This window comes from Pseudonocardia sp. P-1 (assembly GCF_058111925.1).
The window spans coordinates 1-57,150 of sequence record NZ_JBYJZH010000003.1; the positions used below are offsets into that span (position 1 = coordinate 1).

General features: G+C 70.6%; 56 protein-coding genes. 24 read left to right on the forward strand and 32 right to left on the reverse strand.

Annotated elements, in window-relative coordinates:
- Positions 1–42 precede the first annotated feature (42 nt).
- Positions 43–243: a hypothetical protein gene (locus AC0GKK_RS27950; protein WP_337826956.1), complete on the forward strand. Its 201-nt coding sequence runs from the start codon at positions 43–45 to the stop codon at positions 241–243.
- 84 nt (positions 244–327) lie between these two features.
- Here AC0GKK_RS27950 and AC0GKK_RS27955 read toward each other — a convergent pair whose 3' ends face one another.
- Positions 328–1,191: a hypothetical protein gene (locus AC0GKK_RS27955; protein ID WP_345655096.1), complete on the reverse strand. Its 864-nt coding sequence runs from the start codon at positions 1,189–1,191 to the stop codon at positions 328–330.
- Between the two features lie 413 nt (positions 1,192–1,604).
- On the opposite strand from AC0GKK_RS27955, the gene AC0GKK_RS27960 reads away from it, so the two are divergent.
- From AC0GKK_RS27960 to AC0GKK_RS27980, 5 genes are all read left to right on the forward strand, one after another.
- Positions 1,605–2,582, forward strand: a complete 978-nt coding sequence (locus AC0GKK_RS27960) for a hypothetical protein (RefSeq protein ID WP_489884174.1) — start codon at positions 1,605–1,607, stop codon at positions 2,580–2,582.
- Positions 2,583–2,640: 58 nt separating this feature from the next.
- Complete coding sequence (locus AC0GKK_RS27965) at positions 2,641–4,038, forward strand: AAA family ATPase (RefSeq protein ID WP_345655102.1); 1,398 nt, start codon at positions 2,641–2,643, stop codon at positions 4,036–4,038.
- Entirely contained in the window at positions 4,035–5,144 is a 1,110-nt protein-coding gene (locus AC0GKK_RS27970; protein WP_489884175.1) for a glycoside hydrolase family 16 protein, read from the forward strand. The genes AC0GKK_RS27965 and AC0GKK_RS27970 overlap by 4 nt, the downstream gene beginning before the upstream one ends.
- Before the next feature lie 115 nt (positions 5,145–5,259).
- A complete protein-coding gene (locus AC0GKK_RS27975) occupies positions 5,260–7,524 on the forward strand; it encodes a transglycosylase family protein (protein ID WP_489884176.1) in 2,265 nt (754 codons plus the stop codon).
- 29 nt (positions 7,525–7,553) lie between these two features.
- Positions 7,554–8,432, forward strand: a complete 879-nt coding sequence (locus tag AC0GKK_RS27980) for a trypsin-like serine peptidase (protein ID WP_337826961.1) — start codon at positions 7,554–7,556, stop codon at positions 8,430–8,432.
- Between the two features lie 31 nt (positions 8,433–8,463).
- Here the strand turns inward: AC0GKK_RS27980 and AC0GKK_RS27985 are convergent, their stop codons facing one another.
- Positions 8,464–9,069 (reverse strand): hypothetical protein, encoded by a 606-nt coding sequence (locus AC0GKK_RS27985; protein WP_337826962.1) that lies wholly within the window; start codon positions 9,067–9,069, stop codon positions 8,464–8,466.
- Between the two features lie 102 nt (positions 9,070–9,171).
- Here AC0GKK_RS27985 and AC0GKK_RS27990 point away from each other — a divergent pair, with 102 nt between their 5' ends.
- The 13 genes from AC0GKK_RS27990 to AC0GKK_RS28050 all read left to right on the forward strand — a co-directional run bounded on the left by AC0GKK_RS27990 (position 9,172) and on the right by AC0GKK_RS28050 (position 27,342).
- On the forward strand, positions 9,172–9,645 hold the full coding sequence (locus AC0GKK_RS27990) for a hypothetical protein (RefSeq protein ID WP_345655110.1): 474 nt from the start codon (positions 9,172–9,174) through the stop codon (positions 9,643–9,645).
- A gap of 34 nt (positions 9,646–9,679) precedes the next feature.
- Positions 9,680–9,988, forward strand: a complete 309-nt coding sequence (locus AC0GKK_RS27995) for a hypothetical protein (protein WP_337826964.1) — start codon at positions 9,680–9,682, stop codon at positions 9,986–9,988.
- Between the two features lie 36 nt (positions 9,989–10,024).
- Positions 10,025–11,359, forward strand: a complete 1,335-nt coding sequence (locus tag AC0GKK_RS28000; protein WP_345655113.1) for a hypothetical protein — start codon at positions 10,025–10,027, stop codon at positions 11,357–11,359.
- Positions 11,356–12,822, forward strand: coding sequence for an SCO6880 family protein (locus AC0GKK_RS28005; RefSeq protein ID WP_357440006.1), 1,467 nt, complete (start codon positions 11,356–11,358; stop codon positions 12,820–12,822). Before AC0GKK_RS28000 ends, AC0GKK_RS28005 begins: the two co-directional genes overlap by 4 nt.
- Before the next feature lie 43 nt (positions 12,823–12,865).
- Positions 12,866–14,347: an ATP-binding protein gene (locus tag AC0GKK_RS28010; protein WP_357440009.1), complete on the forward strand. Its 1,482-nt coding sequence runs from the start codon at positions 12,866–12,868 to the stop codon at positions 14,345–14,347.
- A complete protein-coding gene (locus AC0GKK_RS28015) occupies positions 14,347–16,239 on the forward strand; it encodes a type IV secretory system conjugative DNA transfer family protein (protein WP_357440012.1) in 1,893 nt (630 codons plus the stop codon). The genes AC0GKK_RS28010 and AC0GKK_RS28015 overlap by 1 nt, the downstream gene beginning before the upstream one ends.
- On the forward strand, positions 16,236–16,874 hold the full coding sequence (locus AC0GKK_RS28020) for a DUF4913 domain-containing protein (protein WP_357440015.1): 639 nt from the start codon (positions 16,236–16,238) through the stop codon (positions 16,872–16,874). The genes AC0GKK_RS28015 and AC0GKK_RS28020 overlap by 4 nt, the downstream gene beginning before the upstream one ends.
- A gap of 202 nt (positions 16,875–17,076) precedes the next feature.
- Complete coding sequence (locus AC0GKK_RS28025; RefSeq protein WP_357440018.1) at positions 17,077–17,370, forward strand: hypothetical protein; 294 nt, start codon at positions 17,077–17,079, stop codon at positions 17,368–17,370.
- A 56-nt stretch (positions 17,371–17,426) separates the two neighbouring features.
- Positions 17,427–24,773, forward strand: coding sequence for an SNF2-related protein (locus AC0GKK_RS28030; RefSeq protein ID WP_489884177.1), 7,347 nt, complete (start codon positions 17,427–17,429; stop codon positions 24,771–24,773).
- A 156-nt stretch (positions 24,774–24,929) separates the two neighbouring features.
- Positions 24,930–25,280: a histone-like nucleoid-structuring protein Lsr2 gene (locus tag AC0GKK_RS28035; protein ID WP_337826972.1), complete on the forward strand. Its 351-nt coding sequence runs from the start codon at positions 24,930–24,932 to the stop codon at positions 25,278–25,280.
- Between the two features lie 76 nt (positions 25,281–25,356).
- Positions 25,357–25,602, forward strand: a complete 246-nt coding sequence (locus AC0GKK_RS28040; protein WP_489884178.1) for a hypothetical protein — start codon at positions 25,357–25,359, stop codon at positions 25,600–25,602.
- Between the two features lie 96 nt (positions 25,603–25,698).
- Entirely contained in the window at positions 25,699–26,739 is a 1,041-nt protein-coding gene (locus AC0GKK_RS28045; protein ID WP_489884179.1) for a C40 family peptidase, read from the forward strand.
- An 81-nt stretch (positions 26,740–26,820) separates the two neighbouring features.
- Positions 26,821–27,342 (forward strand): hypothetical protein, encoded by a 522-nt coding sequence (locus AC0GKK_RS28050; protein WP_337826975.1) that lies wholly within the window; start codon positions 26,821–26,823, stop codon positions 27,340–27,342.
- 27 nt (positions 27,343–27,369) lie between these two features.
- Here AC0GKK_RS28050 and AC0GKK_RS28055 read toward each other — a convergent pair whose 3' ends face one another.
- From AC0GKK_RS28055 to AC0GKK_RS28070, 4 genes are all read right to left on the reverse strand, one after another.
- A complete protein-coding gene (locus AC0GKK_RS28055) occupies positions 27,370–28,347 on the reverse strand; it encodes a hypothetical protein (protein ID WP_489884180.1) in 978 nt (325 codons plus the stop codon).
- 69 nt (positions 28,348–28,416) lie between these two features.
- Positions 28,417–30,477, reverse strand: a complete 2,061-nt coding sequence (locus tag AC0GKK_RS28060; RefSeq protein WP_489884181.1) for a hypothetical protein — start codon at positions 30,475–30,477, stop codon at positions 28,417–28,419.
- Positions 30,474–32,042: a relaxase/mobilization nuclease domain-containing protein gene (locus AC0GKK_RS28065; protein ID WP_345645416.1), complete on the reverse strand. Its 1,569-nt coding sequence runs from the start codon at positions 32,040–32,042 to the stop codon at positions 30,474–30,476. Before AC0GKK_RS28065 ends, AC0GKK_RS28060 begins: the two co-directional genes overlap by 4 nt.
- Positions 32,039–32,446: a MobC domain-containing protein gene (locus tag AC0GKK_RS28070; protein WP_489884182.1), complete on the reverse strand. Its 408-nt coding sequence runs from the start codon at positions 32,444–32,446 to the stop codon at positions 32,039–32,041. Before AC0GKK_RS28070 ends, AC0GKK_RS28065 begins: the two co-directional genes overlap by 4 nt.
- 378 nt (positions 32,447–32,824) lie before the next feature.
- Here AC0GKK_RS28070 and AC0GKK_RS28075 point away from each other — a divergent pair, with 378 nt between their 5' ends.
- On the forward strand, positions 32,825–33,244 hold the full coding sequence (locus AC0GKK_RS28075; RefSeq protein ID WP_489884183.1) for a hypothetical protein: 420 nt from the start codon (positions 32,825–32,827) through the stop codon (positions 33,242–33,244).
- 306 nt (positions 33,245–33,550) lie between these two features.
- Here AC0GKK_RS28075 and AC0GKK_RS28080 read toward each other — a convergent pair whose 3' ends face one another.
- From AC0GKK_RS28080 to AC0GKK_RS28095, 4 genes are all read right to left on the reverse strand, one after another.
- On the reverse strand, positions 33,551–34,270 hold the full coding sequence (locus AC0GKK_RS28080; RefSeq protein ID WP_337826981.1) for a hypothetical protein: 720 nt from the start codon (positions 34,268–34,270) through the stop codon (positions 33,551–33,553).
- Positions 34,271–34,454: 184 nt separating this feature from the next.
- Positions 34,455–35,465 carry a bifunctional DNA primase/polymerase gene (locus AC0GKK_RS28085; protein WP_489884184.1) on the reverse strand — a complete coding sequence of 337 codons (1,011 nt, stop codon included), beginning with the start codon at positions 35,463–35,465 and terminating at the stop codon, positions 34,455–34,457.
- A 68-nt stretch (positions 35,466–35,533) separates the two neighbouring features.
- Positions 35,534–35,857: a hypothetical protein gene (locus tag AC0GKK_RS28090; RefSeq protein ID WP_489884185.1), complete on the reverse strand. Its 324-nt coding sequence runs from the start codon at positions 35,855–35,857 to the stop codon at positions 35,534–35,536.
- Between the two features lie 261 nt (positions 35,858–36,118).
- On the reverse strand, positions 36,119–37,126 hold the full coding sequence (locus tag AC0GKK_RS28095) for a zinc-binding alcohol dehydrogenase family protein (RefSeq protein WP_024476678.1): 1,008 nt from the start codon (positions 37,124–37,126) through the stop codon (positions 36,119–36,121).
- 71 nt (positions 37,127–37,197) lie between these two features.
- On the opposite strand from AC0GKK_RS28095, the gene AC0GKK_RS28100 reads away from it, so the two are divergent.
- Entirely contained in the window at positions 37,198–37,548 is a 351-nt protein-coding gene (locus tag AC0GKK_RS28100; RefSeq protein ID WP_024476679.1) for a winged helix-turn-helix transcriptional regulator, read from the forward strand.
- A gap of 1,037 nt (positions 37,549–38,585) precedes the next feature.
- Here AC0GKK_RS28100 and AC0GKK_RS28105 read toward each other — a convergent pair.
- The 8 genes from AC0GKK_RS28105 to AC0GKK_RS28140 all read right to left on the reverse strand — a co-directional run bounded on the left by AC0GKK_RS28105 (position 38,586) and on the right by AC0GKK_RS28140 (position 43,518).
- Entirely contained in the window at positions 38,586–39,500 is a 915-nt protein-coding gene (locus tag AC0GKK_RS28105; RefSeq protein ID WP_024476680.1) for an alpha/beta fold hydrolase, read from the reverse strand.
- Positions 39,501–39,516: 16 nt separating this feature from the next.
- Positions 39,517–40,239 carry an alpha/beta fold hydrolase gene (locus tag AC0GKK_RS28110; protein WP_489884186.1) on the reverse strand — a complete coding sequence of 241 codons (723 nt, stop codon included), beginning with the start codon at positions 40,237–40,239 and terminating at the stop codon, positions 39,517–39,519.
- Positions 40,240–40,400: 161 nt separating this feature from the next.
- Positions 40,401–40,820 (reverse strand): IclR family transcriptional regulator domain-containing protein, encoded by a 420-nt coding sequence (locus AC0GKK_RS28115; protein WP_489884187.1) that lies wholly within the window; start codon positions 40,818–40,820, stop codon positions 40,401–40,403.
- 67 nt (positions 40,821–40,887) lie between these two features.
- Positions 40,888–41,256 (reverse strand): hypothetical protein, encoded by a 369-nt coding sequence (locus AC0GKK_RS28120; RefSeq protein ID WP_489884188.1) that lies wholly within the window; start codon positions 41,254–41,256, stop codon positions 40,888–40,890.
- Positions 41,253–42,002, reverse strand: a complete 750-nt coding sequence (locus AC0GKK_RS28125) for a hypothetical protein (RefSeq protein WP_489884189.1) — start codon at positions 42,000–42,002, stop codon at positions 41,253–41,255. Before AC0GKK_RS28125 ends, AC0GKK_RS28120 begins: the two co-directional genes overlap by 4 nt.
- A 151-nt stretch (positions 42,003–42,153) precedes the next feature.
- The gene (locus AC0GKK_RS28130) at positions 42,154–42,471 is read right to left on the reverse strand and encodes a DUF7701 domain-containing protein (RefSeq protein WP_489884190.1); all 318 of its coding nucleotides are present in this window, start codon (positions 42,469–42,471) and stop codon (positions 42,154–42,156) included.
- On the reverse strand, positions 42,464–42,967 hold the full coding sequence (locus AC0GKK_RS28135; protein ID WP_350589030.1) for a hypothetical protein: 504 nt from the start codon (positions 42,965–42,967) through the stop codon (positions 42,464–42,466). The genes AC0GKK_RS28130 and AC0GKK_RS28135 overlap by 8 nt, the downstream gene beginning before the upstream one ends.
- A 62-nt stretch (positions 42,968–43,029) precedes the next feature.
- Complete coding sequence (locus AC0GKK_RS28140; RefSeq protein ID WP_350589031.1) at positions 43,030–43,518, reverse strand: hypothetical protein; 489 nt, start codon at positions 43,516–43,518, stop codon at positions 43,030–43,032.
- 57 nt (positions 43,519–43,575) lie between these two features.
- On the opposite strand from AC0GKK_RS28140, the gene AC0GKK_RS28145 reads away from it, so the two are divergent.
- Entirely contained in the window at positions 43,576–43,788 is a 213-nt protein-coding gene (locus AC0GKK_RS28145; RefSeq protein ID WP_350589032.1) for a sigma factor-like helix-turn-helix DNA-binding protein, read from the forward strand.
- 32 nt (positions 43,789–43,820) lie between these two features.
- On the opposite strand, the gene AC0GKK_RS28150 is transcribed toward AC0GKK_RS28145, so the two are convergent.
- From AC0GKK_RS28150 to AC0GKK_RS28170, 5 genes are all read right to left on the reverse strand, one after another.
- Positions 43,821–44,285, reverse strand: a complete 465-nt coding sequence (locus AC0GKK_RS28150) for a hypothetical protein (RefSeq protein WP_489884191.1) — start codon at positions 44,283–44,285, stop codon at positions 43,821–43,823.
- A gap of 799 nt (positions 44,286–45,084) precedes the next feature.
- Positions 45,085–45,576 (reverse strand): hypothetical protein, encoded by a 492-nt coding sequence (locus tag AC0GKK_RS28155; protein ID WP_345645446.1) that lies wholly within the window; start codon positions 45,574–45,576, stop codon positions 45,085–45,087.
- A 143-nt stretch (positions 45,577–45,719) separates the two neighbouring features.
- Positions 45,720–45,947 (reverse strand): hypothetical protein, encoded by a 228-nt coding sequence (locus AC0GKK_RS28160; RefSeq protein WP_337826861.1) that lies wholly within the window; start codon positions 45,945–45,947, stop codon positions 45,720–45,722.
- Positions 45,948–46,214: 267 nt separating this feature from the next.
- Entirely contained in the window at positions 46,215–48,005 is a 1,791-nt protein-coding gene (locus AC0GKK_RS28165) for a DNA cytosine methyltransferase (RefSeq protein ID WP_345651171.1), read from the reverse strand.
- Between the two features lie 170 nt (positions 48,006–48,175).
- A complete protein-coding gene (locus AC0GKK_RS28170; RefSeq protein ID WP_345651174.1) occupies positions 48,176–48,682 on the reverse strand; it encodes a hypothetical protein in 507 nt (168 codons plus the stop codon).
- Positions 48,683–49,142: 460 nt separating this feature from the next.
- On the opposite strand from AC0GKK_RS28170, the gene AC0GKK_RS28175 reads away from it, so the two are divergent.
- The gene (locus tag AC0GKK_RS28175) at positions 49,143–49,331 is read left to right on the forward strand and encodes a hypothetical protein (RefSeq protein WP_345651177.1); all 189 of its coding nucleotides are present in this window, start codon (positions 49,143–49,145) and stop codon (positions 49,329–49,331) included.
- Complete coding sequence (locus tag AC0GKK_RS28180) at positions 49,328–49,828, forward strand: hypothetical protein (protein ID WP_345651179.1); 501 nt, start codon at positions 49,328–49,330, stop codon at positions 49,826–49,828. The genes AC0GKK_RS28175 and AC0GKK_RS28180 overlap by 4 nt, the downstream gene beginning before the upstream one ends.
- A 352-nt stretch (positions 49,829–50,180) precedes the next feature.
- On the opposite strand, the gene AC0GKK_RS28185 is transcribed toward AC0GKK_RS28180, so the two are convergent.
- From AC0GKK_RS28185 to AC0GKK_RS28225, 9 genes are all read right to left on the reverse strand, one after another.
- Positions 50,181–50,858 (reverse strand): hypothetical protein, encoded by a 678-nt coding sequence (locus tag AC0GKK_RS28185; protein ID WP_357440043.1) that lies wholly within the window; start codon positions 50,856–50,858, stop codon positions 50,181–50,183.
- Positions 50,859–51,068: 210 nt separating this feature from the next.
- Positions 51,069–51,464, reverse strand: a complete 396-nt coding sequence (locus AC0GKK_RS28190; protein WP_337826904.1) for a hypothetical protein — start codon at positions 51,462–51,464, stop codon at positions 51,069–51,071.
- A complete protein-coding gene (locus AC0GKK_RS28195) occupies positions 51,427–51,816 on the reverse strand; it encodes a hypothetical protein (protein ID WP_345651047.1) in 390 nt (129 codons plus the stop codon). The genes AC0GKK_RS28190 and AC0GKK_RS28195 overlap by 38 nt, the downstream gene beginning before the upstream one ends.
- A 279-nt stretch (positions 51,817–52,095) precedes the next feature.
- Positions 52,096–52,332 (reverse strand): hypothetical protein, encoded by a 237-nt coding sequence (locus AC0GKK_RS28200; RefSeq protein WP_489884192.1) that lies wholly within the window; start codon positions 52,330–52,332, stop codon positions 52,096–52,098.
- 354 nt (positions 52,333–52,686) lie between these two features.
- Entirely contained in the window at positions 52,687–53,124 is a 438-nt protein-coding gene (locus tag AC0GKK_RS28205; protein WP_489884193.1) for a hypothetical protein, read from the reverse strand.
- A 444-nt stretch (positions 53,125–53,568) separates the two neighbouring features.
- Entirely contained in the window at positions 53,569–54,045 is a 477-nt protein-coding gene (locus AC0GKK_RS28210; RefSeq protein WP_489884194.1) for an SsgA family sporulation/cell division regulator, read from the reverse strand.
- A 1-nt stretch (position 54,046) separates the two neighbouring features.
- A complete protein-coding gene (locus AC0GKK_RS28215; protein WP_489884195.1) occupies positions 54,047–54,340 on the reverse strand; it encodes a WhiB family transcriptional regulator in 294 nt (97 codons plus the stop codon).
- Positions 54,341–54,428: 88 nt separating this feature from the next.
- Positions 54,429–56,618, reverse strand: a complete 2,190-nt coding sequence (locus tag AC0GKK_RS28220; protein ID WP_489884196.1) for a hypothetical protein — start codon at positions 56,616–56,618, stop codon at positions 54,429–54,431.
- Between the two features lie 200 nt (positions 56,619–56,818).
- The gene (locus AC0GKK_RS28225; RefSeq protein ID WP_489884197.1) at positions 56,819–57,115 is read right to left on the reverse strand and encodes a hypothetical protein; all 297 of its coding nucleotides are present in this window, start codon (positions 57,113–57,115) and stop codon (positions 56,819–56,821) included.
- Between the last annotated feature and the right edge of the window lie 35 nt (positions 57,116–57,150).

Below are 57,150 nucleotides of genomic sequence, written 5' to 3' on the forward strand. Positions count from 1 at the left end.
GCGAGGCGTTGCGCCAGATGCTCCGCGACGAGGGGCAGGACGGTGCGGCCTGACTCCGGCAGGCCGCGCTACACGGCGACCGTGCGCCGCGACGGCGAGTTCTGGCTGATCCACATCCCGGAGCGCGACCTCTACACACAGGCCCGCTTCGAGGGCGAGGTCGAGCTGATGGGCCGCGACGTCCTCGCGATCGAGGACGACGTCGACGCGGACTCCTTCGACCTCGACATCGTCTACGAGTAGGCCCGGCTGAGCCGGGCCGTCAACGCTCTCCGCTCGGCGGCCTGCTCACCGCTCTCGGTCACGCACTCACGGACGCAGGGAGTTTCAGTCGTCGCGGTCGTCGTCGTGGCGGCCTGGCTCGACGAACGTGGGGTCGTTGTCGCGGGCCAGCGTGATCATCAGTTGCCGCACACCCTGCTGCTGCAGCGGGCTGAGCCGGCCGTAGAGCTGCTGGAGCTCGGCGCTGGCGGGATCGCGCAGCATGATGATCGCGTTCTGGTACTGGCCGTCGACCTCGGGCGGGTCTTCGTCGTAGAAGAAGCTCAGCCCCATGCCGAAGAACTTGCCGATCCATTGCAGGTACGACGACTGGGGTCGCTCGCCGCGTTCTCCGGAGGTCAGTTTCTGGATGTAAACGTTGGTGATCTTGCCGCCATTGGCGTTGATCCAGCGCGCCACATAGGTGGCCGGGTAGGGGCGGCCGTCGGCCTGCACGACCACAGTGAAAAGGTAGTACACGCGTTGCGGGATGGTGCCGCGCCGGTAGCTGCTCAGCCGCTGCTGGATGAGCCGGTGCTGCTCGGCGCCGTCGATCTGAGGCGGCTGTGGGGCGGTGAAGTAGGAAGCGGGGACGCGGAAGAACTCGGCGACCTTGACTGCCTCGAGCGAATCGGGCCGCAGGTCGGTGACCGCCTTCCCCTTCCGCAGCGCGTTGAGGCGTTCGCGGGAGCTCCATCCGCCGGTGGCATTGATCCAGCGGACGACGTCGGAGACCGAGTATTCCTGGCCGTCGTCGTTGAGCACCGTGGCGAACAGGCTGTTCATCCGGGCGGTGAACTCGGCGTCGGCCACAGCGGATCCGCTGTCGGAATGCGGTTTGCTCTGTGCTGTCGGGCGGCTGGAAGCCACTCTCTTTGCCGATCCACTGCGCGCACCGTTCGCCGCCTGCGTGCTGTGTTCCTCGGCCATGGGCGGCGTTCCTTCGTTCGGCTGCTCCCGTTCAGCGGCAAGCTCCCGGACTGCGCCCGGGGCGAGCGTGACGAAGCCTACTCGTCAGTCACCCTGCGCACTGCTGCCAGCCGTACGCCTGGATCACCCTTTCCAGGCGCCCAACATCTGCGCCGTGACAGTTGATACTGAGCGTATATTTCTGCAATCACTATGTAGTACAGTTCGCGCGCTGACGGCCGTCTCAACGCTCGCCTCCGTGCTCGGGGAGGTGAGCTCGCAGCACGGCGGCTGACGTGCGGAGGTGAGACGTGGTGGTGATCGGCCGGCGTACGCGTGCGGCACCCCCGGCGCTACCCCCGTGGTGGGGCGCGGACGAGGCACCCCCGCGCCCCCGACAGCGACCCCCGGCCTCATCAGGCCCGCCCCCTGCCGTGGCCGGTGCCGAGGCTGCTGCGCCGGACACAGCTGAGCGGGGCGACGAGGTCGCCTACGTAGACGGCTCCGAGCAGGCCGAGCCCTACGTCGACTACGAGCCCGAGTTCCACGATCCGGGCTACGGGGACGGTGACGGCGACGAGGACTACTTCCCCGACGAGCAGCGGCCGGTCAACGGCGCCACGGCCCTCTACCGGGAGGGTCCGACGCAGCCGACGATGACCCCTGAGGACTATTACTCCGAGCTGACGGTGACGTTCCCTGCGCCGCAGCAGGGCAGGGACGCGGCGTCGGAGATTCCGCAGAGCCCGCTGCCGTCCGGGCGTTGGGTCACCCAGGACAGCACGGACCAGGACCTCTATCTGCCCTCCGGGCGGGCCAGCGACGACGCCCGCGCCGCGCGCACCACGGTCGACCGCCCGGTCGAGGCGCTGCGCCCGGTCGGGGTCGACGAGGCTCGCCAGCTCGCGGAGTGCTTCGCACTGGACTACCTGTCCTGCGACGAGGACGACCCGGATCGACGCCGGATGGCCCTCGAGCCCTACCTTGCGCGACGCTCGGACGCGTTGCTGGGCTGGCCCGGCGACAAGCCGGGTAAGGGCCGGTGGCGAGCCGTGCAGGCCCGCGCCGGGGAGGTCCTGCCCTACAGCCACGGCATCACCGTCGATGTGAAGGTGCTGGTCGAGGTGTTCGAGCGGATCCCCGAGCCGGAACCGGCCGCCGACGCCGACGCCGAGGACCACGACGCCGAGCACGACTCCGACGGTGTCGGCGACGAGTCCTCGGCCGGGCCCTCGCCACCCCGACCGGAGCTGCCCTTGGGCGCGCGCTGGTCGGCCGTTCCCGCGGCGAGCGCCCCGGGGTGGAGACAGGTGATGAGCATCTGGCAGCGCCTGGGGATCCCGGTGCGCCGCCATGACCTCGGTCATCTGGTCGTCGAGCTGTTCGCCTTGCCTCCCGCCGACAGCGGCTGACCGCCGTGCCCCGCCATCCCCTCCTGCCCGGCCCCTCGTTCACGACTGGGAACTCCTCATGACCAACGCATCGGCCCCCGAGCCCTCCTCGACCACCCCGACGCCGTCGCTGCAGCGCACCTGGGAGGCCCCGGTCTTCAGCGACACGACCGCGAACGCCACCGAGACCGCTGCCAGCGCTCCGACCCCGATCGACGGCCGCCGTGCGCGACTGCGGCCCGCTCCCCTGCCCTGGGCCCAGGGCGAGGAGCGCACGGACAGCCCCGACGACGCCGCTGCGCGACCGACGGCCGAGCGCGATGCATCGTCCACCTCGCCTGCCCCGGACCGTCGGGCCTCTGCCGGCTCCGGCGCTGCCCCGGCGTCGGGCGGTCGCGAGACGCCTCTGCCACCGGCCGGGCTTGCCCGCGGCGCCGCGCCGACCTCACCCAACGAGGTCGACAGCCCTGCCCCGGAGCGGCCCGCGGTCTACCGGCCGCAGTGGGAGGCCGACGATGACCTGCTGGGCGAGGCAGTGCGGCAGCGCAAGGCCCGCCCCACCGAGGGCTGGCGCGGGTTCTGCTACAGCATCACCAACGGACGCATCAACCCCGGCCTGTCCCAGGCCGAGGTGCGGCTGCGCAAGCAGCTGGAGCGCATTCAGACTCGACTGCACGGCGCGCACAGCACCGCGGTGATCAGCCTCAAGGGCGGGGTCGGGAAGACGACGGTGAGCGCGACGCTAGGCCTGGGGCTGGCCGAGTACCGCGGGGACCGCGTCATCGCCATGGACGCCAACCCCGACGCGGGCACCCTCGGCGACCGCCTGGTCGGGGAGAAGCTCGCCGCGCAGAGCACCGTCCGTGACCTGCTCGACAACATCTCCAACATCCGGTCCTCGACCGATCTGGCCCGCTTCACCCACCTCACCCGCCGACTTCAGGTCCTGACCAGTGAGCAGGACCCCGAATTGTCGGAGGCCTTTTCGGCCGAAGACTACGAATCGGTGCTAAAGCTTTTGTCGAAGTATTTTGAGGTGATCATCACTGATTCTGGCACTGGCCTGATGCATTCAGCTCTGCAGGCCACACTAACGCACGCGGATTCGCTGGTCATTGTCGGCGCCCCGACTCATGACGGCGCCTCGCGGGCACGCAAGACGATGCACTGGCTGGCCACACACGGCCACGAGGCGCTGCTCGAGCACGTGATCGTGGTGCTCTCGCGTGACCGGCAGTCGGCCCAGATCGACGAGTCGGTCATCCGTGGCTACTTCGACGCCCGGTGCCGTGCCGTGGTCGAGCTGCCGCCGGACCCGCACCTGCAGGCCGGTAGCCAGATCGACTTCGATGCGCTGGCCCCCGGGACCCGCGATGCCGTTCTCGAACTGGCCGCCACCGTCGCCGACAACTTCAACCACCCCCGCCACGGGGGGTTGGCCACGCACGGGTTCCGTCCCGAGACGAGTCGGGAGTGAGGCAGAAGCTGGCCGGTGTGGCGCTCGCGCTGACCACCTCGTTGACCGGCAGCGTCCTGGCCGCCCCGGACGACGGGGTGGACTGCGAGTGGCGGATCACCGCCTCGCACGTGCTCGCCGAGCTGGAGGGCGACAATTCCAAGCGTGCCAAGCGCATCCGCCAGGCGCTGGTCAGCGAGGGCGCCGACAAGGCGGACTTCGTCCCGGAGTCCTGCACCGAGACCGGTTCCGGGGGCAGCGGGGACGACGACCAGGACGAGGACGGCTCCGGATCCGGCTCGGGTTCCGGTAGCGGCTCGGGCAGTGGGTCTGGTGGCGGCTCGGGGTCCGGTGGGGGTTCGGGCAGCGGCTCGAGCGCGGGGTCCGGGGCGCAGGGCGCGACCGCGGCGGAGGCGTTCGATTGGGGCGAGCCCGACGTGGTCGACGACTTCGAGGACCTCGACGGCGGCTGGAACTTCTACGACGGCCCCGGCCACGCCGGCAACGGGGTCCGGAGCCCGGACGCGGCGTCGGTCTCCGACGGGATCCTCACCATTGAGGGCACCGGGGACGGCACCACCGGGGGCATGGCCTGGTCGGGCAACTCGCAGAAGTACGGCCGCTGGGAGGGCCGGGTGAAGGCCCCGAAGGGGTCCCCGTCCTACAACGCGCTGCTGCTGTTGTGGCCCACGGCGGAGGACTTCCCGGTCGGCGGCGAGATCGACTTCATGGAGATCATGAGTCATGACCGCGACGAGGTGAACATCTTCCTGCACTACGGCGCCGACAACTCCCAGGTCCAGGGCAAGGTCGAGGTCGACGCCACGGAGTGGCACAACTGGGCGGTCGAGTGGACCCCGGACGGTGTCACCACGTTCCTCGACGGTGAGGAGTGGTGGAAGACCACCGACACCTCGATCCTGCCGCCCGGCCCGATGCACCTGTGCATCCAGCTCGACTGGTTCCCCAAGGGCGACAGCGACCCCGGGGAGATGCATGTGGACTGGGTCAAGCAGTGGTCTCTGGACGAGGGGGAGGGTTCCTCGACCGACTCCGAAGGCAGTGAGGGCTCCACCGATTCCGATTCGAGCACATCGCTGACCGAAGAACAGAACAGCAAGGGCTGATCGATGGCCGCACTTCGTTGACGCGCTCGGCGCGTATCCGAGCCCGATTTCCGGTGAGCACCCCCGATCACATCACGGAGTCCGTGAGATGCGTATTTCTCGCAACCGCTACGGAGTGATCCCACTCCAGTCCGATCCCGCCCAGACCGCGCCGCGGCCGCGGCGCACCCCGATCGCCATCCTCACCGCGACCGCGCTGCTGGGCATGGCGTTCGTGGCGGGTCCGCTCTCGGCCGAGGTCGGCCTGACCGCTGATGGCTGCAACACCGGGAAGACGGTGCGCCAGCTCGCGGCCGCCCGCGACACCCGTACTCAGACCCGGGCGCTGATGACCCGCCTCGCCGTGAGCGGCGACCCGCGCCAGCAGGACGTGGCCCGCGAGCTGGCCGGGCTGGGGTTCACCCCGGCGACGCAGCCGCCCGGGTGGCGGCAGAAGGCCGTCGATGTCTCCGACCAGCTCAACGGCACCACCGATCCGCAGCTGCACAAGATCGCGGTAGTGCTCGCCAAGGAAGGGCTCGGCCCGACCCCGGCGGACCTGCTGCCCAAGCAACCGCCCCCGCCCGGTGACGAGGGCGGCACGTTGGAAGGCATCGGCCAGTCCCTCGGTGGTGCTGCCGACAACGCGGTCGGCGCGGTCGAGTCCGCCCGCGAGGCCGCACAGGAGGCGGTCGCGCCGTCTCCGGCGGTGAGCAGTTCGGGTTCCGGGAAGGGGCCCGCCGCGGCGAACCCGAACCGTCAGGCCGAACCGCCGCTGCCGGAGACCACCTGCACCGACCAGGCCGAAGCCACCGCCGCGCCGGCCGCGGTGAACGCACCCGCCCCCGCCGCGCCGGCAGCCCCGGCGGCCCCGGCGGCCCCGGCGGCCCCGGCGGCCCCGGCGGCCCCGGCTGAGGATCCGCCGGAGGACGGCGGGGAGTCCGAGTCCTCCGGCGGCGGCGAGCCCTCCGGTGAGGACTCGGAATCGGACGAGGACTCCGACGGCTCCGACGGCGAGGATTCGAGCAGCTCCGGCAGCGAGGATTCCAGCAGGTCTGGTGGTGCGGACTCGGCCGACGATTCGAGCCGCGACACCGGCAGCGGCTCCGGGTCGGCGTCGGAGGCGATCGGCGCGGACGACGAGGATGAGGACTCCTCCGATTCGGATGCCAGCTCCTCGGCCGACGACACCGCCGCAGGCGACGAGGACGACTCCGGCTCCGGCTCCGCCGGGTCGGACTCGGCTGGTTCCGGCTCCGCGGACCGCGACACGGACAGCAGCGACTCGGGGTCGGACAGCGGTTCCAGCTCGACGTCGTCGAGTTCGTCGGACTCGTCGGGTGGTAGCGGCTCACCGGAGGACCTGGAGAAGGCCCAGGCCGCGATCGAGCTGGTCGGCGAGCTCATGCAGACCCTCGGGGCCAGCAAGGACACCGAGGCCGGCAGCGTGCGGGACTCGGTGCTGCAGGTGGTCGACCGCGAGCAGCTCGAGAAGCTCGGCGCCGAGCCTGCCGATCTGGACAAGCTCGACGAGCTCAACAACCTCGGCGACACCGGGTCGGACAGCTCCTCGACCTCGTCGCAGACCAGCAGTTCCGACACCGGGTCCGGGTCGACCGGTTCCGGTGGCTCGGGCTCGACCAGCCGTGACTCCACCAGCAACGACGCGGACAGCTCGGGAAGCAGCGACTCCGCCGCCTCGTCGGGGGACTCGGGGACCGACCGGTCCGACACCAGTACCTCCATCAGCCGCGACTCGGGTTCCGGCTCGGGCTCGTCACCGGGTGGTTCCTCGGACGGTCCGGGGTTGAAGCCCGCCGTCGAGGAGCTGACCGAGAAGGCCGAGGCAGCGGCCGACATCGACCCGACCGCCGAGAGCGTGCTGGAGAAGCTCGAAGGGATCGACCTCGACGACGAGCCGGACTCGGACTCCGCCGCCGACAGCGCTGGGTCCGAACCGGGCTCGTCCTCGGACGAGTCGACCGACCGCTCCAGCGACGACGAGGAGGCCGCTGGCGGGGGCGGGCAGGAGTCGGGCGCCCCGGCCGAGGACGATTCGGCACCGGAGGAGCCGGCCGACGACGGCGGGGGTGAGCAGCCCCGCGATCCTGAGGGGGCGCAGGCGACCCCGGCCGCCACGGGCGGCGAGACCGGCGGGACCGACACCTCGACCTGGGATAGTCTCGCCGAGTGTGAGGCCAGCGGTGACTGGTCGACCAACACCGGTAACGGCTACTCCGGCGGCCTGCAGTTCTCGCCGAGCACGTGGCAGGCCTTCGGTGGCGAAGGTCAGGCACACGAGGCGAGCAAGGAAGAGCAGATCGCCGTCGCCGAGAAGGTCCAGGCTGAACAGGGCTGGAATGCCTGGCCGTCCTGCTCTGCCCAGCTGGGCCTGAACTAGGCCGACGCACCCTGATGACGATCCGCAGGATGAGCGCGCTGCCGGTGGCCGCGGTGGTGGCCGTGGTGCTGGCGTGCGTGCTCCCGGCCTCCGACTCCCCGACTGGCCCGCGGATCGCGGGCCTGCAGGTGACCGCCCCGGGCCCGGCCGGTGACGGTCCGGGTGGGGGGCTGCCGGTGCGGGGGCAGGCGGGCCCGATCGTCGGCGGGCTCTCGGCGTCCTCGGTCGGGGTCCTGGTCGTCGACGGCGGCCGCCACCAGTGTTCGGCCGCGGTGGTCGCATCGCAGTCACGGCGGCTGCTGGCCACCGCGGCGCACTGTGTGTGGCTCGACGGGGCCTGGCGGCTCGACGGCGCGCACTTCATTCCCGGTTGGGCCGGCGGGGAGGAGCCCTACGGGCGGTGGGCGGTCGACACCGCCTTCCTGCCGCCGGCGTGGCAACAGGCCAACTCCCCGATCGAGGACGTCGCCGCCGACACCGATTTCGCGTTCGTGTCCCTGCTGCCGCGCGAGGGCCGCCTACCCGAGCAGGTCCTCGGCGCCCAGGGGGTCCGCTGGACGGTCGGCGAGCAGGTCGAGGTCGCCGCGCTCGGCTATCCGGCCCTGGGCAGCTACGACGGCCAGTCGCTGCGCGGCTGCATCGGCTCGGCCGCGGTCGAGGAGTTCGCCCGCGAACCCGGCCAGCCCGCTGGGCGGGTGCTCGCGATGGACTGCGACATGACCGAGGGTGCCTCCGGCGGGCCGTGGCTGGCCGGCCCGGACGCGCCCGATGGGCGCGGTCAGCTGGTCGGGGTGGTCTCTGGTGGCGACGACACGTCGCTGGTCTCCCCGCTGTTCGACGAGGCCGCCCGCACCATCTACGACGCCGCGGACTCGGCTTCCCTGACCGGTGGCGCCGGCACACAGTGAGCTCGCCCGGTCGCTGCTGGTGCGGTGCGGCTCAGTAGAGCCGTTCGCTCACGCGCCACAGGCCATCGGGCTCGAGGGTGAGCGCGACGGTGGCTGCCGTCTGCTCCGGGGGCGCCGTCAGCCCGTCGGCGACCTCGCACCCGGTCCGCACGGTCCCGGTCACCTGGACATAGACCTGGCGGTCGGTGCGCGGGGCCTCGGGAGGGATCACCGCGCCGATCTCGCTGACCGTGGTGCTGCACCGGTCGGCGACCAGCTGCTCCCAGCCCGCCCCGGTCGCGGGGTTCTGCGCGGTGGCGGTGTTGTCCGCCGCGGCGGCCCCGGTCAGTACCGGGGCGACCCGCTCGGTCCAGGTGACCGGGCGTGGGTCGGTGAAGCTCACCGTCCGGGAGGCTTTCAGCCAGCGGCGCGCGGTCGTCAGCGGGTCGTGGTCGGGGGCGGCGTGGGGCCCGGCGGTCTGTGCGGCGCCGGGCGCCGCCTCATCGGGCGCTGTGGGGTCGGTGTGCTGGCCGGGCACACATGCCGCGTACATGCCGCCGACGAGCAGACCGACGGCGATGCCTACGCCTGCCCAGCGTGCGAGGTTGCGCAGCCGCCCCGGCGGTGCGCCCTCCGGGCCGGACTCAATCAGAGACACGTCGGACCCCCCACAAGATTCGTATCATCTTGCCACCCAAGAAGATACAAAGTGTAGTCTATCCGCGGCCTGAAAATCGTCAGTCTGAGGACGGTGACAGACGTGCGCGAACCTCCGATCGTGGCGGGTGTTCTGGGTGGAGTCGGCACGACTCTGCTTGCTGAAGCGCTCCATGGTTACGACGCCGGGATCTACCGCGCCCACCGTCCCGTGCACGTGCTCGTGTGCCGTTCGACGTCGAACTCGTTGCACTCCGCTCAGCGTGCGCTGCAGTACACCCCGGCCGCCGCTCCGCCGCCGGTCCTGGCGATCGTCGACGACGTGCCGAACGCGGCCTGGGGGCCGAACACGCAGAACAAGGTGCACATCACCGAGCCGTACGTGAGCTCGGTGGTCCGGATCCCGCTGGTCGCTGACTGGCGCGACGTCGAGTCGCCCCACGACAGGGCCGCGACTGTGCTCACCGAGGCCGAGCAGGACCTCCCCAAGGGGGTCCGCACCTTCGCCAAGGCCCTTCGGGCGCTGGTCGGAGAAGTCATCAAACAGAACAGCGGCCACCGATCCCGCACCGCCTGATCAGCAGCCACCTTCACTTCCGGAGCGCCTTGCCGTGTCTCAACTCCTCAGCGTCCTCGACGTCTACTCCCTGCCGCAGAGCCCGCCACCGCTCATCCCGGATCCGGGCCCTGGCCAGCTGCCCGGAAAACTCGGGGAGAACGCCAACACCATCATCGCCACGATGAAAGCCGTACTGCTGGTACTCGCCGCAGGTGCCGGCCTCATCGGTGTCGGGCTGATCATGACCGGTTCGAAAAACCGCAGCGGCTACGCGGTCAGCGGCATCGAAAAAATCGGAATGGTACTTCTCGGGGTCGCGGTCATGGGGGCACTTCCGTCGATTTTCGCGCTCGTCGTATGACCGCCTTTACCTGATTGACGGGGATCGCGCACACGCATGTTCGTAATCGACTTCTTGGCCGACGACTTCGGGGATGCGGCCGGCGAACTTCTGGGCATGTTGATGACCTGGTGGCTGCTGGTGCCGTCGCCACTGCAGCAGGTCACGCAGGTGCGCGCGGTCAGCGATTTCGTCGGACCTATCGCCATGCTGATTCTGGCGGTGTCGATGCTGGCCCAGCTCGGCCGCCTGATGATCTCGGGGCGACGGGAACCACTGGTTGAGGTCGGCCTCGGCCTGTTGAAGTTCGCCGTCGTGAACGCCACGGCCCTACTCGCCCTCAATCTTGCGCTCGACATGGCGGACGAGCTGTCACGAGCGCTGCTCGAAAACACGCTCCCGGCGTTCGGCGAGCAGGTCAACAGCACGTTCGGGAACGCACCGATCGTTCCCACCTTGAAACTTGTCGTAGCGCTGGCCGTGGTAGTTCTGGGGTTGATCCAGTGGCTCATTCTGCTGTTTCGGCAGGCCGCGATCCTGGTGCTTGTCGCGTTGCTGCCGCTGGCGGCGGCGGGAGTGCTGACCAACGCCACGCGCCGCTGGCTGCCGACGATGGTGGCCTGGCTGATCGGCTTGGTGATCTACAAGCCGCTGGCGGCGCTGATCTATGCGATCGGGCTGGGGTTGGTCGCCGAGGGCGAGGACTTCGTCGCCGTCCTGACCGGGATCGTGGTCCTGCTCATTGCCGTGGTCGCGCTGCCCGCAGCGTTGAAGTTCTTCAGCTGGGCGCAGGTAGCGGTCGGCGGCGGGGGCTCTGCCGGCGGCGTGATCGCCGGTGCTGCGACCGGCGCGGTGTCGATGGGTGCGGTCGGTTCCTCGCGGCGCCAGGAGATGACCGGCCCCGGTAGCGCCCCGGGATGGGCCCAGGGCGCCGCCACCCCGACGGGCGGAGGCAGCCAGAAGGCGCTGCCCGCCGGTGGAGCCGGAGGCGGGGGCCGACAGGGCACCGGTGGGCCGCCGGGGGGCGGTGGCGGTTCGACCGGCAGCCCACATCCCCATTCCTCGTCCTCGTCCAAGCAGGGCGGTGGCACACCGGGCGGTGGGTCGTCCGGGGCTGCGGCGGCACGAGGAGGGCCCCCCGCAGGAGGGGCCGCAGCAGGCCAAAGCGCCGGTGGAGCCGCCGGGGCAGGTGCCGCCGGGGGCGCTGCAGCCGGGGGCGCCGCCGCAGCGGCCGGCCCCGCGGGCGCCGCGGCTGCGGTGGCCGGGAGCGCGGTGCAGAAGGGCCGGGCAGCCGCCGACAGCTTCGCCTCGCAACCACAGGATCTCGGCGGTGCACCACCGAGTAAAGGACCGGACGGTGCCGGACCGTCCGGGCAAGGAGGTAATCAGTGACCGCGCCCCGCACCTACGGGAACTGGCGCCCGCCCCGCGGGTTCGGCATCGGTCAGCTCGGCACGGGCCAGACCATGACTGTCTTCCTCGCGATCGCCATCCCCGTCACGGTGCTGAATTTCTCGGGCCGGGCAGGCGCGGTCGCCCTGGTCCTCGGTGCTCTCGTGATCGGCGCAGTGGTTATCAAGATCGGTGGTAGCTCACTTTCGGATGTGGTTATGCGACGTCTGCGTTTCACCCGCAGCAAGGCGGCCGGCTGGACCGAACGCACCGGCGGGATGGTCACCGACCACCTGCGCCGCCACGACCTTCCCGGCCCGATGGGGCCGATCGTGCCGTTGTCCACCGATGACGGGCGCGGCGGCAAGCAGGGCCTGCTCTGGGACCGCCGCACCGGATGGCTGACCGCGGTGTTGCGGGTCTCGCCGGTCGGGCTGGACCTGGCCGATCAGGGCCAGGCGGACGCCTGGGTCGCGAACTGGGGCGCGTTCCTGGCCGACCTGGGATACCAGCCGATGATCCGCCACGTCGCGGTCACCATCGACACGTCCCCGACCGGGGGCACCACCCTGCGCGACTACGTCAACGATCGCATCGACCCGCGCGCCCCGGCCTCCGCGCAAGCGGTCATGGCCGAGCTCGCCGCCACCGCCCCGTCCTCGTCCGCCGAGGTCGACTGCCGGGTCTCGGTGACCTTCGACCCGGCCCTGGCCACACCCCGACCGCCGGATCTGGCCGCCGGTGTCGCCGAGGTGACACGCTGGCTGCCCGGGCTGGAGTCCCACCTGGCCATGGCGGGCGTCGCGGTGCGCGGCCGCGCGACGGCCGCCTGGTTGACCGGGCGGCTGCGGGTCGCCTACGACCCGGCCAGCCGCTCGGACCTGACCGACTACGACGAGCACTCCGACGAACTGCTGCGCTGGGCCGAGGCGGGCCCGGTCAGCTTCCAGGAGAGCTGGGATCATTGGCAGCACGACTCGGGGCTGTCGGTGTCGTGGGCGATGGTCGAGGCACCTCGCCAGTCGGTGATGGACCGCGTGCTGGTGCCGCTGCTGGCCGCGGGCCCGTTCGCACGACGGGTGAGCCTGCTCTACGAGCCGCTCTCGGCCGGGGCCGCCGCCGACGAGGTCGAGCGCGAGATCACCAACACCCAGGTCCGTCGGATGTGGGCGCACAAGACCAAGCGCGACGAGACCCAGCGTGACCGCGACGATCTCTCGCGCGCGGTGCAGAGCGCCCGCGAAGAGGCCGAGGGCGCCGGCGTCGGCCGGTTCACCCTGTACGTGACCACCACCGTCTTCGACGCCGAGCAGATGCCCGCCGCGACCGCCGACGTCGAACAGCGCGCCGGGCAGGCCAAGGTGCGGCTCCGGCGCCTGCGCGGCGCGCAGATCACCGGGTTCGTCGCCTCCCTCGGGCTCGGGATCAACCCTGCCGAGCTGGCCCGCCGCCCCCGCAAATGACCCACCGATGCGCCTCGTCCCACCGCTCGACCAGGAGCCTTCCGTGACCACGATCTCCCTGCCCCCGCAGCAGCACCAGCAGCTCGACCCCGGTGAGCCGTATCGCGGTCGCCCGGTACCCCGGGCTCTGGGGTGGGCGCTGCCCGGCGGCGGGCGTGCGGCCAGCGCCGAGCCCGGGGTGATGTGGCAGGGCACGACCACTCAGGTGTGCGGGATGTTCCCGTTCGCGGTCAGCTCGGGCGCCGCACCGCCCGGGGTGCCCATCGGCCACCACATGCACACCGCCGAGCCCGTGGGACTCGACCCGGCGGAGTGGCTGCGACAGGGGCTGGTGTCCAACACCGGCATGTGGATCCAGGGCCAGCCCGGCATCGGCAAGTCGACGATCGTGAAACGCCTGATGACCGGGCTGGTCGCGTTCGGGTTCACCGCCGTGGTCCCCGGTGATGTCAAGGGCGAGTACACCCGCCTGGTCGAGCACCTCGACGGGCGCGTGTGGCGGATCGGGCGGGGCCTGCACTCGCTCAACCCGCTCGACGCCGGCCCCCTGCGGGCCGCACTCGCCCAGACCAGCGGCGACGAACACGCCCGGCTCTCGGAAACCATCCGCGCCCGTCGGCTGTCGCTGCTCGAAGCGCTCGTGGTCATCGTGCGCCGCGCCGAGATCAGCGTGACCGAACGACGCCTGCTCGGTGCCGCACTCGACCTGTGCGTTGATGGCACCACCGACGGCGAGGAGCCGATCATCCCCGACGTCGTGCGGATCCTGGTCAGCCCGCCCTTGCTGCTGCTCGACATCGCTGCCTGCGACTCCACGCTGGCCTTCCGCCGCGACGCCAGGGACCTGGTCAACACCTTGGAGCTGCTCTGCGCCGGCGCGATCCGGGGCCTGTTCGACCGCCAGTCCTCGATCACCGCCGACCTCGACACCCCGGCGCTGTCACTGGACATCTCCGCCCTCGACGACGACGAGGACGAAGTCGTGGCCGCAGCGATGCTCTCGTCCTGGGCGTGGGCGGCCGCGGTCATCGACGGCTCGGCGGCGACGGGCCGCCACCGCAACATCTTCCGCATCCAGGACGAGCTCTGGCGCGCGCTGCGCGTCGCCCCCGGGCTGGTGGAACGCTCCGACCGGGTCACCCGCCTGGGCCGCCACCGCGGCGAGATCTCCGCGCAGGTCACCCACTCCCTCGACGACCTCGAAGCGCTGCCCACCGAGGCCGACCGGGCCAAGGCCCGCGGCATGGCCCAACGCAACGGCGTCATGGTGCTCGGCGGCATGGCCGACAAGGAGCTCGCCGCGATCAACGAGATCAGCCCGCTCACCGCGTCGGAGGCCGCAATGGTGCGGGCCTGGGCCGCGCCGCCGACCTGGATGACCGGCAGCACCCACCCCGGCCGGGGCCGGTACCTGATCAAGTCCGGTGAACGGATGGGGTTGCCCGTCGCCCTGTCGCTGATGCCCAGCGAACGCGACCTCTACAACACCGACACCGCCTGGCAGCCCCGCACCGGACACGCCTGATGAGCACGCCTGCGGCGCCGATCCCGTGGCAGCAGCTCGCCGTCCCCCTGGTCGGGTTCGGGGTCCTCGGTGCGGGGTTCGCGGCGATGACGTGCTGCTGGACGGCCGCCGGCGCCGCGGCCGAGGCTGTCCCGGGCTTCGGGGGGCCGACGCTGCGGGCGATGGTCTCCGCAGCCGGGACGGGCACCCTCGACCCCCTGATCGGGGCCGAGGGCTCGCGCCCGGTGTTCTGGTCCGTGCTGGCCGTGGGGCTGGTCCTCGTACTCGGGCTCGTCGTCGGCGTCGGGGTCTGGATCGGTTCCCGCAAGGGTGGGCGGGGCGAACCGCGCTCGGCGATGGCCGGTCACCGCGACACCCGCGACATGCGCGGTCGTGCAGCGCAGAAGCGGGCAGTGCAGCTGCGCCCGTCCCTGGCCGGGCAGGACCGCATCGACAACCGGGACCTGGGGCTGTGCCTGGGGCGCCGGCTCGGCGGCGTCGGCGAGTCGCGGCTGCTGTATGCCTCCGAGGAAGACGTGATGCTCGAGATCGCCGGGCCGCGGTCGAACAAGACCTCTGCCCAGGTCGTGCCCGCGATCCTCTCCGCGCCCGGCCCGGTCATCGCGACCAGCAACAAGGTCGACGTCTACACCTTGACCATCGGGCTGCGCGCCGAGTTGGGCCGTACCTTCGTCGCCGACCCGCAAGGCATCGCCGGGGTCGAGCAGAGCTGGTGGTGGAACCCGCTCGCCGACATCAAGGACCTGGCCGATGCCGGGTATCTGGTCGCTCACTTCTCCCGCACCGTCGGTGCCGGCAACTCCAACGACGCCAACCCCTTCTTCACCAGAGGCGCCGAGCGGCTGCTCACTCAGCTCGTCCTGGCGGCCTCGTGCAGCCCCGACCGGAGCCTGCGCGACGTCCGCAGATGGCTGGCCACCCAAGCCAATGAACCGGTCGACCTGCTGGAGGACGGCGGCTTCACCGAGATCGCCGAGGGCCTGCGGGGGCTGCAGGAAGCCCCTGCCGAGACGCGCGGTGGCCTGTTCGAGACCGCGCTGACAGCCCTCGGGGCCCTGGAGTCCGAGGCTGTCGCCCGCCTGGTCACCCCGCCCTCGACGTGGCGGGACCCGCCCCGGGTTCCGGTGGAGGAGTTCGACCCGTGGCGGTTCCTGGTCGGCTACCGGACCGACAGTTCCGGCGACCCGGTCCCCCGCGACACCCTCTATCTGCTCACCCGCGAAGGCGCCGGCAGCGGTGCCCCGGTCGTCGCCGCCCTGGTCGATCACCTGCTGCGCATCGCCGCCCAGGCCGCCACCGCCCAGGGCGGGCGGCTCGATCCCCCGCTGCGCCCGGTGCTCGACGAGGCCGCCAACGTGTGCCCCATCGCGAACCTGCCCGACCTGTACTCCTACTTCGGGTCGATGAGCATCCAGGTCCTGTCGTTTCTGCAGTCCTACCAGCAGGGCGTCGCGGTCTGGGGCAAGTCCGGGATGGACAAGATGTGGTCGGCGGCCACGATCAAGCTGGTCGGTGCCGGGGTGCAGGACCCCGAGTTCGCGCGCTGGATCAGCGACCTCATCGGGCCGCTGGAGGTGCCGACCTACTCCCACCAGTACGGCCGTGGTGGCGGCTCCACCTCGACGTCGATGCGGGAGAAGCCGGTCATGACCGTCGCCGACGTGGGCTCGCTCGACAAGCGCCACGCCATCCTGCTCTCCGCCGGGCGCCGACCGGTGCTTCTGGAGCTGATGCCCTGGTACCGCGAAGGCGACGCCGAGACGATCAGCGCTCACGCCGCCGAGGCCACCGCCCAGGTCCGCCAGTCGGCGGTGTCCGCGCTCGGGCCCCGCAACCCGCTCGCCCAGCGCCTCGCCGCCCGCGAGCGCGACCCCCGCGGTCGGACGACATGACCGACCCGGAGCCCAGCGGGGACATCGCCGCCGGTGACTGGCCGGCGGTACTCGCCGAACTCACCCAGCTGCGCGCCGACCGCGCGACCCTGTCCGCTCGGCTGCGGGAGCTCGACGACCGGGTGGAGGACATCGCCGGTGCTCTCGATGCGATCGAGGACGCCGTGCCGGAGCCTGCCGAGTTCCTGCCTCCCGACGGTGAGACCCCAGAGTCAGACGACACCGCCGCACCGGCCGCAGCGCAACCGGAAGAACCCGACACCGGTCTGGACATGCGCGAGCTCGTCCCGTGGGTGCGCGACCACATCGCCCAGCTGCTCGAACGCCGGCTGCCGCAGAACAAGGGCCAGCTGCGCTGGTGTCGTAGCTGGTGGCTGCACCCGGAGGCGATCGCACGCTTCGATGCGCTGCGCCGGTCCTGGACCGAAGCGATCGCCACGGGTGAGGGCAACGCCCTGGCGACCTACTACGACCACCTCGACCGCCAGCTCGCGACGCTGATGGACGAGCACGGCCCGTTCAGCGCCTGCGAGGGCGGACGCCACGGCACCGAGCGTTTCGTGACCAAGCTCGGGCAACTCGACCCGCCCCCGGAGTACTTCTTCGTCCTCGACGAGCAGCTCGACCAGCTATAGCCAGCCCGATTTCGGGCGGCTCAGACCCCGTGTCGCCGGATGCGCCAGCGTGAGCAGGGAGGACAATCAGTGCCCCGACCAAGCCGTCGCCGCTCCATGAACCAGGAGCCGCTTCCGCTGGAGGCCCTGTTCGGCGGACCCGACCCCACCGAGCCCCCCGTGTCCGCGGCCGAGGTGCCATCGACTGATCAGGAGGACACCGATGAACCGCTACGGACGCCAGGCGATACAGCACTGGCAGACGCACCTGCCCAACCGGTACGCCCAGATCACGAACCCGCAGCAGCACTTCACGACGCTGGGCCTCGAGGTGCAGGAGGAGATCGAGACCCTGGCAGCGGACCGGGCCAACCAGGAGGGCCCAGCGGGGACCTACCTGGACCAGGTGGGCCGGCTCAACCGGATCCAGGCCCAGGCCCAGGAGCAGGTCCTCGCCGAGCGAGTTCTGCTGCCCCCGGAGGCGGACGACCCGACTCCGACCGAGCCGCACCGGTAGAACCAGGCCCAGCCCCCGCACCGGCACCGGGCCCGGGCCTGGTTGGCGAGTCGCCGGTGCGTCCGGACCCTGAGCAGGCCGAGCGCATCTCGGTCCAAGCACGCGCCCGGTTCGACGCCGGTGAGCTCGTGACCGCCCGCTCCCTGATGGACCAGGCAGCACGTCTCGACCCGGGCCGTCACGAGTACTGGGACCGGGTCCGGTCCCTGATCGACGGCCACATCGCCGCGCAGGCCGCGACCACCGCGCCACGGCCGCAATCGGCCCCGCCGGTACCGGCCGAGCAGGCGACACCCGCACCCGCCGCACCGGAACCCGTCACGGCCCCGCAGAGCAGTCCCCCGGCGGCCGCACGCGGGCCGGAGTCCGACGACCCGGCGCGCTTCCCCGACGCCGCCGAGGTCGCCCTGACCGAGGTGACGGCAAACCTGCTGCGGATCCGCATCACCGACGTGCTCGACGACGACCCCGAGCAGGACGACCTCTACGGCGGCTACCCCACCGCCGACGGCGCCACGCTGCGGGTCCACGACAAGCGCGCGATGCTCGCCACGCTCGACAACGAACTCGGCATCACCGCCACGAACCTGCGCGGCCCCGGCCGCGTGCCCGATGCGGGCGACCGACGCCGCTACGCCGCCGAGGAACAGGGCCTGTTCGCGCTGCGTCGGCGGGTCGCGGCGCTGCCGGACCCGACGACCGGCGACGGTCCGAGCCAGACCGTGCAGGCCACGATCACCCCTGCCGAGCCACAGACGGCGAGCCCACCCGAGCCCGAGGCCGACCGCGGCCCGGCCGCCGAGACTTCCGGGCCCCGCCCCGAGTCCCCGGCCACGCCGCCCGCTCCGGCAGCCACGGGCTCGGAGCTCGACGATCGAGTCGACCCGGCCGGCCCAGTCGCGTTCGTCAACGGCTACGGCATCCCCGCCGGGGACTACCCAACCGTGCCCGCGTCGGCGCTACTACCCGGCGACTTCGTGTCCTGGAATCAGGGCGACCGCGGATTCGTGGTGTCGGTCGACCCGGGTCGCGCCGGGCACGTCGACGTCGCCTATCACGATGCATCCGGCAGGACGCCCGTGCGCGACAAACGCAACGACACCCCCGTCCCGGTCATCAACATCGGCGGCGAGACGCTGCAGGACACCCGCCCCGACGGTCACCGAGCCGACCTCCAGCGCGTGGTCGACCACGACCTCGACCCCCGCGTGCTGCCCCGCAGCCTGCAGGCCCGAGCCCGGCAGATGATCGCCGACAAGCCTGTCGAGCCGGGACCGCTGCCCGACGACCTGGCCGCGCTACCGGTCGCCGAGATCAACCGGCTGGCCGCGCTCGATCAGCGGTGGCGGGCCGAGCTGCAGCGCACGAAGCCGTTCGGCTGGACCGACGAGATCGACCAGCTCGACACGCGTCAGCAGCAGCTCGACCGCGCCCGACAGGCAGCAACCGGGTCCGGCCCGGCGCTCGCAGAGGTCGAGGCGAGCGGCGGGCCCGGTGTCGAGGACCGTGTCGTAGCCCGTATGTCCGGCGATGTCCGGATGCGCCGGACCGCGGACGGCCGAGTGTGGGTGCGCACCAGCGACGCCCACACCTGGCGGGTCGCCGGCCCCGGGGAAACGGCCGCGTTCGACATCGAGACCCCCGAGTGGCGCGAGACGCGCCGCCACGAAGAAGCCGAGCACAGGCAGCGCCGGGAGGCCTCCCGACGCGAAGCCCGCGAACGCTACGAGAAAGCGCAGCAGGACAAGGCTGCCGCCCAGGCCACCACACCGGCCGCCTCCCCCGCTCCCGAGAACCGGGAAGAGTCCGATGAGCTCGCGGCCCTGACCCGCAGCCCGCAGGAGCGGGCCGCCGAGCTGGCCACGACCACCGTGTTGCGGCTCTACGCCCGCGACGAAGGGATGCAGACCCCGGAGCAGTGGTCGGCGACCATCGCAGCGCTCCCGGCACCGGCACGGCAGGCCGTGCTGGACCGGCTCGGCTTCGACCAACTCGACGCGATGCTCGAACCGGCCATCATCGCCGACGAGCGCACCTGGCGCGACGAGCTGATCGCCCGCATCGGCCAGCTCAACCCCGACATCGGCCGCCGGGCCGGCGAGGCCGCGGCCGAACGCGACGCCCGCAACAGCGAGACCTCCGCCCGGCAGCTCGACCCGGGATCGCCGGGCACCGCCGAGACCGCCGCCGAGCCGCCCGCGCCGACGGTCCCGGCCACGCCGTCGGAGCCTGCCGTGACCGAGCAGGAACAACAGCCCGCCGCGGCGGGCCAGTTCCGGCCGGGCTCGGTGCGCCCACCCACCGGTGCCAAGGCGCGGGTACAGGCCAACCTCGCCGCACTGTCCACCCTGCGCTCCCTCGGCGACCAGCCGGCCACCGAAGCCCAACAGGCAGAGCTGGCGCGCTGGTCCGGGTGGGGCGCGGTCCCCGAGGTCTTCGACGACCTGCGCCCCGAGATGTCCTGGGCCCGCGACCAGCTCGCCGAGATGCTCGACGCCACCGAGCTCGCTCGCGCCCGCTCCAGCATGCTCAACGCCCACTACACCGACCCCGACCTGGTCGAACAGGTCTGGACGGCGGTGAGCGAGCTGGGCTTTGAGCGCGGGCGGGTCCTCGAACCCGGCTGCGGGACCGGCAACTACATCGGGCTGGCCCCGGCCGGCGCGCAGGTGGTCGGGGTCGAGGTGGAGCCGACCACCGCGGCGATCGCGTCCGCGTTGCAGCCCCAGGCCCAGATCCGCAGCGAGTCCTTCGCCGAGAGCCGCTTCCCCAACGGCAGCTTCGACCTCGTCGTGGGCAACGTCCCGTTCGCCCGCACCGTGCTCAGCGACAAGGTCCACAACACCGGCCGCCACTCGATCCACAACCACTTCTTGATCAAGAGCCTGCACCTGACCGCCCCGGGCGGTCTGGTCGCAGCGATCACCTCCCGCTACACCCTCGACGCCCGCAACCCCTCCGCCCGCCGCGAGATGGCCGAGCTCGCCGACCTCGTCGGCGCCATCCGACTGCCCCAGGCCGCCCACCAGCGCACCGCCGGCACCGACGTCATCACCGACCTGCTGGTGTTCCGCCGCCGTGAACCCGACCGCGCGCCCCAGCCGTTCGACTGGGAGCTGACCGAGGTCGTCGACATCGGCGACGAACAGGTGCGGATGAACTCCTGGTTCGTCCAGCACCCCGAGATGCTGTGCGGGACCCTGACCAGCGGGTCCGGGCAGTACAGCTCCGCTGAACCACGGGTGGTCTCCGACCGGCCCGCGGCCGAGTTGCTCGCCGAGCGCCTGGCCCAGGTCGTCGACCGCGCCCGCCGCGACGCGCTGCTCCACTCCCCGACCCTGCCCGAGGTTCCTCAGCGCGCAGCCCTGCCCGGCCCGGAGCTGGACCTGGAGGACGGGCACCTGCTCATCGACGCGGACGGGCAGTTCCAGCAGGTCACCGACGGTGCCGTGGAGCCGTTCGAGGTCCCCAAGAGCCGTCAGGCCGAGCTGCGGGCGCTGCTCGAGCTGCGCGACACCACCGTCACGCTGCTCGAAGCCGAAGCGGCGACCTTCGAGCACTCCGAGAGCATCGAGGAGCTGCGCGCGGACCTGAACCGCCACTACGACGCCTACGTCGACCGCTACGGCCCGATCAACCGGTTCAAGTGGCGTCGCACCGGCCGCGTCGACGAGGCCGGCAACGACATCCAGGCCCGCATCGTCGACAAGCTCGGCGGCTTCCGGGCCGACCCGCGAGCACCGATCGTGCTCGCGCTGGAGGTGTTCGACGCCAGCACCGGCACCGCGACCAAGGCCGACGTCTTCAGCGACCGGGTCATCGCCCCGCGGACCCCGGCCCGCGGCGCCGACACCCCGGCCGAAGCGCTGGCCATCTGCATGGACACCCACGGGCAGGTGGAGCTGTCCGAGATCGCGCGGCTGCTCGGCGTCGACGAGACCGAGGCCCGTACCTCGCTCGGCGAGCTGGTCTTCGCCGACCCCGCGCGCGACGGCCAGCTCGTTCCCGCCGCGGAATACCTGTCCGGCCACGTGCGCCGCAAGCTCGATCAGGCGCTCGCCGCCGCGGAGGACGAGCCTGCCTACGCCGCCAACGCCGCCGCGCTGCGCGAGGTCCTCCCACCCGACATCGCCCCCGAGGACATCGTGGCCCGCCTCGGGGTGCCGTGGATCGAGGCCGGCTACGTGCAGACCTTCCTGCGCGAGACCCTCGACGAACCGCGGCTGAGCGTCGAGCACACCTACGGCACCAACTGGGAGGTCAAGGGCAACGAGTTCTCCGTCGCGGCCACCAGCACCTGGGGAACCGAGCGCTACCCGGCCCCGAAACTCGCCGCCGCGCTGCTGGCCCAGAAGTCGATCGTGGTGCGCGACGAGATCGAGACCCTCACCGCCGACGGGTCCCCGACGACCCGCCATGTGCTCAACCCGGCCGCCACCACCGCCGCGCAGGCCAAGGCCGACGAACTCGCGCAGCGGTTCTCCGAGTGGGTCTGGGAGGACCCGAAGCGCGCCACAGAGCTCGCGCGCGTCTACAACGACCGCTTCAACTCCACGGTGCTGCGCAACTACGACGACGTCACGCTGTCGCTGCCCGGCCTGACCCGCACCTTCGAGCCGAACCCACACCAGTACGCCGCGGTCGCCCGAATGATCTCCGAGCCCGCCGTCGGGCTCTACCACGAGGTCGGCGCCGGTAAGACCGCCGAGATGGCGATCGGGGTCATGGAGCTGCGCCGCCTGCAGATGGTCCGCAAGCCCTGCATCGTCATCCCGAACCACATGATCGAACAGTGGTCCCGAGAGTTCCAGCAGCTCTACCCCCGGGCCCGGATCCTCGCCGCCTCCTCGGCCGACCTGCGCAAGGACGCCCGCCGCGCCTTCGTCGCCCGGGTGGCCACCGGTGACTGGGACGCGGTCATCATCACCCGCGGGGCGTTCGAGCGGATCCCGATGCGCCCCGAGGCGCAGGAGGCCTACCTCGACGCCGAGCTCGAGACGCTGCGCGAAGCACTGGAACGAGGCCGCGCCGAAGGCAGCAGCAACCGCGCCGTCAAGCGGATGCAGCAGCGGCTCGACAACGCCCAGGAGCGCATCAAGGAGAAGATCGCCCGCGACTACGACCCCGCGGTCACGTTCGAGGCCACCGGCATCGACTACGTGGTCGTCGACGAGGCCCACGACTACAAGAACCTGCGCACCGCCAGCAACATCGCCGGCGCAGCGATCGACGGCTCCAACCGGGCCCAGGACCTCGACATGAAGCTGCACTACCTGCGTAACAAGCACGGGCACCGGGTGGTCACCCTGGCCACCGCGACCCCGATCGCGAACTCGATCACCGAGGCGCACGTCATGCAGCGCTACCTGCGCCCTGACCTGCTCGAACAAGCAGGCGTGCTGAACTTCGACGCCTGGGCGGCGACGTTCGCCGCGACCGTGTCGGACGTCGAGCTGTCGCCCGACGGCAGCAGCTTCCGGATGAAGGGCCGCTTCGCCCGCTTCCACAACGTCCCCGAGCTACTGCGCATGTGGTGGGTCTCCGGTGACGTCAAGACCGCCGACGACCTCAACCTGCCCCGCCCGGATCTGCTGCCGCGCCCCGAGGACGGCCAGCGCGCACCCCGGACCTTCCTGATCCCGGCCACCGAAGGGCAGCAGCAGCTCATCTCCGAGCTGGGCGACCGTGCCGAGCAGGTCCAGGCCCGTGCGGTGCTCCCGGACGTCGACAACATGCTCAAGATCTCCAGCGACGGCCGCGCCGGCGCGCTCGATCTACGACTCCTGGGCCGGGACATGCCGTTCGGGGAGTCCAAGATCGAAATCGCCGCTGACGAGATCGCGCGGATCCACCACGCCCACAGCGATGACGAGTTCCTCGACGCCGACGGCGAGCCTCATCCGCGCCGCGGGGGCTTCCAGCTGGTCTTCTGCGACCTCGGCACCCCCGGCGACGGCGCGAAGCGGCCGGGCTGGAACGTCTACGCCGAGCTGCGCGACCAGCTCGTCGAACGAGGCCTGCCCCGCGAGCGGGTCCGGTTCATCCACGAGGCCGCCAACGACCGGAAGAAGGCCGAGCTGTTCGAGGCCTGCCGCGCAGGCGAGGTCTCGGTGCTCATCGGCAGCACTTCCAAGATGGGGGTGGGCACCAACGTCCAGAACCGGGCAGTGGCGCTGCACCATCTGGACTGCCCGTGGCGCCCGGCCGACCTGGCCCAGCGTGACGGCCGGGCGCTGCGCCGGGGCAACCAGTACAGCGAGATCGCCTTGAACCGCTACGTCGTCGAAGGCACCTTCGACGCCTATATGTGGCAGGCGCTGGCGCGCAAGGCCGCGTTCATCTCGCAGCTGATGAACGGCCGGCTCGACGTCCGGGAGATCGAGGGCGATATCGGCGACACCGCGCTCAACTACAACGAGGTCAAGGCACTCGCCGCCGGGAACCCGCTGCTGCTGGACAAGGCCAAGGCCGACGCCGAGCTGACCAAGCTGGAACGCCTCGAACGCTCGCACGTGCAGACCCGCTCCCGGCTGCGCTACACGATCGAGGTCAACGAGGGCCGGGTCCCTGGCCTGGAGGCCGAGATCGAGGCGCTGCGCGCGGCGATCGAGCGCCGCACCGACACCCGAGGCGAGCAGTTCGCCATCGAGACCGGGGGACGACGCCTCACCGATCGCAACGAAGCGGGCACCGTCCTGATCGGCCAGCTCACGGCGGCGGCCACCGGCCCGGAGAGCACCCGGCCCACCGAGATCCCCGGCATCGCCCGCCTCGGCGGCCAGAGTTTCGACGCGTTCGTGTGGTCCGCCGGGCCGCGCGCGGGCTACGAGCTACGGGTCTCCGGGACCAGCCACGGCGGCGTCGTGGAAGGCTCCAAGTCCCAACTGCTTGAGCTGTCTACCAGCGAGAAGCCCGGCTCGCTGGTCGTGCGCATGGAGAACCGGGTCGCCGGCCTCGACGAGAAGCTCACCCGCGTGCAGGACGACCTCCAACGCACCGGCGAGGAGACCCAACGCGCCACAGAACAGCTCGAGCGTCCGTTCGCCCACGCCGCGGAGCTGGAACAGGCACGTGCCCGCGTGCGGGAGATCGACGCGGAGATGGCCGGGCTCGCCGCCCCCGAGCCGAGCAGCTCCGACGCCGCCGGACCCGCCGACACGGGGGCGGCCGATCCCGAGTCCCCCGCGCCCGAGCCGCCCGCGTCCGGGGACTCGTCGCAGTCCGTCGCCGAGGCCGAGCAGTCCGCCGCGGCGGTGGCTGCCGCTCTCGCCGCGCACCGCCCCCCGGCCGGGTCGCCCCGAGCGGCACCGAACTCGGGCTCGACACCTTCTCCCACGGGCCCGCCCGCACCTGGCCCGGCTCCGCAGCCGGAGCGTCACCCGGTAGCTCGGCGGCGCCTATGAACGCACACGCACACACCGGACAGCGTTTGGTCACTCGTTTCGGCATCGTCGATCCGTGCAGTTCTCGCTACGCTGACGCACAATCCCGACCAGGAATCGACGAGAGCGCCCCGGTGCAGTCGACTCCGTTTCCCACAATGAAGAGAGGTTCATGACGTGGCCCAGGTGTTGACCGTCCGACTCGTCGACGATCTCGACGGCAGCTCCGCCGATGAGACGGTCGAGTTCGCCATCGACGGGAAGCAGTACGAAATCGACCTCACCTCCGCTCACGCGAGCAAACTCCGCGGGGTCCTGGCCGATTACGTCTCCGCCGCCCGACGGCACTCGGCCCAGCTCCGCCGTGGACAGCGCCGGGAGGAGACCGCTGGCGCGCGGCCGACGGCCACGGTCAACCGTGAGCAGAACCAGGCGATCCGTGCCTGGGCGCGCAAGCAGGGCATCTCCGTGTCCGACCGTGGACGCATCCCGCAGAGCGTCCTCGACGCGTTCCACAAGAACGCCTGACCGCGGCCGGATGCGCAGCTGTGCCCGCCATACAGAATGTGGCGGGCACAGCATCGGGCTCGGCTACGCTGGCGCAATGAACGAGCCGGAGGACTACTACAACGGTGATTTCCTCCAAGATATCGCCGAAAGCCGCCTGCTCGAACTCGGCGGCCGCGAACTACTCGCCCACGCACAAGACTATGCAGGCGAAAGCGCCGACCTCATGCATCCCTGGGACGGCACCGGCCCGGAGCCCGAAGCTCGGGTGTCCGAGTACATCGGCTCTCTGTGGCGCTACATCGAGTTGATCGAGTCACGCCAACGCCCAGCGTCGTCGTAGACAGCTCCCGATCATGCGTCGCCGCTACTCGACAGCAAGCGACGACGTGACCACGATACGTATCAACTTGAAGCACGCGAATGATACGTTTTGCTGGTGCGTGCAGCTGCGACCAGCGGGGCCATCGCGCTCGGTCTGGTCCTGTTTCTCGGGTTCCTCCTGATCGTGGCCGTGGCAGGTAGCGGCGCCGGCCGACCCACCCCTGGCCTCCCCGGTGTCGTGTGCGCCCCACCGGGAGCCGATCCGGCGCAGTTAGTCGAGGGGATCGGCCCCGAGCAGGTCAGCAACGCCGGCCTGATCGTTGCCACCGGCGTCGAGATGGGCGTCCCGCAGCACGGGTGGGTCGTCGCCTTGGCGACCGCGATGCAGGAGTCGAACCTGAAGAACCTGGCCAACTCCAACGTCCCCGAGTCGCTCGAACTGCCCAACCAAGGCGTCGGCAGCGACCACGACTCGGTCGGGCTGTTCCAGCAGCGCGAGGCAGGGTGGGGCGACGTCGCCACCCGCATGGACCCGCGCCAGTCCGCCCGCCTGTTCTACGACGCGCTCCTGCAGGTACCCGGGTGGGAATCGCTGCCCGTCACCCGGGCCGCCCAGCTGGTCCAGGTCAGCGCGTTCCCCGACGCCTACGCCAAGTGGGAGCAGTCGGCCGCCACGCTGGCCGGGGCGCTGGAAGGGGTCGAGTGCGGCCCCGAGACCGGCCCTGTGCCGGCCGCCGATCCGCAGATCCAGCGCGTCGTCGACCGCGCCATGTCCCAACAGGGCCAGCCCTACGTGTGGGGCGGCGGTGACGCCAACGGGCCGACCAGTGGCGGGTTCGACTGCTCCGGGCTCATGGTCTACGCCTTCGCCGAGATCGGCATCGGCGTGCCCCACCAGACCCAGGCCATCTGGAACTCCTTCCAGCCCGCGATCACCGACCAGGCCGCGATCCAGCCCGGCGACATGGTGCTGTTCTCCTCCAACGGCCAGCCCGGCGGCATCCACCACGTCGGCCTCTACCTGGGCAACGGGCAGATGCTGCACGCCCCCGAGAGCGGAGACGTGGTCAAGGTCGAGCCCGACATCTGGTCCAACTCCTACTACGCGGGGGAGTTCATCGGAGCCGTCCGCGCGACGAACCCCACCGCGGCATGACCCCACGCCGCGCTCGTCGCCTCGTCCGTACGCAGCGGGAGCTTCCCGGTGTGCACCCCCTACGAGAAAGTGAGTACGTCCGTGGCGAACATCAACAATCCCCCGTTCTGGCTCGTCCTGGGCCTGCCCTGGCCGGACGGGTCCCGCAACGACACCGAGGAATGCGCCCAGGCGATCGCGCCGACGTTCATCCCGCGTGAGGCGCAGTCGCGGCCCGTTCAGGCCATCCTCGACTTCGCCATCGGTCTCCACCGCAAACACGGCATGCGCGTCATCTTCCTGTCCGAGCTGACCGGGTTCCTGCGCCGGGCGCAGGCGAACTGGGCCGAGATCGGCGTCCCTGACTTCGACACGGCGCTGAGCGAACTGATCGAGGTCCCGACCCCGACCCTGTTCATGAGCCTCACGCAGTACGCGCACATGCTGCTCTGCACTGCCGGGAACGCTCAGACGATCACCCACTCGCCGGAGAATCCGGCCGGCCGCACCGTCGACCCCTCCGAGTACGCCGAGCTCAAGAAGAACCTGCAAGGCGCGCTCGACCGCGACTGGCCTGCCTACATCGACAGCCTCACGCGATCGGGCCGCCTGCGTGTGGACTAGAACGGCTGCCCTGGTGGGGCCAGGGAGTCATTCGCGTAGAGGCGTCTCGAGTGCCTCGCGCACCTGATCGGCCAGGTCGTCCTCGTCACCGAGGAGCGCCGTGGAGCGCTCGACACCGGGCGGCCTGAGCGTCACCCCGCCGGTGAACTCGTCACCGTCGAGGACGACCGGGTCGGCGATCGCCCGGGACAGGTCGACCGCTCCCGCGAACAGTGCCGCGCCCGCGGTGCTCTGTAGGCGCAGCCCGCCACTCCCGACCAGATCGCGCAGGTTGGTGTGCTGGGCGACTTCGCTCCCCGACATGTCCAGCTCACCGAACACCGCGGCTCCCTGCAGGTCGAGTACGCCTTCGATCAGCGCGCCACGTAGCGACAGCTGGCGCTCCACCCCGAGGTCGATGGCGAGCAGGTCGCCGCCGAAGTACGCCTCACTGGCGTCGAGTCCGTTCCAGGAACGCAGCGCAAGCCGCGTCGTGCCCGTCAGCCGCGCGCGGGCCAGGCTCAGTCCTCCGAGTGCGATTCCGTCGAGGTCCAGGTCGTGGAGCTGGGCATCGCTGAGATCGAGGTGCAGGGTGGCACGCCGGTTCCGGTCGCGGGCGACCCGCTTGAGGTGAGTACACAGCCGCTGCTGCACCGCCCGGGCCACACGCTCGTCTCGCCCCGCCGGCGCTGCCCGCAGGAGTTCGCACCACACGGCGATCACCGCCGCCGAGCTGGCCCCATCCCGCTGGGCGATCGCGCCGAGCTCCTCGAGGGCTGCGAACGCAGCAACCAGGTCCTCGCCGGTGAGCCGGGCCGCACAGTCGTCGATCCTGTTCGACGGGCCGATGCCCAGAGCACTGGTGTCACCCCCCTGGACCGGGGCCCCCAGAGGGACATCCGCCCGCCCTCGTGGGCGTAGTGCGACGAACCCCGACACCACGATGGCCACTGCGGTCGCCGCGATCGCAGGAAACAGCCACGCACCGGCGCTGTGCAGCCCAGCAGCCGCGGCGACCCCACTCACCCTGCTCTCCTTCCCCTGATGGCTGGGTCGGCGCCGTCGACGGCGCCCACCTCGCTGTGTCGGCTGGGTTCAGCGACGTGGGCGCGGGGCGCGCGTCGCCTGCCGAGTCGGCGCCGGCTGCGGAGGCGACGAGACCTGCCGGGTCTCCGAACGCACCGCCGCGCCGGGCTCGGTGGTCGGGGGGCGGTGGGCGACCTCGGCGCGCAGCGCCGCCGCGGTCGGCACGCCGGACTCCTCGGCATGGGCGATCGCGCTCTCGCGGTCGGCTCGGCGCCGGTCGATGCCGGCCTCGTCCTGCCCGATGAGGTCCTCACGCGGCCGGGTGTCCAGGTCATCCGGCGTCCGTGCATGCGCGGCGGCCTGTTCCTCAGCATCGGCCGCGCGACCCCGCGCCTCGGCAGCCCGGTTGAACTTGCTCCAGACCTCTCCCGGGTCCGGCGCAGCGAGAATCTCCGCGATGTACGCGTCGTCCTCGACCGTGCCGGCGCCTCGCGACATCTCCAGCGCGGTGCGCTCGACGGCGTTGGTCGGATCGAGCTCGCGGACCTCGAACGGCGACGGGGGCACACCGTCCCGGACGGCCTCAGTGACCGGACCCGGCCTGCGCGACTCCTCAACCTCGGTGAGGTTCCTGAGCCGCGCCGCGTGCTGGGCATCGCGTTCCTGACCCGACACCTCGCCCGCCCTGCGGGCCTCGTTCTCCCGGAAGTCGACCCCCCGCCGCAGCAACGTCTTCAGATAGCCAGCAGGGGTGACGGCGCTGCGGATTCGGTCCTCCGGCAGCCGCGCAAGCTCCTCCGCGACCGGGGCACCCTGCTCCTTCCACGCCAGCAGCTGCTTGGCCAGTCCCGGCCAGGCGCGGCACCCGATCACCGAGTCCGCGGTCTCCGGCGCGAGGTAGCGGCGCATCATCCGCTCGGCCGGCCCCAGGTCGGGCCCCGTCCGATACACCCCGGTCTCCGCTTCGGCCGCCGCCCGTCCCGGCTCAGCTGTCGCCTCGGTCGGCCGCGACGAGCGCGCCCGCTTCTCCAGCACCGCACGCAGGTACGCGGCGGGGTCACCGGCCGCGTTGATCTTCTTGCCAGGAAGGCCCGCCAACAGGGGGGTGAGGTCATGGCCGTCGGACCGCAGGTCGGTCAGCTGCGCCTGCACCTGCCCGAAATTGCGGCTGCGGTACACCCGGTCGGCCTCCACACCGGCCTCGTGCAGTCCCTGCGCGAGCGCCTGGTCGACCTCGCGGGCGACGACCGGGTCGACCTGTACGGCATCGACCACCTGTAGCCGGTCGGCCACCTGCGACACCAGACTGCTCGTGTAGCCCGCGAGGTTGCACAGCTCCTGGTCCTGCTGGTCGTACCAGGCACGGATCGCACCGGTATCGAGCCGACCGAGGACGTCCTCGATCGCGTAGCCGCGGTCCTCCAGACGACTCAGCTCGTGAGCCAGCTGGTCGATCGAGGAGTAGTCGACATCGTTCTCATCGCGGCGGGGGCGAAGTACCCCCGCAACGAGGCCAGGGTCGTGCGCCCACGCCGTGTGCAGGCCATGGGCCAGCCGCTCACGCAGCTGCACCTCGTCCTCACGCACCTCGGTGCGGGCGTGCTCGGCGCGCAGGAAGCCGTAGGTACCGAGCTCGCCGAGCGACTTGAGCGTGCGCTGCTCGCCGCGGGTCACCTCATCCTGCAGCCGCAGCGCGGACTCCCGGTCGGGGACGACCACGAACACCGACAGCGACTTCTCGTGGTACGAGCCGTGCGCCCACAGCCCCCACCCTCCGCGCGTGCCCGACGGCGAGTTCTCCGGCATGGGCCCGGCCGTGGTGTGCACCGTCCAGCCGAACTGCGGTTCGCTGCTGGTCCTGTGCTCGAATCCTTCCGCCCCGTTCGCGCTGCTCTCGCGGAAGGCTGCCTCGTCGGCCGCGGCCATCGCGCGAACCCGGGGGTCGAGGTCGTTGGCGTACTGCTGCGCCGTGCGGGCAGCCGCACGCTGCTGACTCCAGGCGGCCTGACCCAGTTCCATCCGGCGCTGCCGCAACGCGTTGGCCGTCACCAGCATCAGCTGCGTCCAGGCCTGGACCTGCTCCCGCCCAGGGCTCAGCAGAGGAACGTCCTGGTCGATCTGACCCGTCATCGGCCTCTCCCTCGCGTCTGGTTCTCCTGCCGCCGAGCCTGCGGAGCCCGGGCCGGCCCCGGCGGGGGCTGCTGCGGCCGCTGACGGCGCGTGGTCTTCGTCTGGCCCCGGCCCGGGCCGTTCGACGTCGTCCGCGCCGAGGTGGCCTGAGCCGAACTGCGCAGCGCGGTGCAGCTGCGCTGCGCGGCCTGCGCCTGGGCAAGGCGCGCCTGTGTCTCCCGCAGGGCGGCGATCTCGGCGACCAGCGCTGCCAACGCCAGCACCAGCCGGGCCCCGTCGCCCGCGCCGTGGCGGCTCACGGTCCGCGTCGCGGCCAGCCGCCACGCCGACTGTCGCAGCGCCTTCGCCACCGGCGACCACCGCGACGGCAGGACCTGGCCCGGTACCCGGGTCGCCCGGTCCAGGTCGTTGCCCGCGTCCCGGCGCACTCGCTCGCCCTGGTCCTGGCGGCCGGTCACCGCGCCCACCGCGGCGAGCATGTCGCCGGCCGCGTGTGCGACCCCGTCCGCGCTCGCCCCGGTCTCGCCGGCGGCGAGGGTGGCCGTGGCGTGCTCCATCGTCGAGACCGCATCGTCGATCGCGGCCGCGCGCTCCCGCGGGCTCACCGTCGCCCGGTGCGTCTCCTCCGCTGCGCCGGACACCGGCACCGGTGCGGGCGCCGAGTCCCACCGCAGCACCAGGTTCGGCAGCGAGAGGTCCCGGGCCAGCGTGCGCCCGGAGAACCACACCGGCTGACCAGCCCGTGTGACATCACCCGGCGCCGCCACGGAGTACCCGACCATCGGGGCGTGCTGCTCCCCCGACTCCGGGTCCTGTTCCGGCGGCCCGTAGCGCGGCCGGACCAGCACACCCAGCTCTCCCAGCGCCGCCACGAACGCTTCCGGGTCGCGTGCCTGCACCGCCGCGACCCGTGCCGTCCGCCGCAGCCACTCCCGCGAGGACTCGTCCAGCTCCCGTCGGGCCGCCTTCTCCTGCTCGGCCTGCGACGGCCCGGTCACCGAGCTCCGGTCGGCGCCCGCCGTTGCCGCCAGCCCCAACTCCGCCTCCGCGGCTTGGCACGTCTCCCGAGCCCGGACGAAGTCCCGGTACGGGTACACCCGCTTCCCCGACTCCTGACGCACCAGCACCGCCGCGACGTGCACGTGGTCGTCGTCATGCCGGATCGCGACCCATCGACAACCGTCCGGATCCCCGCGCTGTGCGATCCCCGTCCGGTCCAGCAGATCCTCGACCACCCGCGCCCACTGCTCGTCGCTCAGCACCGGATCCTCCGGTGAGTTGCGCAGTGAGCAGTGCCAGACCGGGCCCTGCCGCATCCGCTTGCCCTGCTCCACCACCGGCTCACGCAGACCCACCCCGGCCCCGACCGCCGGCGCGCTGAGATCGTCGACCAGGGCGCGCACATCGAACGAGCCGTCCGCAGCCTGCGCGGGCTGATGCGTCTCGGGTGCCCCGTCCCAGGTAGCCACGACCCGCTGCCCGGTGTGCTCGTTGAACCGCCCCGGGCCCATCAGGTAGCGGATCAGCCCCTCAGCGCGCCACCCGCGGCTGATCTTTGCGATCACCGCCGGCTCCTGCTCCGCCGCGCCTGCGGCATCGCCTCGGTCACCTGCTGATCGACCTCAGTGACCGTGCGGTCGATCCGCTCGACCGCCCGTGCCACCATCTGCGCGACCTGACCGACTGTCGACTCGAGCGCCCCATCGGTGTTCGCGACCCTCGCGATGTCGTTGAGGTTCCCGCCGATGTTGCGCAGCACCCGGCGGTCCTCCATCAGCTCCGAGCGCAGCCCCATCAGCCTCTGCATCCGCGAGCCGGCCGCACCTGCCGAGACCCGAGCACCGGGCACCACCGGTTCGGGCAGCTCCGCAGCCCGGGCCGCCGAGTCCCCCACCCACGCACCCGGGGCCATCGCCGCCCGGGCCGCCGCCGCTTCGATCGCCGCCCACTCCGACTCGGAGAACGACACGGTCGTGGTGTGCGGCCGTCCGCCCTCGGCACGAGGGCGTCGAGTCCGGGTCATCGAAGATCCCTCCCCTCGGGTTGGCGTGGCGCCGGCAGGACCGGACGTGGCGGGCCGAGATCACCCGGACCCGACGCCGACGATCTCACACGCCAGCCTCACATCGGTGTTTTCCTTAGGAAAACACCTAACTTGCTCCGCCGATTTGTGGGGCGACGCGTGCGGCGGCTCGAAATCGGCGGGACCCCGGCGCCCCGTCGGGCGTGCGGTCGCGCGCATCGCGCGGTGCGGCCTCATGGCGGCGCGCTTCGCTCGCGGTCGCGAGTACCAGCGTGTATCAGAGTGCATCGCGGGATTGATACACATCGCGGTACAGTCCGCCCTATGAACGCGCGCGGGGCGACAGCGCAGGCCAAGACGCAGGCTCGTAAGGCGGCCCAGGACCTTCTGCAGGCACGGATGCGGCCCATCACCAAGCTCGCCGAGCTGGGGGTCGAGGTGGACAACGCACGCGCGGAGTCCGACGCCGCGCGGGAGCGCCTGAGGACCAAGCAGGAGGCCTACGCCGACGGCTACCGCGATGCGCGCGACGCCGGGTGGAGCCCGGCCGAGCTGGAGGAGATCGGGTGCGGCACGCAACCCGCCGGCGCTGCCCTGCGCACGACGCCCCGTCGCACGGACCACGACGGCAGCACGAGCAGCGCCACGCCCACCGACCGCGACGATGACTACAGCGCCCACGACTCCGCCACTCCCACCCCGGAGCCGACGGACCTCGACGCCGCACACACTCAACCGTCCTGAACCGTCCTCCGCCGCATCGTCGGTAACCAGGCGGCCGGCACACGCGCGCAGCACGAAGGCGCCGTACGCGGATGCGTACGGCGCCTTCGGTGTGTGTAGCTCGTTCAGGCTCTCGACCTGGGCAGTCGCCGATGCCGCCGGGACGCGGCCAGCACCATCCCCGCGAGGGGCCGGGTACAGCTGCCAGCGCGCCCAGCAGGGGTCAGTGGCAAGTGATCACGGAGCGCTAGCGCAGTGATCGCGCGGCAGCCGGGGAGCGCAGCGACCCGTGCAGTTCACGAACGACGCGGCGGCCTGGTGGCCAGCTCACTCACCGGTCTTGGCGTGTCCGGCCCGGCCGGGGCGGCTCCGCCGGTCGCCGAACTCCCACAACGCGCGGCGGTGCCAGAGGGCCCGCCCGTCGGCATCGGTCTGCTCGGGCGCCGGGAAGTAGTCACGGTTGCGCGAGAGGAAGCTGCGGATCGTCGACTCGTTGCGGTAGCCGAGCACGCGGGTCGCCTCGGTGATGTCGACGAGCTCGTCGGGCTCGCCGGTGTAGTCCACCGGTGTCAGCGAGCGACGCTTGGCTGCCTCGCGCTCGTCGTTCCACGCGTCGGTCTCCTCGAGGTCGAAGTAGAGGAACCGCTCGAAGCGCCGCACCGGCTCGGGATGCTCGTTGTCGGCTCGCTGGTGGTACAGCACGGCGAGCCATTGCGCGTCCAGGCGGTAGCGCTCGGCCATCCCGGGCCGGTTGATCAGGGTGCGCCCCTCGTGCTCGATCGTCGCCGGTGGCTGCTCGCGCCGCGCGGCTGCGTTCCGGACCGTGTCGACGAACGCGCGCATCGCCTCCAGGTCCCACCACTGGCGGCGGCCTTCCCGATACACCAGCTCGGGATGGTCGTTCGTGTCCCGGTCCCGCCACCAGGTCCGCGCGGTCGACTCGCCGATCCCGAACTCCGCGCAGAGCGCGGCGCGCGTGACGAGCACGCGCCCGTCGCGCTCGAAGCGGTCGGGCGTGCGGGGACTGGCCTGTCGTGCGGGTGACACCAGCACGATCCTAGGCCGCGTCATCACTCCTCCTCGCCGGTGCAGACCGCCCCGCACGACACCGGGCCCGACCCGCGCGGCCCGGACGGGACCGGCTCCCACTGCGTCCGGGGCCGGATGCTCCAGCCGGCCGTCCGGTGCCCGCCGGTGTGTGACCGGGCGGGCACCGGGTCGGCGGGGGCGTTCATCGTCGGTCCTGCAGCTCGGCCTCGGTGATGACGCGAGGGCGCTTCATGCCGTAGTCGAGCCCGTTCTCGATGGTGGTCGTGACTTCCTGGGCGGTCGTGATGCTGCGGACCCGACCGGCGGAGTCCGTGGTCGTGCCGACGTGGGTGAGCGCCACCTCGAGCAGTCGGGCGAGAGCGTCGGCCCGCGTGAGGTGCTCCCCACCCACGAGGTTGCCCACCTTCAACGCGGCGTCGCGTCGCGCCTTGTGCCGCCTGCCCACGCCCTTCGGCACCGTCTTCAGCTTGTCCAACTCGGCCTCGACGATCCGGTCGACGTAGGCCTGAACGCGCTTGCCCCGCGTTGCCGACGTGCCCGCATGGGCTGCGCGCGGCACCGGGATCGGCTCCGGCTGCGGTGCAGGGCGCGCGGCGCACATGGCGTCGAGCAGCCAGCGCGGCAGCGGCGCGATCGGTCGGCTGTTCTGCGCCCGGTAGACCCCGTCACTGCGCCGCGACGTCGCGGCAACGATGTAACCGCCCCCCGCTCGGACGTCCAGCAGCGGCGCGAGGCGGCTCTCCGAGTTGCGCAGCTCGACGTCATCCGGCGCGCGGAAATAGAGATGAACGCCCTTCCGCGGGCTCTGAACCCGGTAGGTGTCCAGCGGGAACCTCTCCCCGGCTGCGTCGGCCATCCGCTGAAACACCTGCAGGCCGTGCTTGCACCCCTCATACGGCTCGGCCAGCTCCGGCGCCCCGGGCTTCGCCGGGTCGAGGTCGACGACCACAAGCCGGGAGGGGAGCGTCGCTATGGCCAAGTTATAGGGCCGCTTCGCCCACCACTGCATGATCTTCTCCGGGTCACGGGTGGCCTCGTTCTCCCAGTCCTTCACCGCGGGCATGTTCTTCGTGCCCGGGTACAGCGGGAACACGTACAGCCCTGCCGCTGCGGCCTCCAACGCCCGCCGTCCCCGCTCCCCGAGCGTGCTCCCGTGGCCGGTCGTCGGTGCGGGCTGCGTCTCGTTCGTCATCTCCGCTCCTTCTGCTGTCGGACCCGACCCCGGGACCCGCCGCGCGGCGGGCCCCGGGATGCGGTCGGTCACGCGGGGTCGGTGGCCCAGGACGGGCACCACGGCTGGCAGAGCTGCCCGGCGGGAGCGCCACACAGGTCGTCGGCGCCCTCGCACGGCACGGCGGGGCGCACGATCTCCCAGGACGAGCACGACGGCTCGCACGACTGCCCGGCGGGGGCGCCGCACGGCTGGTCGACTCCCCGGCACGGCTGGTCCCGGTGCTCGTTCAGCACCGCGGTGACCGGGTCGGTCCCGACCCGCTCGCGCACGGGCCCATGCAGAGCTCCGCGGATCGCGGCGCTGATGGCGGACATGCCGCCCGACTCGGGGTTGCGAGGCGTCGTGGTCATCTCGGACTCCTTCGGTCGTTCGGTTCGCGGTGGTTGTTGGACTCGCATGCCGTACGCTTCCAACACTTTAGATTTTACAGCGCTTCCTGGTGGTTCGCTACCCCCTACCACCATTGACCTGCGATTTTTCCTGGCCGGGCGCGTAGCTGGCCGCGTAGGCGATGTCGACGCTTCGGTCCACCGGACGGAAGCCGGCGACCGGGTAGCCGAGGTTCTGCAAACGCACTCGCCTGTGAACATGCGCGTGCGCGCGGTTTCAGTCTACTCCCATCTGTGGACGGTGACCTTGCCGACTGTGCGGCCGTTCTCGACCAACTCGTGCGCCTCGCGGAGTGTGGTCGGTGAGATCGGCGCGAGTGTCGTTGTGGCCGTGGTGCGGATGCGGCCCTGATCTACAAGGTCAGCGACAGTGTTCAGGAGCTGGTGCTGTTCAATCATGTCCGGGGTCTGCCTGAGCGGGCGGGTGAACATCAGTTCCCAGTGCCAAGCGATGCTCTTGCCCTTGAGCGGGAACACGTCGCGCGGACCGTCGTCAATGGCGACAATATGCCCGAACGCTCGAACGATCCGCGCATAGGTTTCGATCTGCCCCGCGGAATGCGCGGTGAACAGCCAGTCCACGCCATCCTGCGCGACGGCGAGCACCTGCTCAGCCAGGTCGTCGCGGTGGTTCACCACATGCTCCGCGCCCAGGTTGCGCACCCAGGCGGAGCGTTCATCGTCGGAGGCGGTGGCGATCACGGTGACGTTCGGCAGGAGCGCGTCGGCCAGTGCCAGCATGATCGATCCGACTCCGCCGGTCGCGCCGATCACCAGCAGGGTGCCGGTCGAGTCCTCGGTAAGGGCGAGCCGCTCGAACAGGGTCTCCCAGGCGGTGATCGCCGTCAGCGGCAGCGCAGCAGCGTCGGCAAACGACAGCACCTGCGGCTTGCGCCCCGTAATCCGCTCATCCACAACATGCAGGCGCTGGTTCGTACCTGGCCGGTCGATGCTGCCCGCGTAGTACACCTCGTCACCCGGAGCGAACAGCGTCACCGCTGAGCCGACCTCGCGCACCGTACCGGCGGCGTCGAAGCCGAGCACCTTGAACCCGTTCGCAGGAGCGCCTTCCCGCAGTTTCACATCGACCGGGTTCACCGAGACCGCCTCGACCTCGACCAACAAGTCATGCGGTCCAAGTTCGGGCACCTCGACCTCGCGGGCGGTCAGCGCCTCGGGGTCGGTGGCGGGGAGGTTCTTCTCGTATCCGATCGCAGTCGTAGCCGTCATGCCAATTATGGTTCCCCAGACCTACTGGTTACCGTCAAGGCAACCTAGTACCCATCGGATACCATGAACGTATGAGTCAGACCGTGGATGAGTGCGACCGGAACGACGTGTACGCGGCCATGTGTCCGTGCCGCGACATGCTCGACCTGCTCGCCAACAAGTGGAGCGCCCTGGCCATCGGTGCGCTCGAAGACGGGCCGCAACGCAACGGGCAACTCAAACGACGCTTGGAAGGCGTCAGCCCCAAGGTGCTGTCCCAGACCCTCAAGCGTCTCGAAGACCACGGCCTGCTCACTCGCACCGTCTACCCCGAGGTTCCCGCTCGCGTGGAGTACGAACTTACTGACCTCGGACACAGCGCAGCCGCCCCGTTGAAGCATCTGCGCGACTGGGTTGAACACAACGTCGGAACCGACCAGTAGCGACCCCCTCGGCGCTACATCGAGCCAGGAGTCCCGGCCTCCGCGTAATACCGCGTCAACACAGACGAGGCGTCGCGGTCGCCGTCACCGGACACGACAGAGTTCAGCAGGTACCGGTACCCGTCACCGGTCGTCATCACCCTAATTGATAACGTCACACCTAGAAGGTGCGAAGTAACCGACGCGCGAGCACAGGAGCGCTTCTGTCATTTCGAAGGCGAGACTTCGCGCGATTGGGATTCGCCGGGCCATCCTTCTTCTCTTTCGTCGAACGTCACCGCAACACCGTGTCGCTGGGGTTCGTGAAATCTTCTTCCGGAAGCGAAACCCAGGTACTGCGCCATGAGGAACTCGCCGCAGCGATGCACAGGCGTTCGACAGTTCGGTCGCACGAACCGATCGTTTGTTAACGGACGGCACTGTACGTCGATCGAAAGTCGCGCCGACACCCCCTGCGAATTCGCGTCGCGGGATAGTTTGCCAGGATCCGGCGATCAGCGTGGTGCGCATCAAGGAGGTGCGCAGCGGCCTCAGCACGAGGAGCCTGCCCGCGAGGCCGACCACCCCGCCCCTAGGAACGGTAGGAGTGCGACGTCGGGGCGAGCTGGGGGCCACCCCCCGAGACCGAAAGTAGCACCGCAGCGACGATAAGCGCCACGCCAACCAGGGTGGTCGTCAGCTCCCCGACCAACGAACCGATCCATCCGCGTTCCTGGAGGTCTCGGAACATCCTTATGCTCAGCCCGAACGTTCCGTTCGAGCTGCGAACCGATCGTCTCGATGCGTCGTGGCAGACGCCTCAGCTGTCCACCGATGACCTGGAGTTGCACGCGGCCGTCGGCGAACATCTCCCTTGAGTCCATCGCCAGACGTATGAAATGAGGAGTTCGAGCAAGGGCCCGATCGACCAAGTCGTAGTCGGCAACGAGCTGGCACAGCGTTCCCTCGAGTGACACGAAGGAAACGACTGGCGTTCTCCTCCGCTGTTGGGGACGTCGGGTCGGCTGAAATAATGGCCGGGACGATACGGTGGCGAGTCAGAGCGCCGTGATCCACCGCGCGATCTCGTCAGCGAGCTCGTCGCTATTGTCTTCGACCATCAGCATGTGGCCGTTCCCAGCGAGAACAGGCAGTTCGGACGACCAGAAGGTGACGGCGGCGCCCTGATCGGTGAGCCAGGCCACGATGTCCTGATCCAGCTGCGAGGGGTGGTCGGTATCGGCTCCACCCGTGAAGACGAGAATCGGCTTGTTCGTGAACGCGTCGGTCGGCCCGATCCTCATTTGGCTCCCACCGATGTTCTGACGCTGATAAAGCATCCGGGCCGGGATCGGCCGAAGGGTGCGGCGGAACACCTCGATGCACTCGCGGGGGAACCGCCGGCTGGGTCCGATGGCCTTGTCGTTCACGAAGGCGCTTGTGGGTTCCCAGAAACCCATCTTCGGGATGGTCCAGTCGATGGCCGCTCCACGGATGGAGACCTCCTGGTCGGACTCCCTCACGATCTCGGGCACCGCCTGTACATTTCCAGGCGGGCCCGGAGCGACGGCTACGAGCCCGTCGATGAGATCGCCATGCGTCTCTAGGAGGCGGAAGCCAATCGGACCTGCCATCGAGTGCACGACCAGCACGACGTTCCGGCCGAGACCAGAGAGGAACACGCCCATCCCTCGGCACACGCTCTCATAGTCCAGCCGCGCAGACGCCGCACGATCATCGACGTGTTGGGCCGCCTCATAGGACAACCCCAGCCAGTCCACCACCAGCACACCGTAGCCAAGCGATACCAATCGTGCCGCCCAGCCCTGTCGGCCGTCGGGCGTCTCGAGATAGCACTCCTTCGAGACACCACCCCCGTGCACGAGGACGATCCACCGAGCAGGCGCACCCGACGGCGCCAGTTCGGTGTACGAGATCGGCGCGACGTCGTCTGGGCGTGAAATCGAATCCATAGCTTCCCCAGGCCTGTTAGGCAATGACGGCGTCGAGGGCCCGTGCGAGCCTCTCCGGATGCGTGAGCATCACCAAATGGCTTCCGTCGATCTCGATCGTGCGCGGACTATCAAGCCGCCCGGCCGCGGCCTGGTAGATCTCAGCGGGAACGGCCTGGTCCTGAGCGAGGAACACATAACTTGACGGGATGCTGCTCGCCCAGAACTGGTCGAGGCGGATCGGCTCATAGGACCAGCCTGCCGGCGTTGGGACGAGCCTCGGCTCGAGCGCGGCGAGCTGCTGCTGCTCGAACGGGGACATGTCCTGCATAGACGCGGCCCAGAGCTCAGGCGGCATGACGACGGTGTTGTCGTCGGACTGACTCGCAAGCGCCTTCATCGCTGCGACCAACGGATCGGGGAGCACGTCGTTAATGGTCTCGCCGTCGCGCAGCACCCAGGCGTCGACGAAGACGACCCGGCCGATGCGCTCGGGCATCGCCTCAGCGACGAGTTGGATGAGCGGACCTCCGCCGCTATGACCGACGAGCACGATGTCGAGCTGGGTGAGCTCTCTTACCTGATCGATCAGATCGCGCGCCATCATGCTCATCGTGACGCCGGAGCGGTCCACGTCACCGTCTTCGAGACCGCGCAGCGTCGGCGCGATCACCTCGTGCCCCATTCTGCGCAATTCGTCGGCGACGCCGTCCCACGCCCAGCCGCCTACCCATCCGCCGTGCACCAGTACGATCTGCATTGATCATCCTCTTCGCATATTTATCTGCTGAGCAGAACTTGTTTCTAACTAGAAGACACAATAGCTTGCGCGGCGCCAACAGTCCAGCATGGCTCGAGCTCTCTTCAGAACGCGCCGAACGACCCCTGCACCAGGTCGCAGGGGAAAGAGACGACGAGCCTTCAGGAGGTCAGGTCGGCCAGACGTACGGCTGCCTCATCGAGGAGTGCGACGAGGGTCTTCACCTTGCGGGGAGGCAAGCGGAACACCGGGGCAGATGCGTTGATCGCCAACCGCAGCCCGCTCGCCGAGGGAACGGCCACGGCCACCGAGGCCACGCCCTCCTCGCTCTCCTCCCGGTTCGTTGCATAGCCCTGCTTCGCGACAAGATCCAGTTGTGCGAGTAGTCGCGCAGTGCCTCCTGGGGCATGCCCCAGTGGGTGTCCTGCTCCTCGTTGTCGGCTGCGGCGTGCCCGCGCAGCCAGACCTCGGCTTCGTCGATGTAGCGGGCCCGGGCGAGCGCGGCCGTGATCGCGTCGGCTTCCATGCAGGACATCGCCGGACCGACGTCGCTGGCTGTCCAGCCGTTGCCGAAGACCCACGCCAGATGCGCGAGGCCCTCGTTGCCCGCGGTCTGCTGGTTCATGGTGGTTCCTCTCGTGTCGATGTTCAGCGGTTGCTGAGGTCGGTGACCGCGTCCAGAACGGCCGCGACGAGTCGGTTGCCCTCGTCTCGTGCGGTGTCCCGCGCTCCGGCGTTGTGGAAGGTGCGGTAGCCGGGGGTCAGGGCTTCCGTGGCGGCGAGCTCGGCGCGGTGGCGGTCACCGGCCTCCAGGTGCGGGCGGATCGCGCGGAACGCTCCGCGCAGCTCGTCGGCACTCATGGGCATCCCGGCGACGATCCCGTGTCCGTCACGTCCGCCGATGCCGCGCAGGAGGCGCAGCAGTACGGCGAGCAGGACAGAGGTGGTGGGGGTCGACTCGATGCGGGCGAGGGTGTCCATGGCGAACTCCTTGATGGTGAGGTTGTGCGGGGTCACGCCTCCAGCCGGGCCAGCTGCAGGGTGACGCGGTGCCCCTCGGCAGCCAGGACTGCCACATCGGCCCCTGACGGGGTCTGGCGGCCGAGCCCGTCGTCGTAGGCGCGGAACTCGGCGCGCACCTGCTCCGGGTCGAGCCCGTCGATATCTCCCTCCCCGGTCAGCGCGACCAGTCGCCGCGCGGCGCGGCGCATCTCGGACCGCAGGTAGGCGGCGGCCCGCTCGTCCGCGTTCTCCTCGGCGCGCATCCACGCCGCGCTGAACTCCCGCTCGGCCTGCCTGATCTGAGCCTTGGTCATCGCGTCCGTCATGGTGATCTCCTTCGAGCCGTACCCCTCGGCCTGGTCAGCTCGAGCCTGCGCGATCCGCGCCGTCGCCCGCGGGGGAACCCCTAACTCAGAGTTAAGGGTTGCGATCCGGGCGAGGATCTCCGGGGCACCCCACCGGGCGATCCCCGACGGCCGGGGCAGGCCGAGTGCGATCCCGATGTCGACGAGGGCGGCGCCCATCCCCTCAAGGGCGTCCAGCAGCTCGACCGCGGTCGGACCGTCCTCGACGTCGGTCAGGTCCCGCCCGGCGGCCGGGCGGGCGAGCACGGCACGCACGATCGTCTCGACGTGGCTGCGCGTCTTCGGCGAGGCGTGCATCCAGGCGGTCAGGTCACCCGGAGCGATGTCGCAGCTCTGGACCCACGCGATCGCGTCGGCCAGCTCGGTGTCCGGCCCGTCAGGCTCGGTAGCGCTCACGGCTCTCGCCTCCATACCTGTCGCTCGGTTCGTCCCGTGAACTCGCCCCGACGGCATGGGGCTCCGCCGTCGCTGTACGCGCACCGGCGGCAGTACGCGGACAGCAGCCGCCACCACGCCAGCGTGCAGCCGCACCAGCGGCACCGGCGGGTCATGACGCTCTCTCCGCAGCGACCCGCCGGATCGCGTCCCGGTACTCGCGGTCGTACCCCTGCACCTCGGGAGTCAGCTCCTCGAACGGCACCAGGGCCGGGTGATCGGGACGGGTGTCAATCCGCCACATCGCCCACGCGTCGTGGACGTCCTCCAGGCTGGTCGCGGTGCCCTTCACCAGCACCAGCAGCACGTAGTAGCGCAGCAACTCGACCGGGATGGCGGGGATCATGTGGTTCAGCGCGTCGGTGACCGAGTCGACGTAGGTCACGCGGCCGCTGTCCGGCCCGTCGGGCACAGTCGGGTTCTCAGCCACAGCGGCGCTCCGTCCACTCGGTGTGGAGCGCCAGGTCGTAGAGCCGCTTGTACTCGGCCTCGCCGAGGTACCGAGCGATCGCCCGGTCACCAGGCTCGCCCGTCAGCTCCTTCACTACCTGGGCGGCGTGCGAGCAGGCGTCCCGCTTCGTCAGCGCCACTAGCGCCGGGGCGTCCCGGTAGGTGCACGGGTAGTTCTCGCGGGCGTAGGCGAAGCTCCGCTCCCAGTGGACCTTCCACAGGAACATCAGGACGGCGCCGCGGTCGAGGTCGGTCATGTCCTGCCACTGCGGGAGGCGGCGGGTCTGGATCCACGTCTTGCCGGGGAGACCGCCGCCGGGGCAGCGGTTCCCGCGCGGGCCGTGGCTGTAGATCGGCATGCGTCGTACCCCGGGCAGGGGGCGGGTACGGACGGGGTGGATCTCGTCGCAGACGGTGCACGCGAAGTGCAGCGGCGGGACGTCGCGCGGGGCGAGATCGGGGACAGCCGGGGTCACTGTGGGTCCCTTCAAGTGGTAGCGATCGGGAGGACGCCGTTCCATGCGAGCGGGCTGGCCGGTCAGAGCCCAAGCAGGGCGGCGTCGCGGATCGCGGCGGCCATGCGGGCGTGGGAGTCGAGTACGTCCTGGCGCCACCCGGCCCAGCCGCGGGCGTTCAGGTCGGCGAACAGGTGCGGGCTGTAGTGGTAGACGTGCACATTCCGCTTGTAGGCGGCGACGTCGAGGTCGGTGCCGGCGGGGGCGGCGTCGGCGGTCCACCCGCGGGCGGCGAGCATCCGGCGGGCGTCGTCGGCGCGGGCGATGGTGTCGCGGTGGGCGGCGCGGGCGTCGTCGAGGACCTTGCGGGCCCCGCCCCGGCCGAGGGACAGGGCGCGGGCGGCGCAGCTCGACCCGTAGTAGGTGACGGCGTCGACGTTGCCGTCGGCGTCGAGGATGGCGAGGACGACGGTCGACTTGAGCTCGGCCTTCCCGCACCGCTCGCACTTCACGCACTCGTCGGTGATGCCGAGGTAGCGGAACGGGGCGGCGGGGGCGGAGGTCGTCGTCATACACCAAACTGTATAGTCTCCCTCTGCACTTGTAAGGGGGGGATGTACATTGATTGCATGCGCCGCCCCAACACCATCCGAGCCATCCCCGACACGACCGAGCGAGCCAAAGCCGCCATGGCCGCGACCGCCGAAGCGCAGCGCGCCATCGTCGAGTACCGCACCCTCACCACCGCCGCCGTGCAGGAACTCCGACGCACCATGAGCCTCGGACAGGTGGCCGCCGCGCTCGGCGTCAGTCGCTCCCGCATCCAGCAACTGGAGAAGTGACTCCGGCCCGTCGGTGGGCCGCTCGACGGCGCTCACCGGGTCTCACCCCGAGCAGCCTCGATCGCAGCGACCACCGTGCGGCGCGCCACCGGGCGATAGACGTCGGCTCCGGCGCGACCCGCGACCGTGACCCGCTCGACGCCCGACTGCCACGCCTCGCAGCGCACGACTGCCTTCGTCTCGGGGTCGCGCCACTGCGTCCAGCCCGGCCCCGACGAGCGCACGGTCAGCCCGTGAGCTTCCGCGACCGCCGCGACGTCGTCGACCGACGACAGCGTCACGGGCAGCTCGACGGCCGGGGCTGCGTGCTCGCACTGACGAGGGCCGTCCGGGTCGCCACCGCAGTTCTGGCAGCGCTCCGCGCAGTTCCGGAGGTGTTCGGTCCCGCGCTGGACGCCACACCGGCAGCGAGCGGCCGGGGGCTCTGCCGGTGCGGGGGCGTCACCGCGGCCCTCGGTCCACATGTCGACGAGCGGGCACAGCATCGTCTTGCCCATCGGCCCGTCCGGGCCCTGGGTCAGCCAGGTCGTGACCCCGGTGGCCAGGGCGTCGCCGACTATTATCCGCTCTCTGTTATTTTAGAGTTTACAGCGCTCATGGAGTGGTGGCAAGAGGTTTCGGGGTTGATTTGGGGTTTGACCTGCGGGTTTGGGTTGGGGACTCTCCGAAGCGAGGCCGGGTCCAGGGCAGCGCCCTGCCCCCCCCGGAGGGGGCGGCCCGGCAGGGCCGAAGATCAGCTCGGGCGTCGGGCAGGGCGGTCCCCGCTGAGGGTGGGGGTCTCTCCTTGCGTCGGCAGGACGGCGCTCTGCACGAGGTTCTGTGGAGCGGTCAGCCTCGCGATAGCGATCGCGGAGCTTGCGGAGCGGCCGGAGCGCCAGCGGAGGGGCTGTTGAGCGGAGCAGGTTCTCGTGCACCGTCCTGCTGCCGACGCAAGGAGAGATCCTCACCCGGGGCCGACCGGCACGACGCCCACCACGATGCCAAGCCGCGAGGCGCTGCGGACTCGGGTGCATTCCTACGTCGTCGCGCATATCGGCTCTGTCCGGCGCCGGCCAAAAGCCTCCCGCTCGCCCCGCCCGTGGGAAGTCGTCGCCGATGCCGTCGGGACGCGGCCAGCACCATCCCCGCGAGGGGCCGGGTACGGCTCTCAGCGCGCCCAGCAGGGGTCAGTGGCAAGTGATCACGGAGCGCTAGCGCAGTGATCGCGCGGCAGCCGGGGAGCGCAGCGGACCGTGCAGTTCACGAACGACGCTGCGGCCTGTGCACTCGTTCCGACGATGGCGGGGCGAGGGCGGCTCAGTGGGCCGTGCTCTCGAACGCGGGCTGCCGCTCGACCACGAACGCTCGCCATTGTTCGGCGGCCTCGTCGTGCCAGAGGAAGTCCTCGGTCGTCGCGAGCTGGAACAGGTAGAACCGGCGGCCCCGGACGTCGTGGCCCGGGTAGCGCGGCTCGAACCCGGCCGCCTGTTCCTGGCGCCCCCGCTCCTCCTCGGCCTGGTACGCCTCGGCCAGGGCCGGGAACGCCGCCCCGACGACCTCCTGACGGCGCTTCACCTCGGCGACCCGCGCCGCAATCCGGGCGCCGCGCTCGGGCTGTTTCCACCCGGTCGCCCGGACCGCGCAGCGACGTCCCAACTCCAGCTCGCCGTACTCGGGGTGGTTGACCTGGAACGCGCGGGCCCGGACCCGGCGGGTGCAGCACTGGCATGCGGTGTCGGCCTTGACGATCCCGGTCAGTGTCCACTCGCCTGCGGTGGCGGAGATCAGCTCACGGGTGGTGGCGGTCATGACGGGTCCTCCTGGGGAGACGGTGTCGATGCGCGAGGGCCTGGTCTGGTCGGCGGCGACCGAAGATCGTTGTCGGCCCCGATGGGCCGACCCGCTTACCGCCACGGCTGGTGCGTGACCAGCCGGACGGATGACGGGCCGGCTCAGGCGAGTACGTCGACCCGCATGTCGCCGCGCACGTCATCGGCGACGGTCCCGTCGGCGAGGGTGAGCCGGTAGTACGGGTCAACGTCGTCGCACAGCTCCACGGCGACGATCGGCTGCGTCGCGACAGGCGCATCCCACTCGCCCGTCATGCGACGAATCGAGAGTTCAAAGAGGAAGTCGCCAGTGGCGAGGCGGTCAACGTAGGTCTGTCGGGTGCCGGTCATCGTGTCCTCCGTGTGTTGGTGATGGAACGTGGCCCGGTCGGGGTTCGGTCTAGGCTCGGTGGGCGTCGCGGCGCTTCGGGCGCCTTCGGGCCCTCGGTTCGCGGGCCGTGACGCGGATGGCCGGTGGCCTCATGCCGGGCGCCTTCGGGCGTCGCCCTTCGGGGCGAGCCACCGGCCATCACCTGAACTCGCGGCCGTTAGCTGACCTCCTCGGCGTCGCCCGTCGGTCCGACGGGCGACGTCGAGGCTCAGGCGCGTAGCCCCTGCCTATCGGGGCGCTGGTTCGTTGATGCTCGTGCCGGTCACGGCCTCGACGACGCAGGCGATGATGTCGCGGGAGACCGGCGGGGTGACCGCGTTGCCGCACATCTTCACGTTGTCGCGCGAGCTGGTCCCCAGCAGGACGTATCCGGGCGCGAAGGCCATGCCGAGCTTGACCTCGTCGGCCATCAGCATCCGGAATCGGCAGTCCTCGACTCGGATGTCGGTCTGCATCACCGCGTCGCCTTCGACGGCGGTCTGGGTGGGCATCGGCCGGTTCACGCCGCGCAGGGATCCGGTGTCGTAGGCGTAGAGGACGTCGGGGTCCCAGGAGACCAGCGACTGGTGTCCGGCGGTGGTCAGCGTGCGCGCGGGCTCGTCGATCGGGGTGCACATCTCGGCGCCGCCGGTGTTGTTGCGCATCAGCATGGCCAGGCCGTGGTGGTTGCCGTTCGCGGCGAAGGTGTCGAGCGGGTCGTGCACGGTCTTGGCGCGGTTGTTGTTGCGCAGCGGGACGACCACCACGGCCTCGGTGTCGCGGGTGGTGCGGGTCCGCATCGGCTCGTCGGTCGGGCGGGCCTCGGTGTTCCAGGTGCCGCCGCAGGGCACGAGCAGCCCGTTCTCGTTGCGCGCGGTCTGCACGCGCATCGGCCGGCTGGTCGGCTGCGCGACCTTGCCCTCGCGTCCTTCGACCGGGATGACCAGACCGTCGAGCGCGGTCGCGGCCCGACGCTCGGCGATTCGCTGCAGTCCAGCGGTGCCGTGTGCGCGCATCAGGGGGGCGTGTGCGATCGCCTTGGAGGGGGTGGTGTGCATGGTGCGCAGCGGGTCCTCGACCGGCCAGGTCCGCACGCCGGGGCGGCGCTCGAAGGTGTTTCCGGCGGCCTCCAGCACGATGGCTCCGGCGTGGCGGCGCAGGCCTGCCTCGATGCGCGCGTAGGTCTTCGGCTTGAGCGGGCGTGCGCGGTCGCCGATGCGCTGGCCGGGGTTGGCCAGGTCGATCGCGGCGGCGGCCGGGAGCACGTAGGGCTGGACGATGTCGTTACGGCAGGACACGTGCGGGCAGCGGAACACGTACTGCTGGCCGTAGGCGCCGTGGGGCTTGCTGGGGTTCTTCGGGGCCCGCATCGCGGTCACGACCTCGCCGCAGGTCGGGCACCAGGCGCGGGGGCGGGTCCAGCGCTCGAAGTCCGGGCGCCGGTAGCGCTCCTGCCAGAAGACCACATAGACCCGGTCGCGCAGCTGCGGGGCGGGTGCGCCGAGCTGGTGGGCGAACGCGCTGTTGAGGGTGAGGACCTCGTGGCGGTAGCCCTGCGCCCTCATCCGGGCGATCCACTTCGGGAAGTGCGCCCACTTCAGCAGCGGCAGCACGTTCTCCACGACCACGGCCTTGTAGCGGTGGTGCTCGGCGAAGCGGGGCACGTCGTGCATCAGCGCGCGGGACCGCTCGCGTGCCTCGTCGGCCAGCGGGGGCTCGTCCTCGATGTCCTCGGTGGTCGCGAGGTCGAACAGGGTCGGCTCGGTCGCCTGGTCGGCGAAGTCCTGGCGCTCGCCGCGCGCCTGTGACCAGAACGTGCACGACGGCGAGGCCCACAGCCCGTCGGTGGACGGGTACCGGGCGGGGTCGATCTCGGCGATGTCGGCGACGTCGTGGTCGACGTGCGGCATGTTGTGGTTGTGCGTCTCGACCGCTAAGGCCCAGTGATTACAAGCTGTAATCACGGTGTTGCCCGGCACGCTCTCGATGCCTGACGACGACCCTCCGGCGCCGCAGAACAGGTCGGTCCAGCTGAACATGTCCGACGCGCGAACACGGTTGATCAAGCGCATGGGTGTCCCCCATTTCCAGGTGTTTCGGCTGCGGTGTCGGGCGGGTTTGCCGTCCCTCCCAACATGTCCTACTTTACAGCGTTTATGGATGGTTGGCAATACCGATCTGCGCATTTTCCCTGGTGAGAAGGGGTGCGCTACGACGGGTGTGTGCGGTGGCGTGAGCGCCGGGACCGGCCGGTTACCGCGTCCCCGGGGCGGGCGGCCCGTGCTGCGAACGCGCGCAGCGTGCTGCGCTTCCAGCGGCGCCGGACGCGTCCGGAAGGCAGATCCTCGCAGTCGTCGGCTTCGGGGAAGTAGCCGTCGTTGCGGGCGAGGTAGCCCCGGATCGTGGACTGGCTGGCGTAGCCGAGAAACCGGGTGGCGGCGGGGACGTCGAGCAGCTCGTCCGCGTCGCCCGCGTCGTCCTGGGGCGGCCGCCGGTTGGCCTGCTTGTGCTCGGCCCAGGCGGTGTACCACTCGATGACGCGCTGCTCGTCGAAGAAGGCCTCGCGGCCCTGCAGGTGCGCCTCGGGGTGGCCGTTCGTGGCGCGCTCGACGTAGAGGTTGCGCTGGGTCTTGGCGCTGATGCCGGTGCGGTCGGCGATCTCGGCACGGTTGATGTGCGGGCGGCCGTCGACGTCGATGCGGTTGGTGGTCGGCACGGGCGTCTCCGGAAGCGACGGTGGTGGGATGTGGGCTGCGGCGCGGCGAGGGTGGGGTCGGTGGCCGAACCCCGCAGGGTCCACCCCCGGACGTGCCGAGGACGTCGGCAAACAGCCACCGACCCCGCCGACCGGCCGGCAGCCCGGGTCACCTGGAGCGCCCGTGTTCGGCCGTGTCGGCTCGGTCTCACGGTAGCGGAGCTCGAGGTGCGGACTCGCGCACCGTTCCTCCTGCTGCGGTGCCGCTTCGTCGTTGTGCGGCTCGACTGTGGTCGTGCTGAGGTGCGGATACAGACACAAGGGCCGCTCCTGACCTAGGCATTTCGCCGCCCCGCGGCTCATTCGGCTTGCACTTCCACCGGCACCGCGGTGAAGGGGCTCCCTCAGCCCCAAGCTGAGTTATCCGCAGCTTGGCGTGGCCCCATTGCCTGGCGGTGCCCGCGCGGTCAGGCTCGAAGTCATGACCGATCTGGACACGCCGCTGGACGGCGCCCCGTTCACTTCGCGGTCGCTGGGGCACCTGCTGCTGGCCGAGCGGGCCTACGCCGCCGGTGACAGCGACGGTGCGTGCGAGCACCGAGCCGATGCCGCGGGGCTACGCACCGAGATCGCACGCTGTGAGGCCCTCGTCTCGGTGGCCGGCCGGTGACCGGCGGCCTCGATCCTGACCCGCTGCTGACGATCGACGCGACTCCCGGTGTCTACGCCGCTCATGATCGAGGCGGCGCTACCGCCGCCGCCACGCTCACCCTCGTCCCGCGCCTGCAGGTGCTCACCGGCGACGGGCACCCCGGTGCCGAGATCGTCGACGCGGTGCTCGCCGCGCTGCTCGGCGACGGATTCACGCTCGTCCCCGCGCTCGACGTCGAGACGCTGCTCGAGCTTCCGTCCCCCTCCGGCGGGGCGGCGGTGTTCACCGCTGCCAGCGGGACGCTGGAGCTCACGGCCGGGATGCTGGGGTATGACGGCGATATCGGCCCGGGGGCGCCCGCCGGCTGGGCCGAGATCGCCGCCCAACGCGGGACGCTGGCCGTGCTCGTCGCGACCGGTGTCGACCTGCATGCCGAGGATCGCACCGCGCGCATCGACCAGGCTCGTGCCGATGGCCGGCTCGTCGGCGCCCAGGTCGCATTCAGCGCTGCCTGAGCTTGCTGCTCAGGTGTGGAGGCCTACCTGGCTGCCCGCCGTCGAGAGCCGCGCCACGATCGGCGATGGCGGCAGCCCCGTCGGCGCGGCTGGGCTCGGTCGAGGGCGCATGATGAGGCGGTGACCGACACCGTCCAAGCCCGCGACCCGGATGCCGAGCCTCTTCCCTGTACGCGGTGCCCCGGCTCGTCTCTGTTGGTGATCGCGGGTCTCTGCCCCGACTGCATCGCCGCTATCGGCTTGGACGCAGACCAGACTGACTACGAGGCCTGGCGGGGCGGGTCACCGAGGTCTACGGCCGGGGGAAGCCCGCCTGAGCACCGTTTCCTGGAGGTCGGCCACGAGGAGCGAGTTAGGGCCGGTCGGCGAGCACGGCGGGGACCGGGGAGTGGTCGGCGATGTGGTCGCGCAGTCTCGGCGACAGGAGGCCGGCGACCGCGAGGAGGTCGCGGTGTCGAACCGCGAGGGGCAACTGCAGCAGCGGCTCGTGGTGGGCGACCCGGTTGCGGAGCGAGTGGAGTTGGTCGACGCGGTCGCGGACGTCGATCCGTTTCGTTCCCTGGGGGAACGTACGGTGTAGGTGCGTGCGCCACAGCTGGTCGTGGCGGTTGACGGTGAGGTACCGCCAGAAGCCGAGGTTCAGCTCCGCGATGACCTTGCCCGGGGCCGGCTGATCGGTGCCGGAGTGCTCGGCGGCCGCGGAGACGGCCTCGGTGATCTTCTTGCGGGTCGTGTGGTTCGCATCGTAGGGGCCGCGGCGCCCCTTCCTCATCTGCCTCGGGAAGTGTCGTTCTGGGGCGTGCACCCAATGCGGGTCACCCGCTCGATCGCGGGAGCTGAGCGCGCGGTCGTAGGCATTGCGGAGCGCGACCTCCAGGTGGCCGAGGTCGTGGTGGAACGCAGCAGCTGCCCGGGCGTTCCATCCGTAGCGGGCGAGGGCGAGCGTGGGGTCGCCGTCGGCGTCGGCGAGGTAGACGGCGAACCGGGGTCTTGACAGCCAGTCCTCGATCCAGCGGTCAGGTTCGCTCATCATCGCCTCTCGCTGCTGCAATCCTGGTGTCGGGTTGTGCCGAGTCGTGTAGCATGGTCTGTGAAGAGCCCCGGAAGCCTCTGACCCCTCGGCGGTCACGCGACCGGGGCTTTGTATTGACGAGGCTCGTCCCCGGTATCCGGGGACGAGCCTTCGTCGTATCGCGTCATGGGACGTTACCGGTGGTCGGGACGGCGAGACCGTCAGCCGTCAGGCCCAGGTCCAACCGCCGATAGTGCGGTGGAGTCCGGTGTGCCCGGCGAGCCCGGCGGTGCAGTCGGAGCCGTAGACCGGTGTCGTAGCTGGGCAGGGCGGGAGGTTCCTGGTCAGCTGCGCCAGCCGTTCGGCGAGGCGGTCCCGGTCGGCGGTGCGTTCGGTGAGCTGCCCGGCCCGCTGTGTGGAGGTCGCCTCGGTGAGGGCCAGGTCGTCATGGAGCTGGTCGTGCTCGGCGAGTAGCCCGCGGACGTCCGCCCGGCGTGGCGTCCGGCCCTCGCTCAAGGTGTAGCGCACTCTGGCGGCGGCGGTGTCCTCGTTGCCGCCGTCGTTGTTCTTGCCACGGTCGTCGCCCTCAGCTGGCGTGCGGGTGGGAGTGTCGCTCGAAGACATTGGCGCGCTCTCCTTTCGTGGAGCCGTTCAGGCGGGTGTCGACGGCGTCGTTGCTGGCCTGGAAACGGGTCAGGGCTGCGGGAAGTTGGTCTCGTGAGACCTCGTCGGCTGCGGTGAGCAGCGTCAGCAGCACCGCGCCGGCGTTTGTCTCCTCGGCGAGGGCGGTGGCGAGGTCGGCGCGTCCGGTTGTCCGCACGGCTTGAGCGATCTGCCCGAGTCGTTGTGTGTAAGCGGCTGCCTGGGCGGGGTTCTCGGCAGCGAGGGCGCTGCGGTAAGCCGCTTGCTCGGCGCGGTGTGCGCTGACCAGTGCGGTGAGCCGCTCGTCGGCCTCGACGGCGTCCACGATGGTCACCCCTGGTCCGCGGTGGGCCGGTATCCGGCGTGCAGTGCACGTTCGGCGTGCTTGCGCGCTGTGCCCTGCCGACAGATCTGGTCCCACACCTGGCCGAGGGTGGGGCTCTGCGGGAGCGGTTCGAACGAGATCGGGTCGAGTATCTGCGCCAACATCTCGACGTGCGCAGTCGCAGGTGTGTTCTCGCTCGGTATCAGCTGAGTTGTGGGCAGGTCGCTCTGTGCGGATCGATTCATCATTGCGGGTAGCTCCTGTCCGGTGCCGGGCGCCGACGACGTATTAGCTGCGCAGCTCGGTGGGATCTACCACGTTCCTCCGACAGTCTGTGTTCTGTAGCGCAGCGCCGCGGCGAGACTGGGCAATCGCGAACTGCTCCATTTCCCAATGCAGGGCAGAGTCGAGAACCTCGTATGCCATCCAGATGCCGACGATAAGCATCAAGCCGCCGACAAGGCGTTCAGGCGCCATGTCCGGTAGCCCCGACCCGGCGTTGCTGACGATGATGTGGATGCTCATGCCCAGTGTCAGGACAGTGGTCAGGAGCACACAGAGCCAGTTGACCTCCGGCCGCTGAATGAGCGGGAGGGCAGCCGGGTTCTCGTCGAGGTGAGGCCGCTCGCCCCGGTCATCGGTGTGGGTGGAATGCGAGTCTGCGTCTGTAGGCATGGGGGCCTTCCCTGGCTGGGGGTATCTGGGCATCGGTCGCCGCGCCGCGCTGGAAGCGGTTCCGGCGCACGGCTCGGTGCTGCCGGTGATCACCGACGTGCGGGCGCGGCGCGGCGGGTCGGTGAGCAGTGAGGCCAGGCGGGGCGCGGGGTGCAGGCAAGCGTCGACCGCGCCCCGCCTGGGGCTTTGTGATGGCCGGCTGGGTCAGTACTTTCGCAGGCCGAGCAGAGAGCGCAGCAGCTGTGCGCGCCACAGCCGCGTTCCAGCAGGGGGCGTGGCCGATCGCTGGTGCTCGTTCAGGACCATCCGCAGCTGCCTGATCCACTGGTAGGGCAGATCGGTGTCGCTGTATCCGAGGTTCGTGAGGTCGGCGGTGAAGAGCGTCCGCAGGCAGGCGTGGACTGTGTCGAGGGCCAGCGGATCGCCGCCGCCCTGGGAGGGCCAGGTTGTCCAGGTGAGATGCAGGGTCGAGGCAACGGCAGCGGCCTGGGTCAACGACTTTCCGGCCGTGCTACCGACTCCGGCCGCGGTCGCGGCCTGACACAGCTGACGGTGGATGACCACCAGGTCACTGGGTTCCTCGACGGCGGCGATGTCGAGCTTGCCGGTCCACACATCGGGCTGCGGTGTCGATGTGGTCATGGAGCGTGCTCCCTCGCGGTAGGGGTTTGAGGTCAGGGTTGAGGCGAACTGGGTGGTCAGCTGGGGTGCTCGCCGCGGGCTCGTGCGAGCGGGTTAGTGCGGCCAGCAGAGGCCGGCTCGGCGGAGCTGGGCCAGAACGCGGACCTGGGTGTGGCGGTTTCCGGTGCCGCTGACGGTGGTGACGCGTGTTCCGTCGGCTCTGGTGATGACGATGTGTCCTCGTCGGGTGGGGCGCAGGGCGAAGCCCTGTCGTCCGGCTGCGGTGAGGATTCGGGCGAGGTCTTTACCCACGCGGGTCCTGCGCCGCTCGTCGTCGACAGCGTCGGCGGGTACAGGTCGGTGGCGGGGGTGCGCCCTGGCCAGCGTCGGAGCTCGTGCCGGCGGGTTCCGGTCGCGCTGTGGGGATCGGACGGCGGCAGTATCGGCACCTGGGCCGTACTCGGATCACCGCCCGGTTCCCTGGCGCAGGAGACGGTCGATCTTGTTGTGCAGTGCGCCGAGATGCTCGGATTCGCTGCACGGAGCGATGACCTTCTCGGTGTCGGCCATGAAGTCGATCAGCTCGTAGGTCGGCAGGCCGATGTCGGCTCTGCCGGTCGGTGACTCGACTGTGATCACCGTCCAGTCGCCGCAGGCGAGGCCGTGTGTGCTGACGCGGACGTCCGGCGCGGGATGGCCGGGGACGATGTCGGTGCTGCTGGTGCTGGTCTCCAGCCCGCGGCAGAGCAGCGCGCGATCGACGATCCAGTCGACCCTGTCATGGGCGTCGTCCGTTCCCTGGGTGAAGGACACCGTGACTGCATAGGGATCGTCGGAGCGGTAGCTCAGTGCCACGCCTAGGGGCAGTGTGTACGTCCCGGTGTCCAGGTCGACGTGGTAGATCCGGCCTTCGACGTGGGCCTTGACGGTCGTGGGGGTCACCTCAGACCGCCCTCCGTCCGAGGTGGCGGCGTTCCTGGCGCGTCAGTCCACCCCAGATGCCCCACTTCTCATCGCGCTCGAGGGCCTCCTGGAGGCACTCGCTGCGGACCCCGCAGGACATACAGATCTGCTTGCCTGGACGGGCGGTGCGGCCCCCGTGCTCTGGGAAGAAGGCTTCCGGATCGGTCTGGTTGCAGATCGACCACTCGCGCCAGTCGCGCGGGGCGTCGAGGTTCTCGTCAGGTTGGGCGAGGACCGTGGCGCTGTCGCGGTCTCCGGTGACGTTCTGGGACACTTTGGGCCTCCGATCTGTCGGTCGGATGACGGCCCGGACGTGTGACTGTGCAAGGTTGAACGTCCGGGCCGTCGTGAATCCGTGCTGGTTACTGCGGGATCTCCTGGTGGTGGCCGTGGGCGGTGCGCTCGATCAGCTGGTGGTTGTCTCGCAGCACGTCGAGCGCCTCGTGGACGGTGGAGCGCGCCGCGTCTACCGCTGCGACGATCTCTCCGGTGGCGGTCGTGCCGGCCCGCACGACCTTGAGTACTTCCTGCTGAATCGGCGTGAGCGGCTTCGAGGTCTTGCCGGTCGCCGCGTTGGTGCCGCGTTCGCCCCATCGACCCCGCTGGGGCGTCTTCTGGGTGGCAGGAGCGCTGGCGACGGGACCGGCAGGGTCGTCGCTGTCGAACTGGTGCGTCGCACCCGGTCCGCCGACCTGCCAGCGTCCGTTGACTGCCGGGCCGAGGACGCTGGTGATGGCGGCCTCGTCGAGCGGGTGCAGGTCGGGCTGGTTGAAGAACTCGTCGAAGGCGGTGGATGTGGTGTAGGGCGCCGCCGGCAGGCCCTTCTCCGCCATGCGCTTGGCGTCGGCGTCCGAGGGCAGGAAGTCCCACCGTGTCGGCGTGTCGTGGTGGGCGTGCACGGCCATGCCGGGCACTGGTCGGCCTCGCTCGTCGACGGGCAGGTCGTTCGGGTCGAACGACAGCCCCGGGACCAGGTCGGACCCGGACTTGGAGTTGATCCGAAATGCCACGACCTGGGAGGCGAAAGCCGATCGTGCGTGGTCGGTGCCCCACTGTGGCTGTCCCATGGACTGGTTGAGCGCGACGGCCCACATGCCGTAGGCGCGCACGATGTTGGCCGTCTGGGTCCAGGTCTTCTGGGCCTTCGGGTCGCTGGCGATCAGCGAGTACTCGTCGTGCAGGAGCATCCAGCCGGGGATCTCCCGGCTTGGGAAGATCAGGTCGGCTCGGAGCTCGGCGGCCAGTTCAGCACGCGCGGCGAGCATCGCGGTCATGAGCTGGGGCAGTTGCAGCACGTTCGCGTTGCCGATCACGGCGACTCGGGCGCGTGTGGCGAGGGCGGTGGAAGAGTTGCCCTTCGGATCGGCGTAGAGCAGGTTCAGCACCCCGGTCGATAGTGCCGATGCGGTGACGATGTTGGCTGCGCCGGACTTTCCGCCACCGGTGGAGCCGACGATCATCGTGCCGACGGTGCCGTTGTCGTCGTACATGGTCACGTCGATCTCGCCAGATCCGTCGACGTGCCGGGCAACCTTCTTGATCACACCGTCCTCAACGTGCGGGCCGGTGAAGAATCGGGTCTCGGCAACTGGGTCCTTACGGATGATCGTGAGCCGGGCCCAGTGAGCGCCCATCCCGCGTGCTGCCGGTTTGAACAGCACACGCTCGGTGTCCTCGCCCAGACCGCCGGCGAGCTTCGAGCGGTTGGCTCGTAGGTCGTCGATTGTCTGCGCGCCCCGCTTGAGGGCGATGTCGAAGCTGGTCGTGAACTCGTCGTCGATGCGGTTGGTCAGGCGTGACCCGGGTGCCTTGCCTTCCTTGCTGGCGTTGTTCTCCGCCCAGGCCACGCAGTACGGGTCGTGCTCGGGGTCGGGGGCCGAGGGCTCGAGTGGAGGCAGCTCGGCCGGCACCAGGCGCTCGGTTCGCGGGCCGAGTGGGTGGGCCCGCCACCAGCGCTTTCCTGCGATGAGGGTGGACACGATCGCGAGGATTAGGGTGGCTGGCGAGGGCCCGTGCACGGCGGTCCAGTAGGTCAGTGCGGCGCCTCCGGTCCCGGCTGCGAGGAGCTCCGGCACCCATCGGCCAGCCGATGCGCGGTGTCGCAGGGCGAACAGCAGGACTCCCGCCAGCGTGATGATGGTGGCAGGGATGGCCGGCGCTGTGGGGCTTATGCCCATGGCAGCGTGCAGGCCGGTCCCGGCGAGGTGGGCGACGGTCCCCGCGCTGGTTGCAGCGAGAGCGGGAATCCAGGGCCACCGGCGTCGCCGGTTGCGGTCGGCGATCATCCAGCGACGCTTGTTCTCCGAGCGTTGGTCAGCGGTACCGCCCTCGTTCTCTGCCGGGGCGTCTGCCACGACCGCGTCCCGCAGCCGCTGCCAGATCTTCGAGCCGTGCTCCCTGGTAGGCGTCTCGTCCTGTTCGGGTCGGGCCGCAGTACTGCGTCGGCTGACCTGGGGGGTGCTGGTCTTGCTGGCCTCGCGAGCTCGAGCACGTGCGCGGGCCTTGGCGTCGGCGTGCTGGAAGCGGGTCTGTCGGGTCGCTGTCGGACTCACTGCCGATGTCCTTTCTCATCCTCACGCCGGTCGCCGAGGCGTAGCCGTGTCAACGCGGGCTGGGCATGCCCGGTCTGCGGTGGTGAGCTGATGGGTCGGGAAAAGCGATCAGCCCCTCCCCCGCGGTGTGCGGGAAGGGGCTGATCGCCACCCGGGCGCCATCAGTGCACTGGTTGGTGCAGTCGCTGCGTGGCGTCTGGTCAGCCGTGGCCGAGGGACTGCTTGGACGCGTTCGTGATCATGTGGTTGCCGAGCAGGGCATCCCGCACGATCTGGCCGCCGACGCCGATCTTGTCGGCGGCCGCGACCAGGTTGTCGGTCACGGTCACCATGTGCTGCTGGGCGGCTTCGAGGCCGTCGAGGCCTGCCCATCCCTGGCCCTCGAACTCTTCGGTGATCTCGCGGTGGGTCTGCCCGATCTGTTCGAGGTCCCCGCCCGCATCCCGCAGGGCCGCGGCCAGGGCGTCGGTGTTGCCGTCGACGTTGAGGTCGGTCATCGGTGGATCTCCTTGTCTGGGAGGAACTGCAGGAC

Coding starts and splice junctions, on each gene's coding strand:
- AC0GKK_RS28060 (WP_489884181.1), bottom strand. CDS start 30,477: ATGACGGGTCAGATCGACCAGGACGTTCCTCTGCTGAGCCCTGGGCGG.
- AC0GKK_RS28190 (WP_337826904.1), bottom strand. CDS start 51,464: ATGTCTTCGAGCGACACTCCCACCCGCACGCCAGCTGAGGGCGACGAC.
- AC0GKK_RS28105 (WP_024476680.1), bottom strand. CDS start 39,500: ATGGATTCGATTTCACGCCCAGACGACGTCGCGCCGATCTCGTACACC.
- AC0GKK_RS28225 (WP_489884197.1), bottom strand. CDS start 57,115: ATGACCGACCTCAACGTCGACGGCAACACCGACGCCCTGGCCGCGGCC.
- AC0GKK_RS28085 (WP_489884184.1), bottom strand. CDS start 35,465: ATGACGAACGAGACGCAGCCCGCACCGACGACCGGCCACGGGAGCACG.
- AC0GKK_RS28205 (WP_489884193.1), bottom strand. CDS start 53,124: ATGACCACATCGACACCGCAGCCCGATGTGTGGACCGGCAAGCTCGAC.
- AC0GKK_RS28200 (WP_489884192.1), bottom strand. CDS start 52,332: ATGAGCATCCACATCATCGTCAGCAACGCCGGGTCGGGGCTACCGGAC.
- AC0GKK_RS28140 (WP_350589031.1), bottom strand. CDS start 43,518: ATGACGACGACCTCCGCCCCCGCCGCCCCGTTCCGCTACCTCGGCATC.
- AC0GKK_RS27980 (WP_337826961.1), top strand. CDS start 7,554: ATGAGCGCGCTGCCGGTGGCCGCGGTGGTGGCCGTGGTGCTGGCGTGC.
- AC0GKK_RS28090 (WP_489884185.1), bottom strand. CDS start 35,857: ATGACCACGACGCCTCGCAACCCCGAGTCGGGCGGCATGTCCGCCATC.
- AC0GKK_RS28155 (WP_345645446.1), bottom strand. CDS start 45,576: ATGACCGCCACCACCCGTGAGCTGATCTCCGCCACCGCAGGCGAGTGG.
- AC0GKK_RS28165 (WP_345651171.1), bottom strand. CDS start 48,005: ATGTTCAGCTGGACCGACCTGTTCTGCGGCGCCGGAGGGTCGTCGTCA.
- AC0GKK_RS28075 (WP_489884183.1), top strand. CDS start 32,825: ATGAACGCGCGCGGGGCGACAGCGCAGGCCAAGACGCAGGCTCGTAAG.
- AC0GKK_RS28100 (WP_024476679.1), top strand. CDS start 37,198: ATGAGTCAGACCGTGGATGAGTGCGACCGGAACGACGTGTACGCGGCC.
- AC0GKK_RS28040 (WP_489884178.1), top strand. CDS start 25,357: ATGAACGAGCCGGAGGACTACTACAACGGTGATTTCCTCCAAGATATC.
- AC0GKK_RS28000 (WP_345655113.1), top strand. CDS start 10,025: ATGTTCGTAATCGACTTCTTGGCCGACGACTTCGGGGATGCGGCCGGC.
- AC0GKK_RS28020 (WP_357440015.1), top strand. CDS start 16,236: ATGACCGACCCGGAGCCCAGCGGGGACATCGCCGCCGGTGACTGGCCG.
- AC0GKK_RS28175 (WP_345651177.1), top strand. CDS start 49,143: ATGACCGATCTGGACACGCCGCTGGACGGCGCCCCGTTCACTTCGCGG.
- AC0GKK_RS28095 (WP_024476678.1), bottom strand. CDS start 37,126: ATGACGGCTACGACTGCGATCGGATACGAGAAGAACCTCCCCGCCACC.
- AC0GKK_RS28150 (WP_489884191.1), bottom strand. CDS start 44,285: ATGGGCAAGACGATGCTGTGCCCGCTCGTCGACATGTGGACCGAGGGC.
- AC0GKK_RS27965 (WP_345655102.1), top strand. CDS start 2,641: ATGACCAACGCATCGGCCCCCGAGCCCTCCTCGACCACCCCGACGCCG.
- AC0GKK_RS28160 (WP_337826861.1), bottom strand. CDS start 45,947: ATGACCGGCACCCGACAGACCTACGTTGACCGCCTCGCCACTGGCGAC.
- AC0GKK_RS28015 (WP_357440012.1), top strand. CDS start 14,347: ATGAGCACGCCTGCGGCGCCGATCCCGTGGCAGCAGCTCGCCGTCCCC.
- AC0GKK_RS28025 (WP_357440018.1), top strand. CDS start 17,077: ATGAACCGCTACGGACGCCAGGCGATACAGCACTGGCAGACGCACCTG.
- AC0GKK_RS27955 (WP_345655096.1), bottom strand. CDS start 1,191: ATGGCCGAGGAACACAGCACGCAGGCGGCGAACGGTGCGCGCAGTGGA.
- AC0GKK_RS28110 (WP_489884186.1), bottom strand. CDS start 40,239: ATGCAGATCGTACTGGTGCACGGCGGATGGGTAGGCGGCTGGGCGTGG.
- AC0GKK_RS28145 (WP_350589032.1), top strand. CDS start 43,576: ATGCGCCGCCCCAACACCATCCGAGCCATCCCCGACACGACCGAGCGA.
- AC0GKK_RS28185 (WP_357440043.1), bottom strand. CDS start 50,858: ATGAGCGAACCTGACCGCTGGATCGAGGACTGGCTGTCAAGACCCCGG.